42 protein-coding genes (1 of these 42 running past the window's edge) are annotated in these 57,671 nt (G+C 40.0%); 28 read left to right on the top strand and 14 right to left on the bottom strand.

Annotation, left to right across the window (positions count from 1 at the left end; translation table 11 throughout):
- Both B4A24_RS07825 and B4A24_RS07830 read right to left on the bottom strand, forming a co-directional pair.
- Positions 1-972 (bottom strand): FecR family protein (locus B4A24_RS07825; RefSeq protein ID WP_293944172.1); only part of this gene is annotated, 972 nt, incomplete at its 3' end.
- 122 nt (positions 973-1,094) lie between these two features.
- Complete coding sequence (locus B4A24_RS07830) at positions 1,095-1,667, bottom strand: RNA polymerase sigma factor (RefSeq protein ID WP_293944174.1); 573 nt, start codon at positions 1,665-1,667, stop codon at positions 1,095-1,097.
- Positions 1,668-2,043: 376 nt separating this feature from the next.
- On the opposite strand from B4A24_RS07830, the gene B4A24_RS07835 reads away from it, so the two are divergent.
- The 22 genes from B4A24_RS07835 (at position 2,044) to B4A24_RS07940 (ending at position 40,129) form a co-directional block, all read left to right on the top strand.
- Positions 2,044-3,030, top strand: coding sequence for a LacI family DNA-binding transcriptional regulator (locus B4A24_RS07835; RefSeq protein WP_293944176.1), 987 nt, complete (start codon positions 2,044-2,046; stop codon positions 3,028-3,030).
- Positions 3,031-3,199: 169 nt separating this feature from the next.
- Positions 3,200-5,551: a GH92 family glycosyl hydrolase gene (locus tag B4A24_RS07840; protein WP_293944177.1), complete on the top strand. Its 2,352-nt coding sequence runs from the start codon at positions 3,200-3,202 to the stop codon at positions 5,549-5,551.
- Between the two features lie 19 nt (positions 5,552-5,570).
- Positions 5,571-6,290, top strand: a complete 720-nt coding sequence (locus B4A24_RS07845; protein ID WP_293944178.1) for a basic secretory protein-like protein — start codon at positions 5,571-5,573, stop codon at positions 6,288-6,290.
- A gap of 10 nt (positions 6,291-6,300) precedes the next feature.
- Positions 6,301-8,595, top strand: a complete 2,295-nt coding sequence (locus B4A24_RS07850) for a GH92 family glycosyl hydrolase (protein ID WP_293944179.1) — start codon at positions 6,301-6,303, stop codon at positions 8,593-8,595.
- A gap of 24 nt (positions 8,596-8,619) precedes the next feature.
- Positions 8,620-10,011, top strand: a complete 1,392-nt coding sequence (locus B4A24_RS07855; RefSeq protein ID WP_293944181.1) for a sensor histidine kinase — start codon at positions 8,620-8,622, stop codon at positions 10,009-10,011.
- An 11-nt stretch (positions 10,012-10,022) separates the two neighbouring features.
- Positions 10,023-10,721 (top strand): response regulator transcription factor, encoded by a 699-nt coding sequence (locus B4A24_RS07860; protein ID WP_293944182.1) that lies wholly within the window; start codon positions 10,023-10,025, stop codon positions 10,719-10,721.
- A 153-nt stretch (positions 10,722-10,874) separates the two neighbouring features.
- Positions 10,875-14,129, top strand: coding sequence for a SusC/RagA family TonB-linked outer membrane protein (locus B4A24_RS07865; RefSeq protein WP_293944183.1), 3,255 nt, complete (start codon positions 10,875-10,877; stop codon positions 14,127-14,129).
- A gap of 11 nt (positions 14,130-14,140) precedes the next feature.
- Positions 14,141-16,072, top strand: a complete 1,932-nt coding sequence (locus tag B4A24_RS07870; protein ID WP_293944184.1) for a RagB/SusD family nutrient uptake outer membrane protein — start codon at positions 14,141-14,143, stop codon at positions 16,070-16,072.
- Positions 16,073-16,244: 172 nt separating this feature from the next.
- Positions 16,245-18,533 carry a GH92 family glycosyl hydrolase gene (locus B4A24_RS07875; RefSeq protein ID WP_293944186.1) on the top strand — a complete coding sequence of 763 codons (2,289 nt, stop codon included), beginning with the start codon at positions 16,245-16,247 and terminating at the stop codon, positions 18,531-18,533.
- A 154-nt stretch (positions 18,534-18,687) separates the two neighbouring features.
- A complete protein-coding gene (locus B4A24_RS07880; protein ID WP_293944188.1) occupies positions 18,688-19,068 on the top strand; it encodes a hypothetical protein in 381 nt (126 codons plus the stop codon).
- Between the two features lie 140 nt (positions 19,069-19,208).
- Positions 19,209-20,315, top strand: a complete 1,107-nt coding sequence (locus tag B4A24_RS07885) for an efflux RND transporter periplasmic adaptor subunit (RefSeq protein ID WP_293944190.1) — start codon at positions 19,209-19,211, stop codon at positions 20,313-20,315.
- A gap of 13 nt (positions 20,316-20,328) precedes the next feature.
- Positions 20,329-24,879 carry an efflux RND transporter permease subunit gene (locus B4A24_RS07890; RefSeq protein WP_293944191.1) on the top strand — a complete coding sequence of 1,517 codons (4,551 nt, stop codon included), beginning with the start codon at positions 20,329-20,331 and terminating at the stop codon, positions 24,877-24,879.
- Positions 24,880-25,152: 273 nt separating this feature from the next.
- Positions 25,153-26,673, top strand: a complete 1,521-nt coding sequence (locus tag B4A24_RS07895; RefSeq protein ID WP_293944192.1) for a DUF6377 domain-containing protein — start codon at positions 25,153-25,155, stop codon at positions 26,671-26,673.
- Between the two features lie 286 nt (positions 26,674-26,959).
- Complete coding sequence (locus B4A24_RS07900) at positions 26,960-29,899, top strand: SusC/RagA family TonB-linked outer membrane protein (RefSeq protein WP_293944194.1); 2,940 nt, start codon at positions 26,960-26,962, stop codon at positions 29,897-29,899.
- Positions 29,900-29,909: 10 nt separating this feature from the next.
- Positions 29,910-31,430: a RagB/SusD family nutrient uptake outer membrane protein gene (locus tag B4A24_RS07905; protein WP_293944196.1), complete on the top strand. Its 1,521-nt coding sequence runs from the start codon at positions 29,910-29,912 to the stop codon at positions 31,428-31,430.
- Between the two features lie 36 nt (positions 31,431-31,466).
- On the top strand, positions 31,467-32,939 hold the full coding sequence (locus B4A24_RS07910; RefSeq protein WP_293944198.1) for a glycoside hydrolase family 30 protein: 1,473 nt from the start codon (positions 31,467-31,469) through the stop codon (positions 32,937-32,939).
- 11 nt (positions 32,940-32,950) lie between these two features.
- Complete coding sequence (locus B4A24_RS07915; RefSeq protein ID WP_293944200.1) at positions 32,951-34,285, top strand: DUF5125 domain-containing protein; 1,335 nt, start codon at positions 32,951-32,953, stop codon at positions 34,283-34,285.
- A gap of 109 nt (positions 34,286-34,394) precedes the next feature.
- On the top strand, positions 34,395-34,775 hold the full coding sequence (locus tag B4A24_RS07920; RefSeq protein WP_293944201.1) for a hypothetical protein: 381 nt from the start codon (positions 34,395-34,397) through the stop codon (positions 34,773-34,775).
- Positions 34,776-35,202: 427 nt separating this feature from the next.
- Positions 35,203-36,147: a hypothetical protein gene (locus B4A24_RS07925; RefSeq protein WP_293944202.1), complete on the top strand. Its 945-nt coding sequence runs from the start codon at positions 35,203-35,205 to the stop codon at positions 36,145-36,147.
- Between the two features lie 5 nt (positions 36,148-36,152).
- Entirely contained in the window at positions 36,153-38,141 is a 1,989-nt protein-coding gene (locus tag B4A24_RS07930) for a TonB-dependent receptor plug domain-containing protein (RefSeq protein WP_293944203.1), read from the top strand.
- A gap of 22 nt (positions 38,142-38,163) precedes the next feature.
- On the top strand, positions 38,164-39,015 hold the full coding sequence (locus B4A24_RS07935) for an MbnP family protein (protein ID WP_293944204.1): 852 nt from the start codon (positions 38,164-38,166) through the stop codon (positions 39,013-39,015).
- A gap of 91 nt (positions 39,016-39,106) precedes the next feature.
- A complete protein-coding gene (locus tag B4A24_RS07940) occupies positions 39,107-40,129 on the top strand; it encodes a cytochrome-c peroxidase (RefSeq protein ID WP_293944205.1) in 1,023 nt (340 codons plus the stop codon).
- 48 nt (positions 40,130-40,177) lie between these two features.
- On the opposite strand, the gene folP is transcribed toward B4A24_RS07940, so the two are convergent.
- Genes folP through B4A24_RS07960 form a run of 4 tightly spaced genes read right to left on the bottom strand, consistent with a single transcriptional unit; the run spans position 40,178 to position 42,920 of the window.
- Positions 40,178-41,017, bottom strand: coding sequence for a dihydropteroate synthase (gene folP, locus B4A24_RS07945; RefSeq protein WP_293944206.1), 840 nt, complete (start codon positions 41,015-41,017; stop codon positions 40,178-40,180).
- Positions 41,014-41,493, bottom strand: coding sequence for a DUF4920 domain-containing protein (locus tag B4A24_RS07950; protein ID WP_293944207.1), 480 nt, complete (start codon positions 41,491-41,493; stop codon positions 41,014-41,016). Before B4A24_RS07950 ends, folP begins: the two co-directional genes overlap by 4 nt.
- Position 41,494: 1 nt before the next feature.
- A complete protein-coding gene (locus tag B4A24_RS07955) occupies positions 41,495-42,073 on the bottom strand; it encodes an L-threonylcarbamoyladenylate synthase (protein ID WP_293944208.1) in 579 nt (192 codons plus the stop codon).
- A 28-nt stretch (positions 42,074-42,101) separates the two neighbouring features.
- Positions 42,102-42,920 carry a 2,3,4,5-tetrahydropyridine-2,6-dicarboxylate N-succinyltransferase gene (locus B4A24_RS07960; RefSeq protein WP_108636324.1) on the bottom strand — a complete coding sequence of 273 codons (819 nt, stop codon included), beginning with the start codon at positions 42,918-42,920 and terminating at the stop codon, positions 42,102-42,104.
- A 173-nt stretch (positions 42,921-43,093) separates the two neighbouring features.
- On the opposite strand from B4A24_RS07960, the gene B4A24_RS07965 reads away from it, so the two are divergent.
- Positions 43,094-43,504, top strand: a complete 411-nt coding sequence (locus B4A24_RS07965; RefSeq protein WP_293944209.1) for an RNA-binding S4 domain-containing protein — start codon at positions 43,094-43,096, stop codon at positions 43,502-43,504.
- A 166-nt stretch (positions 43,505-43,670) separates the two neighbouring features.
- On the opposite strand, the gene ytxJ is transcribed toward B4A24_RS07965, so the two are convergent.
- The 5 genes from ytxJ to B4A24_RS07990 all read right to left on the bottom strand — a co-directional run bounded on the left by ytxJ (position 43,671) and on the right by B4A24_RS07990 (position 48,145).
- Positions 43,671-44,000 (bottom strand): bacillithiol system redox-active protein YtxJ, encoded by a 330-nt coding sequence (gene ytxJ, locus B4A24_RS07970; RefSeq protein ID WP_293944210.1) that lies wholly within the window; start codon positions 43,998-44,000, stop codon positions 43,671-43,673.
- Between the two features lie 2 nt (positions 44,001-44,002).
- On the bottom strand, positions 44,003-44,743 hold the full coding sequence (locus B4A24_RS07975) for a hypothetical protein (protein WP_293944212.1): 741 nt from the start codon (positions 44,741-44,743) through the stop codon (positions 44,003-44,005).
- A 148-nt stretch (positions 44,744-44,891) separates the two neighbouring features.
- On the bottom strand, positions 44,892-45,380 hold the full coding sequence (gene ribH, locus B4A24_RS07980) for a 6,7-dimethyl-8-ribityllumazine synthase (RefSeq protein WP_293944214.1): 489 nt from the start codon (positions 45,378-45,380) through the stop codon (positions 44,892-44,894).
- A gap of 89 nt (positions 45,381-45,469) precedes the next feature.
- Positions 45,470-46,141 (bottom strand): tetratricopeptide repeat protein, encoded by a 672-nt coding sequence (locus B4A24_RS07985; RefSeq protein ID WP_293944216.1) that lies wholly within the window; start codon positions 46,139-46,141, stop codon positions 45,470-45,472.
- Between the two features lie 78 nt (positions 46,142-46,219).
- Entirely contained in the window at positions 46,220-48,145 is a 1,926-nt protein-coding gene (locus B4A24_RS07990) for a nucleoside-diphosphate sugar epimerase/dehydratase (protein WP_293944218.1), read from the bottom strand.
- A 219-nt stretch (positions 48,146-48,364) separates the two neighbouring features.
- On the opposite strand from B4A24_RS07990, the gene B4A24_RS07995 reads away from it, so the two are divergent.
- On the top strand, positions 48,365-49,576 hold the full coding sequence (locus B4A24_RS07995) for an alanine dehydrogenase (protein ID WP_293944220.1): 1,212 nt from the start codon (positions 48,365-48,367) through the stop codon (positions 49,574-49,576).
- A 130-nt stretch (positions 49,577-49,706) separates the two neighbouring features.
- A complete protein-coding gene (locus B4A24_RS08000; protein WP_293944221.1) occupies positions 49,707-50,558 on the top strand; it encodes an alpha/beta hydrolase in 852 nt (283 codons plus the stop codon).
- Here B4A24_RS08000 and B4A24_RS08005 read toward each other — a convergent pair whose 3' ends face one another.
- Genes B4A24_RS08005 through B4A24_RS08015 form a run of 3 tightly spaced genes read right to left on the bottom strand, consistent with a single transcriptional unit; the run spans position 50,559 to position 53,601 of the window.
- Positions 50,559-51,656: an ABC transporter ATP-binding protein gene (locus B4A24_RS08005; protein WP_293944222.1), complete on the bottom strand. Its 1,098-nt coding sequence runs from the start codon at positions 51,654-51,656 to the stop codon at positions 50,559-50,561. It lies immediately after the preceding gene.
- Complete coding sequence (gene tsaE, locus B4A24_RS08010; protein ID WP_293944223.1) at positions 51,625-52,035, bottom strand: tRNA (adenosine(37)-N6)-threonylcarbamoyltransferase complex ATPase subunit type 1 TsaE; 411 nt, start codon at positions 52,033-52,035, stop codon at positions 51,625-51,627. The genes B4A24_RS08005 and tsaE overlap by 32 nt, the downstream gene beginning before the upstream one ends.
- Before the next feature lie 12 nt (positions 52,036-52,047).
- Entirely contained in the window at positions 52,048-53,601 is a 1,554-nt protein-coding gene (locus B4A24_RS08015) for a bifunctional response regulator/alkaline phosphatase family protein (RefSeq protein ID WP_172392381.1), read from the bottom strand.
- Between the two features lie 265 nt (positions 53,602-53,866).
- On the opposite strand from B4A24_RS08015, the gene B4A24_RS08020 reads away from it, so the two are divergent.
- The 3 genes from B4A24_RS08020 to B4A24_RS08030 form a co-directional block, all read left to right on the top strand.
- Positions 53,867-55,117, top strand: coding sequence for an HD domain-containing protein (locus B4A24_RS08020; RefSeq protein ID WP_293944224.1), 1,251 nt, complete (start codon positions 53,867-53,869; stop codon positions 55,115-55,117).
- A 33-nt stretch (positions 55,118-55,150) separates the two neighbouring features.
- Positions 55,151-56,191: a UDP-3-O-(3-hydroxymyristoyl)glucosamine N-acyltransferase gene (gene lpxD / locus B4A24_RS08025; protein WP_172392379.1), complete on the top strand. Its 1,041-nt coding sequence runs from the start codon at positions 55,151-55,153 to the stop codon at positions 56,189-56,191.
- A gap of 143 nt (positions 56,192-56,334) precedes the next feature.
- Positions 56,335-57,671: the 5' portion of a bifunctional UDP-3-O-[3-hydroxymyristoyl] N-acetylglucosamine deacetylase/3-hydroxyacyl-ACP dehydratase gene (locus B4A24_RS08030; RefSeq protein WP_293944457.1), read on the top strand. It continues 64 nt past the right edge of the window; only the first 1,337 of its 1,401 coding nucleotides appear in the window; the start codon lies at positions 56,335-56,337; the stop codon falls past the right edge of the window.

A 57,671-nucleotide genomic window follows, 5' to 3' on the forward strand; every position in this document is an offset into this window, starting at 1 on the left:
GTCGATATCATACCATCGGGCGATCTCGTTAAATACCTCTACTGTATTGGTTCCATCAAAGTAAAATTGGCCACTTTTCCAACTAAGCACCTGATCAATGTTTATTGACTTTGATCTAAGTTTACCCTGTTCGGAAAATGCTTGTTCATTTGGTTTTAGGCGTACAGCGCTATTCTGTTTGGAGACAATAACAGCCCCTTCTTCTAGACTTGTACGAATTCCTGCATCTCCCGAGTAAGCATTGATGTTGAATTTTGTCCCCAATACTTTTATCTGTTGATTTCCAGTTTTTACAATGAACTCCCTGTGATCCTTCGTTTTCTGAACTTGGAAATAGGCTTCTCCTTCCAATTCAACAATACGTTTTCCGGATTCAAATGAGGAAGGATAAGTTAGCTTCGAATCAGCATTGAGGCTAACCAAGGTGCCGTCCGCTAACACGAGCTCATAGGTAGCGCCTTTGGGAGTTTTTAATATGTTTTGCTGGCTAACAATTTTTCCAGTTTTGGCATTTCGATAACGAACCTTTCCCTGCGCATCTTTTGTTAATATTGTCTCTCCGATTTGAACCGTTTGATTAAGTGCTAATTCATCCAGATTAATCCGTTTGCCATCTGCTAGGGTGATAATAGCTTTTTCGCTTCCGGGAGGAATGGAAGCCAATAATTTATTGGATGCTATATGCTCTGCCGCGGGCCAGTATCTAAAGGCGAAAAAACCGATTAGCAATACAGCAGCAGCTGTGCTGACAATCTGTAAGTATCTTATAGTATTGGATTTTTTTTCTATTAAGCCAATTTCATTCAACAAGCGATTTTTGACATTTTTTTGGATAGACGAAAACTGCTCTTTTGGGATTTGATCGGCTGATTGCAGATCAAACCAGTCAAAAAGCTTTTTACGCTCCTCAATACTTTCGAATCGGCTCAGAAATTGGGTAATTAATCTATATAATTCTTTCACTTGCTTCATAAATCGCAGCGTTATACTGGTTGGTTATAATACAAGTGATGTAAAAGAAGAAGAGCTTCTACTCAAAAAACAAAAAAAAATATTTTTTTAATCTATTAGTCGATAAGTGGCTGATTAATAGATTAGAAAAATAATACAAAATGAAATAGATGACCGGTTGCTGTACGTAATTGGCGAATAGCCTTGTTGATATGCTTTTCAACCGTCGACTCACTAATACTTAATTTTTGTGCTATCTCTTTATTGCTCAAATAATATTCCCGGCTCAATTTGAATACTTCCTGACATTTTTGAGGAAGATTTTCTACCTCCTTGCTGACAACGTCAATGATGTAACGGTAATAAAGCCGATCTTCAATAGGTATGGATTGATCTTCAAATTCCAGATGTTCGAAGTCTTGGTAGGCCTGTATTTTCATTTCTTTGCGGTAATGTGCAAATACCAAATAGCGACAGGAACTAAACAGGTAAGCCGGAAGAGACTCAATTTCCTGAATTAATGCTCTATTTTTCCATACGGAGATAAAGAGGTCATGAAGAATGTCTTCAGCTGCTTCACGGCTGCTGATCTTTTTTGCAATAAAAGAAGTTAAATCGGGGGCGAATAAATCATATAACACCGAAAAAGCACGCTGATCTCCCTGTTGAATAAGGGGTAGGAGTTCTTGGTATTGGTATGATCTCGTGTTTTTCATAAGGTGTTAGTCGCCAGTAAATTTAGTAAAAAATTAATATTTTCATTATGTAAGTGTGCAAAGTGACGGGGATTTATGTTTAATTTTTGAGTATTTATTAAAAAACAATAAAATCAAATTTTTTTAGAAAGTAAACTAGGCAGTCTTGCATATGGATAATAAATATTTTAAACGGACTTTCAGTGTTAAGTATTGATCTAGTATTCATGAAGTATGGCGTTCGTATTTCTATTTGGTGTTAAATATCAAGCACAACGACTTGAAAAAGAATCCTAATAATGATGCGCAAACGATAGTCTTAATGTTGATTTACCTCTATATAAAGTGTAATCTTCATTTTATTTTCTAATTTCACTTAATTTTATGAAATGCGCTCATGGCCAAATCTATTAAAGAAATTGCACAGGAACTTAATGTTTCCAAATCTACCGTTTCGCTGGTGATCAATCATAAAGCGGAGCAGGCTCGTATCAGTAAAGATCTTGAGAGGCGTGTATTGGATTATGTCAAGAAAGTCGGGTACAAACCCAATTCGCTAGCAAAAAGTTTGGCGACAGGACGCTCGAATACCATTGGCTTGATCGTAGAAAATATTGGCGATTCCTTTTTCGGTCCTTTTGCGTTATATGTGGAAGAGCTTTTGCGCAAGAAAAATTATCATGTACTCTATAGCAGTACTTTAGGAGACCCTCAAAATGCGCGAGATATCATTGATTTTATGCTTGAAAAGAAAGTTGAGGGTATACTCCTGGCACCTACCGTAAATTTGGACGAACATCAACGAAAAATCCTAGAACATAAAGTCCCTTTGGTTGTTTTTGACCGAAATTCACCAGAAGTAGCGACACATTATGTTCATATTGACAACGGTGATAGCGGCAGAAAAGCCTGTTTACATTTGCAATCAATCGGGTGTAAGAACTTTGGATTGATCACCATTGATTCGGATCAGCCTCAGATGCTGGCACGTAAAAATGCCTATTTGCAATTTTGTGAAGAAACAGGTATGCCAGCAAGAATATTACATTTGTCCTATCAAAACTTGCGGCAGAAGGGGATGGTTACTTTGCGGAATTGGGTGTCTAAAAATACCGAATTGGATGGATTATTCTTTACGACCAATTATCTGTGTATCCTTGGTTTGAAATCGCTCCGGACCGAGGAAGGGAAGAATTTTGATTTCCCATTGTTTTCTTTTGACGATCATGAATTGTTTGATCTTTTGAATCCTAAGATCTCCTGTATCCGCCAGCCACTGGAATCGTTAGCAAAAACATGTGTAAAGGTCTTGCTAAAAGAAATAGACCGTGGCATTTCAAGTCCCAGAGAATATGTGATTTCAACAGACTTGATTAAAAGATAATATGCCGCTTGGAGCCTTTATCCGCTTCGGATTGTCCATATGAATGTAAGCCTAATTGTAAAAATCATAAGACCTCACCTTCGAAAGTATCGAGTTTTTTTGAATTCATATTCTTTTTTATATCTTTACTAATACGTTTTAGTAGAAATATTTATATATATCCTAAATAATGAAGAAATCATTAAGTGTTTTTCTAGGGTCATTATTGTCCTTGGGTTTGTTTTACGCAAAACCGGTTTTGGCTCAGAAGTTTAGAGGACAGCAAATGGAGGCTGTGGATCTGGTAAACCCTTTGATGGGTACTGAATCCAAATTTGAGCTTTCCAACGGTAATACTTATCCTTCGATTGCGAGGCCATGGGGGATGAATATGTGGACACCGCAAACAGGTAAAAATGGTGATGGCTGGCAGTATCAATATACCGCTGATAAGATCCGTGGCTTGAAGCAGACCCATCAGCCTTCCCCTTGGATGAATGATTACGGTGTTTTTTCGATTATGCCCGTGACGGGAAAACCTGTTTTTGATCAGGATGAACGTGCGAGTTGGTTTTCGCATAAAGCGGAAATTGTTAAACCCTATTATTATTCCGTGTATTTAGCCGATCATGACGTGACTGCTGAGATGACGCCAACTGAACGCGCGGCGATGTTTCGTATCTCTTTCAATAAAACGGATGATGCCTATATCGTTTTGGATGCTTATGAGAAAGGTTCAGAAGTTCAGATCATCCCTGAAAAAAATATGATTATTGGTTACTCGTCGAAATACGCGCGTGGACCGCTGCCCGAAAATTTTAAGAATTATTTTGTACTTGTTTTCGATCAGCCTTTTGCTAGCGTTGCTACTTGGGAAGGAAAGGAAAAGAAAGATGGGCAGCTTCAAATCAAAGGTGACCATACTGGTGCGATCGTCGGTTTTAAAGTGAAGGATAAATCAAAACCTGTTCAGGTGAAGGTTGCATCCTCTTTTATCAGTGCTGAACAAGCCTTGTTAAACTTAAACGAACTTGGCAACAAGTCTTTTGATCAAATTAAAGAAGATGGTCGCCAAATTTGGAATACAACTCTAGGTAAAATTAAGGTAGAAGGAGATGATATCGATCAGTTGCGTACATTTTACTCGACAATGTACCGTACGTTATTTTTTCCGAATAAATTATACGAGATCGATGCCGCGGGTAAGGCCGTTCATTACAGTCCTTACAATGGTAAGACACTTCCTGGGTATTTATTCGGAGGAACAGGTTTTTGGGACACATTTAGAGCCCTGTATCCTTTCTTAAATTTCATGTACCCTTCTATCAATAAAGAAATGCAGGAGGGTTTGCTCAATGCTTATCTAGAAGGTGGATTTCTACCTGAATGGAGCAGCCCGGGTTATGCTGATATCATGGTGGGTAACAACTCCGCTTCGGTCGTTTCGGATGCTTATATGAAAGGATTGCGTGGTTATGATATCAATAAGTTATACGAAGCCTTGCAGCATGGTGCCAATAATGAAGGACCTATGAGTGCTGTTGGAAGAAAAGGTGTTGAATACTACAACAGTTTAGGATATGTCCCTTATGATGTTAAAATCAATGAGAATGCTGCCCGTACCTTAGAGTATGCTTACGATGATTTTACTATATATCAATTGGCAAAGGCATTAAATCGTCCTAAGGCTGAGATTGACCTATATGCAAAGCGTGCCCAAAATTATAAGAACTTATTTGATCCTTCCACGAATCTGATGCGTGGTAAAAATAAGGATGGTAAATTCCAAGCGCCTTTCAATCCATTGAAATGGGGGGATGCGTTCACTGAAGGTAATAGTTGGCATTACTCCTGGAGTGTTTTCCACGATGTACAGGGGCTGATTGACTTAATGGGTGGTGAAAAAACCTTTGTCAATATGTTGGATTCTGTATTCGTTCAGGCTCCAGATTTTGATGATAGCTATTATGGCGGTATTATCCACGAAATTCGGGAGATGCAGGTGGCCAATATGGGGCAATATGCCCATGGAAATCAACCCATACAGCATATGCCATACTTGTATAATTATGCAGGGCAACCCTGGAAAACGCAATATTGGGTTCGTCAGGTAATGGACAGGATGTACAAACCGACTCCTGATGGTTATTGTGGTGACGAGGATAATGGTCAAACATCAGCGTGGTATGTGTTTTCGGCTCTAGGTTTTTATCCTGTTTGTCCGGCGACAGATGAATATGTGCTTGGAGCTCCATTATTTAAGAAAGCTACCTTGACTTTTGAAAATGGTAAAACATTGACAATAGATGCTCCTAAGAATTCTGATGAAAATGTTTATGTCAATGCTTTGCAGTTGAACGGAACAAATTATGGTAAAAACTGGTTGAGCCACAAGGTGCTCCATGAAGGTGGAAATCTTAATTTTGATATGGCCGCTAACCCGAACTATGATAGAGGAGCTACTTTAAGTGCCGCTCCATATTCGATGACAAATGACTTGAAGGTGGGTGTAAATTCAACAAAATCAAAGAAGAAAAAATAAGCAAATTATAACTCTGATTATGAACTTTAATTTTTTGAAACAAACATTGGCTATTGTAGGCCTACTGTATTCTTTTTCAGTTCCGGCACAGGACAATTGGCAACATATCGAAAATGATCGTAAGGTAGCGGTGGATGTTGATAGCATTACCAGAGGTGGATATACATTGGTCTGGATTAATAAGGACAAAAATTTTAGTCCAGCCCTTAAGGAGAGATTGGTAGCGGCGTATTTTACCAATTATCCTAAGCTGGCAAAAAAATATAATAACAAGACCATAAAAAAAGTGTCTTTTGTCATTGATCCGGATTATAAGGGTGTTGCCGCTACGGCTGGAGGCATTGTACGCTATAGTCCGGAATGGTTTGCCAAAAATCCGGGCGACATAGATGTCGTTACACATGAAGTCATGCACATTGTTCAGGCTTATCCGAATGGAGCTGGTCCTTGGTGGATTACCGAAGGAATTGCAGATTTCGTTCGGTTTGACGACGGAATAGATAACGCCGGCGCAAATTGGAAATTACCAGAGTATACAGAGAAACAAAAGTATACGGATTCTTATCGTACTACAGCGCGTTTTCTTTATTGGATTAACAAAAATGTAAAAAAAGATTTTGTTAAAAAATTGGATGGGGCAATGCGCAGTAAAACATATACTGATGATTTTTGGAAAGCACAGACCGGCAAGACGATTGACGAATTATGGAGTGTTTATAGTCAAAATCCCAAGATCTAATCCTGAAGTGATGAACATAAGAAGTTTAGTTTATGTCGGTTTACTATGTGTCCCTTATTTATTAAAGGCGCAGGAAACCAAATTGATTCAATACGTCAAACCACTTATAGGAACCGCACGAATGGGGCATACTTTCCCTGGTGCGACAGTTCCTTTTGGGGCAGTGCAGCTCAGCCCGGATACAGATACCTTATCGTATGCTGTAAATGGACAATATAACGGCGATGTGTATAAATACTGTGCCGGTTATCAGTATGAAGATCCAACGATTGTAGGGTTTAGCCATACGCACTTTAGCGGTACCGGCCATTCTGACCTGGGCGATATTTTAGTTATGCCAACCCAGGGTAAGGTACAGCTCAATCCGGGGACTTCGAATAAACCTCAGGATGGATATAGATCGCCCTATTCGCATGCCAATGAGCGTGCGGAGCCAAACTATTATAGTGTTTTGCTTGACAAACATCAGATTAAGGCCGAGTTAACCACAACAACTCGTGTCGGGATCCATCGTTATACCTTTCCGCAATCAGATGCATCGCATCTTGTCGTAGATTTGACTGCTGGAATTTATAACTACGATGGTAAAAATGTCTGGACGGTTGTCAAGGTGCTGAATGATTCTACTTTGGTGGGTTATCGCCAAACCAATGGATGGTCCCGTACACGAACTGTATATTTCGCGATAAAGACTTCCAAACCTTTCAAAAACTATGGCGCAAAATACGAAGATGGCAAATTGGTGTATAATGGTTTTTGGCGCAAGTTTGATCAGCAGCATAATTTTCCAGATCTAGCTGCCCATAATATCAAATTGCATTTGGATTTTGATACCAAAGCACAAGAGTCCATCCAGATGAAAGTTGCGCTAAGCCCTGTAAGTATGAAGAATGCGCTTAGCAATATGGAAACAGAAACGCCAAATTGGGATTTTGACAGCTATGTGCGTAAAGGGCAATTGGCTTGGGAAAAGGAACTTCAAAAGATTGAAGTGGATATGTTGAACAAGGAGGACCTTGTCAATTTCTACACGGCTATGTATCACGCCAGTTTAATGCCGACGATTTATATGGATCAGAATGGCGAATATAGAGGATTGGATCAGGAGATTCATCAGGCTAAGGGCTTTACGAATTACACATCGTTTTCCCTCTGGGATACATTTAGGGCGTTCCACCCACTGTTGAACCTGATTAACCCCTCACGCAACGCAGATATTGTTTCATCCATGATGGCCCATTACGATCAGAGTGTATTGAAAATGCTGCCTATTTGGTCACATTATGCAAACGACAATTGGTGTATGAGTGGTTACCATTCTGTATCAGTCATTGTTGATGCCATATTGAAAGGTGTGTATAAGGGAGATCCAGAGGCTGCGTTACGAGCTTGTGTGCAAACAGCAAATACGCGTAATTATGAAGGAATAGGTGCCTATATAGATAAAGGGTATGTTCCGGATGATGTGTCAAGTACCTCTGTCTCCAATACCCTGGAATATGCTTATGATGATTGGTGTATTGCCCAATTGGCAAAAAAGCTAGGGAAAGAAGATATTTATCAAATCTTTTCAAAGCGAGCGGAGAGTTGGCGGGCGCTTTATGACCCAGCAATTGGTTTTATGCGTCCAAAAAGCTCCCAAGGAAAGTTTAAAGAAAAATTTGATGTCTTAGATACACATGGGCAGGGATTTATAGAAGGAAACTCTTGGAACTATAGCCTGTATGTACCGCATCAACCCAAAGAAATGATGCAAGTTATGGGCGGACAAAAGAAATTGGAGACTTATCTGGATTCTTTATTCACAATGGAACTGCCGGATAAATATTTTGAGCATACGGAGGATATAACAAGAGATGGTATTATTGGCAATTATGTACATGGAAATGAACCTTCTCATCATGTGGCTTATCTGTATAATATTACCCAAAGCCCTTGGAAGACGCAGGCGAGATTGCGTCAGATTATCCGGAATCAATATCACAATGGGCACGCTGGTTTAGGTGGAAACGATGACTGTGGACAAATGTCTGCCTGGTATCTTTTTACTGCGCTCGGATTTTATCCTGTTGCGCCCGGAGACGATGCATATTGGATTGGCAGCCCGTTGGTGAAATCTGCGAAAATCAATTTAGAAAATGGTAGCAGCATTTCTATAGTTGTGCGTAATCAGTCTGAAAAGAATGTATACGTAAAATCCGTAACATGGAACGGTAAGCCACTGGATAATCTAAAATTATCTTACACAAACTTAATGAATGGCGGCGAATTGATCTATACGATGAGTAACAAACCAAACAGATAGGGGGCTTAGGTATACGAATAAAGAATGGGGCGATCAGGTGTATATAAATGGATAGCTATCTGTTGCTTGTTTTTATTTTTGGTATTGCAGTATCTCATGATCGTGCGATCATATGAGATAAAACGAAGTCAACTATTTCAAAAAGAGAAGCGGGATATTAAGGTCGTTTATGACAGGCATATCTTGAATGACAAGATGTTCCCCGGAGGACAAAAACTTGTCGACTCGACCTTAATGCCTCATTTGAATCGCCTGAAATATTATCATCAGGAGAATCGAATCGCTTTTGATGAATTAAGAGATAGTATTGCTGGCCAACTGCTTTCTAAGTTGCAGGACAATCCCTCGATAGATAGCTTATTTGAAGTTATTCGATCGGAGATCCATTTAGATAAAGAGTTTGGTTACGCACTTGTGTTGCGGGATGTGTCTGTTACCTTCGATGCCAAAGATTTTATTCCAATAATTGATTTTTCTCAGGACCACGCTATTCCGATAGGTGGTGAACCAAGTTTCATTGAAAAGGACAATCTTGTTTCAGCGATGGCAATCGCTGCAAATAGCAAAATGTCAAATCGTGTCGCATTTACTTTGTATGTCGGAAATATAAACACGAAAATCTCTGTTATTAAGTCCATTCTTCCTTTACTATTACTGTCAGGCTGTTGTATTATTGGAATTATTGGACTTTACTGGGTAACCTATACGAACTGGATGAAACAGAAACGTATGGCGGAGATGGCTTCAGACTTTATCAATAATGTCACACATGAATTCAATACACCGCTGACAACAATTCGCATTGCCCTCTCCAATATAGCGGCAAAGGTATCCGATGAAGAAAAAGTTAAAATTGCAGAAACACTTCAGACTATGGGGCGTCAGATCAAGCGTTTGGACAGGCTTGTGAATAAAGCTATAGATCTGAGTGTCTTTAATCGGGGAACAATTATTTTGGAGGAACGATATCTTTCTGAGTTATTGAATCAAATTGGAAAGGATATTGCTGTTTTAGCGTCAGAATATGCCACAATACAAATTGAAGTGGATGAGAAGGTCTCACAGGATAAAGTACTTGTTCATCCTTTTATGTTTGTCACCATGGTGAACAACCTGGTGGAAAATGGCTTGAAGTATAATAATGAAAAATTGAAGCGCGTTCACGTTCAGTTGGGTTATTCAGCTCCTGGGTTGCTTGCGTTGACTGTTCAGGATAATGGGATAGGTATTGCTGAAAATCAGCTGCCACATATTTTTACAAAAGGATATCAAGGGAAACTTCATGCTTCGACCAATGGGCTTGGGCTCGGATTATTTTTTGTTCAGGAGGTAATCCGTACACATGGATGGAAGATTGCTACAAAGTCGTCTGTTGAACAGGGAACAAAATTTATTATTTATATACCAACACTGTGAATATATAAATTATGCAAAGATATGGCCATATATTATTGATTGAAGACGATCTTGATTTGGCAGCTATGCTATTTGACTATCTATCGGGCTGTGGTTTTGATGTGGTCCACGCCGTATCGGCAGAACGAGGTATAGCCTGTTACCGTACGGATAAATTTGATATTCTTATTGTGGATATCCAACTACCGAAATGGGATGGCTTTCAGTTTGTGGAATATGTTTCAAAACTAAATAAAAATCAATTTGTACTCTTCCTGACAGCAAGATTATCGAAAACAGACAAATTACGGGGCTTGCACCTGGGCGGAAATGACTATATAACGAAACCTTTTGATGTGGAAGAACTCGCTCTCAAGCTTCAGAATTATATGGTTAAGCATAATCTCATCACCCAACGCTCAATGAATGTAGGTGATATTAAGCTCAATGATCAGCTCTATACCATAGAATTTGGAGATAAATCAAAACAAGTTGTCTCTCCTCGGGAATTTGAACTCTGGACTTTCCTGGCGAATAAACCAAACATGGTTTTACGGCGGGAAGAAATCCTAATGGCGCTATGGGGAGAAAATGATTACTTCTTGGGACGAAGCTTAGATGTATTTATCTGTAAGATTAGAAAAATGTTAAAAAGATCGCGCTATGTCGCGATAAAAACGGTCTATAAGGTCGGTTTTATTCTAGAAGTGAATAACGAGAATTGTCATTAACAATCGATTAACAACTTTCCTTTTCCTTTCTGCTTACTTTTACTAAAACGAATTAGTGTGCTGATGCAGGTGTTTCTTGTTATGATAGCCAGCATATTTGGTGTACAGTAGTCCGTCAACCAATTGTTGTATTAGTAAACCAGGAATAAATTTATGAAAAGAAAGGTAATTCCATTATTTCTCACGCTGTCAGTGTGCAGCACATCGTATCTTCAAGCTGAATTAAAGACCGAATCCAACCCAATTTATTTCCGACAAGACGGTATTGTCATTGAAGGGACAGTTGTAAATAGTTCAACTGGAAAGGTCATGCAAGGGGTGAGTATTGTCGTAAAGGGAAGCGGTAAGTCTACGAAAACAGATGCTACTGGTAAATACCGTATCGATGTGCCTTATAAAGAAGCTACGTTGACATTTTCGTATATCGGATTTCAGCCACAACAAATTGCACTTGGGGGACGATCCGTCATACAAGTCAGTCTGGTCGAAGATGTTAAAGCACTTGAAGATGTTGTTGTTGTAGGCTATACGACGCAAAAAAAACGGAATGTCGTAGGGGCCGTAGCTACAATTACGACAAAGGACCTCGTGCAGAGTCCAGCTGCAAATATCAATAATATGCTCGCTGGAAGGCTGCCCGGACTGGTTGTCAATCAATATGCTGGAGGTGAACCTGGCGTGGATCGGTCTGAATTGTTTATTCGAGGCAAGTCTACCTATGGAAATCAGTCCCCTATCATTATTGTTGACGGTATTGAACGCGACATGAGCTATTTAGCTCCTGACGAAATTGAAACTGTTTCTATTCTGAAAGATGCTGCAGCTACAGCTCCGTATGGTATCCGTGGGGCAAATGGGGTCATTGTCGTCACAACAAAACGAGGGCAGGCGGCAGATAAAGCCACCGTAGATTTTAAGGCGTCTTATGGTTTGAATGCACCCGCACAGTTGCCCGAGCTTCTAGGATCTGCGGATTATGCGACACTCTATAACGAAGCTTTGGTTAATGACGCAAAGTTATCCGGTGGCAATATTGATAACCTGAAACTCTTTAGTCAAGATGCTATAGATAAATTTAGAAGGGCAAAGGGCGATAACTCTGATGGTCTGGGATATAATTGGGATTATTTTGACTACATTTTTAGGACAGCGCCACAACACGAATATAACCTATCGATCCGTGGAGGAAATGAGATCGCGAAGTACTTTGTGATGGGCGGATATATGGGGCAGGACAATAATTATGATCATGTCGATTTGTCAAAATATAATGTAGCGCCCAAGTTCCAACGATACAATTTTAGATCAAATATCGATGTCAATATCACAAAAAACCTGTGGGTAAAGTTGAATTTAGGGGCACGTATCACCAATCGTACCTCGCCAGGAACTTCTGCGTCGCGATTAATGACATTGGCAATGACACAGCCGCCTTACTTACCAATAGTACTGGAGCCTAATAGTCAGTCGTCAACACAGAATTATTTATTGAATAATCCATCAGGTTTATTGTTCGGTAATCAGATCTATCGTTTTAATGTATTAGGCGAGTTGACCAGATCTGGTTACCATACTGAAAAAAACACCTATCTGGAAGGAAGCTTTGCTGTGGGCTGGAACATGGACTTTATCACCAAGGGACTTTCTGTTGACGGGGTATTTTCTTATGATGCCAAAGAACAACAGTGGGTTAGAAGAGAATTAGGGACATATAGCGAAGGTTATCGGGTTTATCCGAATTATGCGACTTTTCAACCCAGTGGCGGGATAGATATGTTTATGCATCCTGAACATTATAACGGGACTTATACCAATGGTAATAAGTATACCGTAGATCAGACTATTGGAAATAAATTTGATCAAAATAGTCCATTTAATAGAACCTTTATTCAGGGGAAAATTAATTACAATCGTTTATTTAATGACAAACATAATGTGACGGGGATGTTATTATTCAATCGTTCAAGTCAGTCTGTGTACGACGCAGCAAACGATAAAGCGAGTGTAGATATTCGTTATCAAGGTTTAACAGGACAGTTTACCTATAATTATCTAGAGAAGTATTTAGCGGAATTCAATTTTGGATATAACGGCTCAGAAAATTTTATCGAGGGAAAGCGTTACGGTTTTTTCCCAGCTGGTGCAGTGGGTTGGGTTGTGAGTAAGGAAAAATTTATGGACCAAACTAAAGACTGGCTTAGTTTTCTGAAACTAAGGGCATCGATGGGGCTTGTCGGGAACGATAAAATGCCTGGCGATGCTAGATTCGGGTATTTGGCTTTTTACCAAGGCGGTGACGGCTATAGTTTTGGTGAGCAAAATTTTAACAATGGCCAAAGCGGGCTACGTGAAGGGCGCCTGGCAAATGAAAATACCACCTGGGAAAAATCCCGTAAAACCAATATTGGTCTCGATATGGGTTTTTTAAAAAATAAGATGAATTTTAGTATTGACGTATTTGAAGATTATCGTTACGATATCATTACCGAACTGGGGCCTGACGATATTGGTTTTCCGAGTGTAGTGGGTAAAGGGTCACCACTTATCAATATTGGAAAGGTACGTAATCGGGGTATCGATATTGAAATGAGTTATTCGGATATGATTGGTGATAACTTTAGATTTTTCGTCAAACCGAATTTCACCTTTTCGCGTAATAAGCTAATTTATAGACAGGAAGTTCCGCGTCAGTATGACTATAGACAAGCGACAGGTAAGCGGTTGTATGAGAATTTTGTATATGTTTTTGACCATTTTGTTAAAGATCAGGCGGAAGCAGATAAATTAAACCAAGGTCAATTTCAACCCTGGGGTAATGTTGGGGCCGGAGATGTTGTTTACAAAGATTTGAATGGGGATGGTAAAATTACCGACTTGGGGGATCGTACTGCTATGGGAAACCCACGAAGTCCAGAGATTCAATTTGGTTTGCCTATTACATTACAGTACAAAGGTTTTGATTTTAGTCTTTTATTTCAAGGGGCACTGAATTCTTCTATCTTGCTGAAAGATGCTGCTGTATGGGATTTCCCAACTTTTGATCAGGATAAACTGGGGGCTGTAAGACCGATACACATGGGGCGTTGGACCCCAGAAACAGCTGAAACGGCAACTTATCCAGCACTACATATCGGTAATTCGGAAAATAATAAAAACAGCAACAGTAGTTTATTCCTATATGACGCAAAATATTTAAGACTTAAAAATATTGAAATCGGGTACAACTTGCCGAAAGACCTGATCAAAAGAATCGGTTTAAATCAGTTGCGTATTTATGCGCAAGGAATGAATCTGTTTACTTGGTCAGGCCTCAAAGATCTGAGTATCGATCCTGAGATGGGAAATGCAAGTGGATACTGGTACCCGATTTTGAAAGTCTACAATTTTGGGATAAACCTTAATTTTTAATCGTTATGAATATGTTTAAAATAAGAAATATAATTTTTTCTATAGCGGGCACGGCTGTATTGGCGATGACGGGCTGCAACAAATATTTGGACAAATTACCAGATGATCAATTGAGAGAAGATGAGGTATTTACGCGTTATGAAAAAGTCAATCAGCTTGTCACAGATGTTTATAACAAAGCTAAGAACGTGAACCAACCAATTTCATGGTTTTATCATTTTTCAAGTGCTGCCATCACGGATGAAGCGGAGGGCTCTACCGTAGAAGGAAATATTACGAATAGATATAATACCGGAGACTGGAATATTAACGAACTACCGGGAGATAACGGGCAGTTCTGGAATAGTATGTATGACGGTATCAGACGGACAAATGTGATTTTGGAGGGAATAAAAAAATACAATACACCGGATGATATTCTCGAACCAGGATCATTACCCATGCGTGTAGGAGAGGCCTATTTTTTGAGAGCATATTTCCATTTAATGGCGGTCCGAATTTATGGGGAGATACCTTATATCAATCATGTTATTACCGCGACAGAAAATATGAATTTTGAACGAGAATCGGTTCATACAGTAATTGATAAAATCGTCGCAGATGCTACCACCGCATACAATGCTGTTCCGGAAAAATGGGAAGGACAGAATTTTGGTCGAATTGATAAAGGCGCATGTTTGGGATTAATAGCAGAAGCGAGGTGGTTGGCTGCCACTCCACTTTGGAATGGAGCTGCTGAAAAAGGATATACGGGCAGTCGCAAGTTTGAATCCGAATATGCGAGCAGTAATCCACAGCGTTGGATCAAGGCCAAAGAAGCCGCAAAGGCGGTGCTGGATTTTACGGTCGCCGGAGGAAAACGTTACAGTCTTTACCAAAAATATTCAAACACGGACTTTGGGGATAGTGGTGGACAGAATACAAGTAATTCGACCGTTTATACCCGGCTCTGGCAGATGTTTTACGATATGGAAGCGTTTAAAAACGAGTATGTCTTGTTTTTTACAAGGTATAAAGGAGAAGGCTGGTTTGGTGATGTTTATCCACCAAGCAGGGGCGGAGGTGCGCGTCAAATGCCTGTTCAGGAGCAAGTTGATGAATATGAATACATTTCTCCTGATGGCTTTGGCTATCCCGTGTATAGTGCGCAGGCAAAACAAGATGGATATGACGACGGAAGTCCTTATACATCCGTCAAGAGAGATCCACGATTCTATCGAGATATTATATTTCATGGCGCAGCTTTTAGGGGGGGCAATAATAACCCTTCTCAAACCAATGTAGCAAGCGGAGCAGATCAAATTGGAGCTAATAATGCAACTCGTACAGGCTATTATCTGAGAAAATTCCTGCAGGAAGCCTGGAATAGAAACGGTAGCGTTATTCTGAGTGCTCCACCAGTGTGGAGGTTACCGGACTTTATTTACATTTATGCCGAAGCAGTCAATGAAATAGATGGGCCAACACAAGAAATTTATAATTTGATAAATCAGGTCAGAACACGATCATTCATGGCTCCAATGCCAATGAGTACACTTTCGAATAAAAATTTAATGCGCGAATATATCTATCGTGAGCGGAGAGTAGAGTTTTTCTATGAAAATAAAAGGGCTTTCGATAGCAGATTATACTTGGAACCTAGTAGTGCAATAGAAAAAACTAAGTATCAAACGTTCACAGCTGCTGGAACTACCAACAGTGAGCGAAGTATCAATTATTGGAAGAATAACAATAATTCTTACCCTAAGCTTCAAAATATGATCAATGGGATGCGACCGGTTGAAGATGTAAATGGTAAAATTCAGATTGGTGATAAAAAGTATCGAATGGAACGTTTTTTTGTCGAGAGCAGAGTTTTCAATGCACCTACTCATTATTTATTTCCGATTTTGAATTCTGAACTTCAAAAGTCACCCGCGCTAGGGCAAAATCCAGGATGGTAGTATTTGCATACAAAAATCCCACATTCAACAATCCATTGAATGTGGGATTTTTTTGTAACCATCTTGTGAAAAATGGTACTTTATCCCCTATATTTAAAATTCTTATTTATATTTACTAATACGTTTTAGCTTTTTGGGCTGTTTTAAAACAGTATGAACCAAACCCACATTTATGTTTAACATTAAAAAATTAACAGGCGGCATCCTTTTTCTTTTTGCGACTCATGTGAGTTCAGCACAACAATCCTCGCCGGTAGATTATGTAAATCCATTGATTGGTACAGAATCTAAATATGAATTGTCGAATGGAAATACCTATCCGGCCATCGCACGTCCTTGGGGAATGAATTTTTGGACTCCCCAGACAGGTAATATGGGCGATGGATGGGTGTATACCTACACAGCGGATAAGATCAAGGGATTTAAGCAAACACATCAGCCTAGTCCATGGAATAACGATTATGGACAGTTTTCTTTGATGCCGATAACGGGTAAGCCGCAGTTTGATCAGGAAAAACGGGCCAGTTGGTTCTCGCATAAAGCAGAGGTTGTAAAACCTTATTATTATAGTGTTTATCTAGCAGACCATGATGTGACTACAGAGCTTGCACCTTCACAGCGTGCGGCGGTTTTTCAGTTTACTTTCCCAAAAACAGACGAGGCTTATGTGATTATTGATGCTTTTGACAAAGGATCTTACGTAAAGATTATCCCGCAGGAAAATAAAATTATTGGTTATTCAACAAAAAATAGTGGTGGCGTTCCAGACAATTTTAAAAATTATTTTGTCATTACCTTCGATCGCCCTTTTTCGTCCAAAGCCGGGGTAAAGAACGGTGTGGTCAGCAATGATCAACTGGAAATTAAAGAGGATCATGCAGGTGCTATTGTTGGTTTCCCTTCTTTAAAAAGGGGAGAGAAGGTTATTGCAAAAGTTGCTTCTTCCTTCATTAGTTTTGAACAGGCAGAGCTTAACCTGAATGAAGTAAAGTCTAAAACATTTGAGCAGGTGGCCAATGAAGGTAAGGAGCAATGGAATGAAGTATTAGGCCGTGTCCAAGTTGAAGATGACAATATAGATCGCCTGCGTACCTTTTATTCCTGCCTTTATCGTTCGACATTATTTCCACGGGATTTCTCGGAAATTGATGCTTCTGGAAAAAGAATCCATTATAGTCCCTACAATGGACAGGTTTTGCCTGGTGAGATGTTTACGGATACAGGTTTTTGGGACACGTTCAGAAGCTTGTTCCCACTTTTGAATTTATTGTACCCGTCGATGAACGACCGTATGCAGGCTGGCTTGGTGAATGCTTACAAGGAAAGTGGCTATTTGCCTGAATGGGCATCACCAGGGCATCGCGCCTCTATGATAGGCAATAATTCGGCATCTATAGTCGCTGATGCTTTAGTCACCAACAGGACCGGTTATGACAAAGAACTCCTTTGGGAAGCGCTAAAACATGGCGCTAACAATGCATACCCAAAACATTCCTCTACCGGACGGTTTGGCCATGAATATTACAACAAATTAGGCTATATTCCTGCAGATGTAAAGGTAGACCAGAATGTGGCGCGTTCACTAGAATACGCATATAATGACTGGTGTATTTATGAATTTGGAAAAGCTTTGGGTATATCAAAATCCGAAACGGCTATTTATGCGCAACGTGCGATGAATTACAAAAATCTTTTTGACCCAACAACAAAGTTGATGCGGGGCAAAAAATTGAATGGATCTTTTGTTGACAGTTTTGATCCAAGTGCTTGGTCTCGTGAGTATACTGAAGGTAATGCTTGGCATTGGAGCTTTTGTGTATTCCATGATCCGCAAGGGCTAATTGATTTGATGGGTGGAAATAAATCTTTTGTCGCTATGTTGGATACAGTGTTTGTTATTCCGAGTTATGAGGGAATGAAAAGCCGCAGTATGATCCACGAGATGCGCGAAATGCAAGTGATGAATATGGGCCAATATGCACATGGTAATCAGCCTATTCAACATATGCCTTATCTCTATAATTATGCGGCAGAACCATGGAAAGCACAATATTGGGTTCGTAAGATAATGGATAAATTGTATCTTCCTACGCCAGATGGTTACTGTGGCGATGAAGATAATGGGCAGACATCGGCTTGGTATGTTTTTTCTTCGATGGGATTTTATCCGGTTTCACCAGGGTCTGGAGAGTACGTTATTGGCTCTCCTCAGTTTGAGAAAGTGACCTTGAAACTCGAAAATGGCAAAGAGGTTCGTATCCATGCAAAGCAACAAGGTGTAGATCAGGTCTATGTAAATCAAATTTCCTGGAATGGAAAAGCTTATGATAAAAACTATATCCGTTATTCAGACCTGCTAGGTGGCGCAAATCTAGAGTTTAAGATGAGTGCAGAGCCGAATAAAAATAGAGGAACAAAAGAAGACGATGCACCCTATTCTTTTAGTAAGGAAAAACGTTAAGATGAAGCTTCATTAAATACCTTTTAAAGATCAAATGATTTGTACAGTTTGATTTATAAAATGTAAAATATTAAAACCATGATGACAAACCCAGTTGCTGTCATGGTTTTTTTACACGAATAAAATAATCTTGGTTATTTAAAATCATACCTTTGTGATTCGAAAATTCGATATGTTAGGTAAGTTATTTCATCTTATAACACTCTTTGCGTACCTCAACCTCTTGACGTATGAGTCCTTCTCATCAACGACAGGACAGGTGCTGCATGCGGGGGAAACTATCGTGGAATATTTTTTGGATGATGTCTTAGATTTAGAACCTATTCATTCTTCTCAAGAAGAGAAAGTATTGTTGCAGGACGACTATCGTATATTTGCTGTCAATAGTCAGGTCCTGTCAATCTTTATATTTGTCTTTGGAATCGTATTTACAGCCTTATGCTTCTCCAAGGATAAGGTACATCCGTTTTATCGGTCGAAAACCCTTTGTCGCCCCGGTTATTATCAATTCTTATATAGATTCCGGCCTTTCTAAGTGCCTTATTTCACTTTTCTTTCGGAGTAAAAAATAATACTATCTTTTTCTAATGATGTTGGGATTGTACTTTCCCTGCATTTCCATATTGTATTATTATAGCTCCCATCTAATTTAACATTTTATTTTTTATCGTTTTTATGAAGAAATTACTTGCGCTGTGCCTATTATTGGGTACGGTAGGGATGCTGGCTTCCTGCCGCTCCTCTAATGCGAATGCCGAGCAAAAAGCAGAAATTAAGAATATACCGGTTACACCATTGATTGTAATGGACACAACGGTATATCAGGAATATATAGCCGATATCCAGGCTTTAAAAAATGTGGAGCTTAGGTCCAAGCTGAACGGCTTTTTAGATAAAATCTATGTAGACGAAGGAGCCTGGGTAAAGAAAGGCCAAGTATTGTTCAAATACAATAATGAAGAGTATCGTTCGGAGTTGGCCAAAGCCAAAGCGCAATATGATAATTCCATTGCTGAAGCACAAAAGATCAAACTCGAAATGGAAAGAACCCAAAAATTGGTCGACAAAAATATCGTGAGTCCATCCGAGTATAACCTATTGAAGATCCAGTTAAAAGCGGCAAATTCCAAAATTGAAGAAGCCCGTGCTTTGGTCAACCAAGCCCAGACGAGACTCGACTATACCGTTATCCAAGCACCATTTGATGGCCGGATAGATCGAATCTTATTAAAGGAAGGATCATTGTTGACCGAAGGCAGTCTGATTACCACGATTTCTGATCTAAGTCAGGTCAATGTTTATTTTGATATTTCGGAACGGGAGTATTTAACGATGATGCAAGATAAACTGGATGGGAAGGAAATCCGTAAGACCGTGAAGTTGATCTTGGCAAACGGGGCGTTATATCCACATGAGGGGATTGCCCATATTGTAGAAAGTGAATTTGAAGCCAATACGGGATCTATTGCACTCCGGGTCCAATTTCCCAATGCGGAGCATATCCTGAAACACGGTGCATCCGGTAAGATTGCCGTACCTATGGAGACTGGAGAGCACGCATTCGTACATCAAAAATCTGTATTTGAGATCCAGGATAAAACATATGTGTATGCCATGCAGGCAGACAGCACAGTGAAGATGACGCCTTTTGTTGCGGGGCCCCGTGTAGGACATTATTATATCGTAGAGGCTGGTCTTGATCCGAATGTTAAAGTGGTGTATGAAGGTGTGCAAAACCTGCGTAATGGAATGAAGATTAACCCAAAATTGAGGAAGCTGTAGCGGAGGATAAATTATGTTTGAAACATTTATAAAAAGACCCATATTATCGCTGGTCATATCGGTCTTTATTACCCTCTTGGGTTTGCTGGCTTTATTTACATTACCTATTACACAGTTCCCAGATATTGTTCCTCCTTCTGTGGTGGTGAATGCCAATTATACAGGAGCAAATGCGGAGGTAAGTACCAATGCGGTGGCTATCCCACTGGAAAAAGCTATCAATGGTGTTGCAGGGATGACCTATATGAACTCCGTGTCAACCAATAATGGAAGTACAGTGATCCAGATCTTCTTTGAAGTGGGTACCGATCCGGATATCGCCGCGGTCAACGTACAGAATAGGGTAACAACAGTATTGGATGAATTGCCGGAAGAGGTTATCAAAGCCGGGGTAACAACAGAGAAAGAGGTCAATTCGATGTTAATGTATCTGAACGTCTTTACTGAAGACCAAACTGCTGACGAACGTTTTATTTATAACTTTGCCGATATTAATATCCTGAAGGAACTCAAACGTATCGAGGGTGTCGGGCTAGCCCAGATTATGGGTATGCGTGACTATGCCATGCGCGTATGGGTGAAGCCGGACCGTATGGCAGCCTATAATATATCTGCTGAGGATGTGGTCGCTGCTTTGCGCAAGCAGAATATCGAAGCTGCACCTGGGCAAACTGGTATTAGCTCAGATAAAATGCGCAATATGCAGCAATACGTATTGCGTTATCCGGGCAAGTTTACGGAAATTGATGAATATGCCAATGTGCCTATCCGTGCCAATTCCAATGGTTCAATTATTCGGATTAAAGACGTAGCCGACGTAGAATTTGGTTCCCTGGATTATGAAATGGTCTCCAAGACTGATGGTCGTCCATCGGCATCCATCATGCTGAAACAGCTTCCTGGATCAAATGCGCAAGAAGTTATTCAGCGGGTAAAAGATCGCATGGCAGAATTGAAGCAGAACTCATTTCCTGCTGGGATGACCTATACCATGGGGTATGATGTATCCCGTTTCTTGGATGCCTCTATTTCATCGGTGATCAAGACTTTGTTGGAAGCATTTCTGTTGGTCTTTATTGTCGTGTTTATCTTTTTACAGGATTTCAGGGCTACGGTTATCCCGATCCTAGCGGTGCCGGTCTGTCTGATCGGAGCCTTATTTTTCATGCAAATGCTGGGCTTTTCAATCAATTTGTTGACCTTGTTTGCGCTGGTACTGGCCATCGGAATTGTGGTGGACAATGGGATTGTAGTCGTAGAGGCCGTGTACGCCAAAATGGAAGAAGAGCATCTACAACCCATGGAAGCGACCTTGGAAGCGATGAAGGAAGTTGGGGGCGCCGTCGTGGCAATCACCTTGGTGATGTCAGCAGTGTTTGTTCCGGTAGCCTTTCTATCCGGCCCTGTAGGAATATTTTACAGACAATTTTCTTTGACGCTGGCTGCGGCAATCGTGATTTCGGGTATTAACGCATTGACATTGACACCAGCCTTGTGTGCACTTTTCCTTAAATCACCACATGACCGCAAGCCATCCAATAATTGGTTAGACCGATTCTTTAAACAATTTAATAAGATTTATGACCGCACAGCTTTCGGCTACAAGGGAATATTGGTGAAAACAAGTGCGAGACGTGGACTTACGCTATTATTACTAGGTGGTTTCTTTTTGGCAACTTGGGGGAGCAGTGCCATACTGCCTTCTGGATTTATTCCGACAGAGGATCAAGGGATGATTTATGTCTCCGTAACGACCCCTCCCGGTGCAACAGTAGACCGTACTGAGCGCGTATTGGATAAGGTTGATTCTGTAGCACGCAAACTGGATATTGTTGAAACGGTTTCAACTTTATCGGGATATAGTATTGTGACTGAAGTATCAGGTGCGTCTTATGGTATGGGAATGATCAACCTTAAGCCATGGAAGGAACGTGATCAAACGGTCGATGATGTGATCAAAGAACTACGCGAGAAAACAAAAGATTTTGTCGATGGACAGATTGATTTCTTCCCACCGCCGACGGTACCGGGTTTTGGTAACTCTTCGGGATTTGAATTGCGCCTATTGGACCGTAGCGGTAATGAGGATCTGAATAAAACAGCGGAAGTATTACAGAAATTTATGGATGACATGGAGAAAAGTGAAGTGCTCCAGGATGTCAGTTCCAGTTTTGATGTTAACTTTCCGCAGTATATGCTGAAAGTAGACTATGATATGGCCGCAAAGAAAGGAATATCAGTAGAAAATGCGATGAACACCTTGCAGACCTTGATGGGAAGTCTTTATGCAACGAATTTTATCCGTTATGGACAAATGTACAAGGTGATGGTACAGGCAGGACCAGAGTACCGTCAGCGGCCCGAAGACGTACTTCGGCTGTATGTGAAGAATGAAACGGGGGAAATGGTGCCCTATAACGCCTTTATTTCCATGGAGCGTATTTACGGGCCGGAGCAGATTACGCGGTACAATATGTTTAGTTCGGCGATGGTGACAGGACAGTCTTCACCGGGTTTCAGTTCGGGACAGGCAATCGAAGAAGTGGAAAAGATTGCGTCTTCCTTGCCACAAGGCTATAGCATTGAATGGTCAGGGATGACCCGAGAGCAAAAGATATCAGGAAATCAGGCCCTGTATATTTTCGCGCTCTGTCTATTGTTTGTCTACCTTTTGTTGTGTGCGCAATATGAAAGCTTTTTGTTGCCATTACCAGTCTTACTCTGTCTGCCAGCAGGAATTTTTGGAGCCTTTATCTTCCTGAAAGTCTTTGGTTTGGAAAACAATATCTATGCACAGGTCGCTTTGGTCATGCTGATCGGGCTTTTGGGTAAAAACGCGATCCTCATCGTGGAATATGCCAATTTGAAATATAAGCAGGGAATGGATATTGTCACGGCGTCCATTGAGGGGGCTGTCGCGCGCTTACGCCCTATTTTGATGACTTCTTTTGCATTTATTGCCGGACTGATCCCATTGATGATGGCAAGTGGCGCCGGAGCGTTGGGGAATCGAAGTATTGGTACAGCTGCGGTCGGAGGGATGCTCATCGGAACGATATTGGGAGTTATTGTTATTCCAGGTCTCGTGATCTTGTTTTCCAAAAAAGAGAATAAAAAACAGGTCATTAAACAGACCTCATTAGTAATCGCTGCACTCATTCTCTTTGGCAGTTGTGCTGTTCCCAAAAAAGCAGTACAACCTGAAAAAATTGCCCTGCCCACAGCATTTTCAGAAAGGACGGCAATTGATAGTATGAATGTTGGCAATCGCTCCTGGCGGGAGATTTTTAAGGATCCACTTTTAGTCGCACTGATTGATTCGGCTTTACATGCTAATATAGATATCCGTCAATCCATCTTACGGTTAGAGTCTGCGCAAGCCTACTTTAAACAACGTAAAGCAGCATTGGGTCCGACGGTAGAGGCAGCGGTTGAGGGCGGAATACGTAAGTATGGCCACTACACCGAATCGGGGATCGGTAATTATGATTCCAATTTTTCGGACAATTTGAAAAGTGACGAAAAACTGCCTGAACCCTTTATTCCAGATTATTTTATTGGGCTTCGTTCTTCCTGGGAAATCGATCTATGGGGTAAATTAAAAAGCCAAAGGCAAGCGGCCTACTTTGGCTTTTTGGCCGAGCAAGAAGGGAAGCGTCTGTTAGAAACGGAACTGGTATCCAATATTGCGACGGCCTATTATGAGTTGATGGCCTTAGATCAAAAAATCAAGGTCTATGACCGTAATATTGAACTGCATACCAATGCACTTGAGGTCGTGGAGATAAAAAAAGATGCGGGTTATGCGACGGAATTGTCGGTTCAGCAGTTCAAGGCGCTATTGGCAAACTCTAAATCCGCCAAAGAAAAATTGAGCCAGGAAATTGCGCTTTGGGAGCATCATATCAATGGATTACTAGGACGCTATTACCAGCCGATCAAACGTAGTACGTATGTTGAGAACACAAACTTATATCATGCAATGACTTTCGGTACTCCAGATGATCTGGTCAATCAACGTCCGGACATTAAAGCTGCTTACCTGAAGATGATGGCCTCATCAAATAGTCAGGAAGCATCAAGGCTAGCTTTTCTGCCATCGGTGGCCATTAGTCCTTTTGTCGGTTTACAGAGTTTCAGTTTTAACAAGCTATTTAATCTGGACAAATCCATTGCCTATAATTTATTTGGGGGTATTACACTCCCCATATTGAATCAAAGGCAATTAAGGACACAATACGAAATTGCGAAAGCCGATTATGGAATTGCTTTTTTGGACTATGAAAAATCCGTTTTGAATGCTTATAACGAGGTTTCCAATGTCATTATGACGCAAGAGGCAATCAGCCGGCGTCGGACATTTGTGGATGAACATGTAAAGGCGCTGGATCTTTCCATTGAAGCTGCACAGGAATTGTTTATTGCCGGAAGAGTGACATCACTGGATGTTGTCACCGCACAGAAGGAAGCCCTGGAAGCACAAGTTGGAAAAGTAGAACTCGAAAAGGAGAACACATTGAATCAGATTCTGCTCTATAAAGCTTTGGGTGGTGGCTGGAAATAAAACCACCTTTGGATGATAAGAAAACTATTTTTCATGCGATAAAGAATTAACTTGTTAATTCTTATACCCTTATATGGGTTAGGGAAAGAGGCCGTCGTGAGATGTCCTCTTTTTTGTTGTTATTTTTATGTAGTTTAGCTATGACTATGTTGAACCGGGGTTATTATGTTGCAGCGCATTTTAGTTTTCATTTGTTTATTTCATGTATGTTTTTCACTATCCGCCCAAGATTACTCGGATAGCACTAAGGTTTTTCAGCGATTGGAATATCTCATGGAAAATCAGAAAATTTACGTTAAGAATCGAGAAGACAAACTGGATAAACTAAAACAGGAGGCAAAAGCCCTCGAAAATAACCAACAGCTGTTTTTTCAGAAGAATTATGAAATCTTTGAGAATTATAAGAAGTTCGATTCTGATGCTGCACTCAGTTATATTACCCTTTGTCAAAAACTGGCTCCCAGGGACAATGATTCACTTCAGACCGTTATTCATTTGGATTTAGCCTGGGTCTATTCCACGGTTGGACGATATATTGAAGCCTCAGCATTGTTGAACCAAATTAGTGCCACAGGTCTTGGTACCGATCTTTTAGCAAAATATTACGATACCTATAGCTCATTCTATAGCCATTATGGACAAAGTAATAATCGTCAGGAATATTATCAGGCAAGTGAACATTATCGGGATTCGTTATTGAAGGTTTTACCCAAATCTTCCTTGGAGTACCGGACAACCATCGCGACCAAGACTTTGTTTAACGGTAGTCGGGAAGACGCGAAAAAACAATTTCTAAACCTTTGGAATGAAAACCAGAAGGATTTGGAGCAACGGGCATTATTGTCCTACTTTATAAGCTTGATCTATAAATATGAAAAAAATACTGCTGGCCAGCTTTATTATCTAGCTGTCTCAGCAAGTGCGGATATCGAGATGGCAAATCGCGACAACGCCTCCTTTCATGATTTAGCCTTAGCATACTATGACAAACAAGATTTTGATCGCGCTTTTCGCTATATAGAAAAGGCCATTGATGACGCCATGTTATGTAAAGTGCGCTATCGGATTATTGAGGGTACCTCTTCCTATCCGATTATTAATGCCGCCTATCAACAGAAAATCAATAGTCAGAACAAGCAGTTGATTGCACTCGTTATCGTGGTCAGTATTTTGTTGATCGGAGGGATTATTGGCTTGATTGTGATTTATCGTCAAGTCCAGCATTTACGAAAGATTCGGTCACAGCTGTCGGCAACGAATCAACAATTACGGTCTTTAAATAATGAAATCAATCAAACCAATCTAAAACTATCAGAATCCAATCACATTAAAGAAGAATATATAGCCCAGTTTTTTGATATGTGTTCGAGCTATATCGACAAAATGGAGGATATACGAAAAGCATTGTTGAAAAAGGCATCTAACCAGCAGTGGGAAGCACTGCGGGAGCAACTCAAATCCACACAAATGGAGGAAAGGGAGATACAGCAACTGTATATCAATTTTGACCGAATATTTTTGAACCTTTATCCGACATTTGTTGATGAATTTAATGCGCTTCTTCAGGAAGATGAGAAGATCTATCCGAAGAAGACGGAGTTGCTCAATACCGAACTGCGTATTTTCGCTTTGATTCGATTGGGGATAGATGATTCGGTTAAAATTGCCAGTTTCCTTAGGTATTCCCTGCGTACAGTTTATAACTACAGAACCAAAGTACGGAATAAAGCTGCTGGGAACCGCGATGACTTTGAAGCTTCGGTATGTCAAATTGCAACTATTGATCGTTCCTAACCGTCGCCAATGAGCAGATGTACTGCCCCTTATGCACTTATAGGTCTTTTTTAAGTACTTTTTAGTCCGTTTTTATTTTTACAAAATACTGAATGTTAGATTGTTATGTTTTTTAACCGGTACTTTTTGAGTACTTGGTCTTTTTTTCTTGTATGGCTCCTAGTAGTTTTGTTTTGAGCGATAGAGCAGGGGAAACTTCATCGCCAATTTGGAATAACCAAAAGATAAAACAATAACCAATTTTTTATTTCATATGATTTACTTTACTCGAAAAGTAACCTTTTCAATGGGGCTGGTTTTCTTGTGTATGTGTTTGAACTCGGTATTTGCACAAGATCGGATTCAGGTTAGCGGTCGGGTGCTGGATGCGCAAGATCAGAGACCACTTGCTGGAGTCACAATTACACAGAAGGGTACCAGTAATGCGGCCTCCAGTAATGGAGACGGGCGTTTTCAAATTTCAGCTGTCCAAGGCAGTATACTTCAATTTAGTTTTATCGGCTATGATAACAAAGAATTGCCGGCCAATGGGACAATGACCGTCCAATTGAGCGCAGCCACAAACGTGCTTGAAGATGTTATTGTGATTGGCTACGGCGCTGTCAAACGTAAGGATGTCACTACAGCAATTTCTTCGGTGTCAACAAAAGACTTGGAAAAAAGGCCTGTCGTAAGTTTGGGCCAGGCAATACAAGGGAAAGCAGCAGGTGTGTCCGTGATCCAGCCCAACGGAGCACCAGGCGGTGAAATGTCCATAAAAGTCCGGGGTACAACCTCCTTTAATGGCTCTAATGATCCACTGTATGTTGTCGATGGATTACCCGTTGAAGATATCAAATTTTTATCACCAAGTGATATTGCTGATATCCAGATTTTAAAAGACGCCTCTTCTGCGGCTATTTATGGATCGCGTGGGGCAAATGGTGTTATTCTCGTAACCACAAAATCCGGAAAATCCGGGGAGGCTAAAATTACACTTGGAGCACAGGTTACAGCAAATGTGGTTAATAATACGGTGAAAGTTTTGAACACGGCGCAATACAAAGAGTTGATGGATGAAACAGGTTACATTAACCTCCCAGATGGTCTGAGTGATCAAACAGATTGGTTTAAGGAAACGTATCAAACGGGAGTTCAGCAAAATTATCAGTTGTCTATCTCCGATGGTAATGAAAAATTACGTTATTATCTGGGCGGGGGCTATCTGACAGAAAAAGGTACACTTCAGGGTTCATTTTTTAGACGCTATAACTTTAAAGCGAATATAGATAATCAGGTGAAAAAATGGATGAAGGTCAATGCCAATATTTCTTACGCGGACTATAATACCAATGGAATTATCTCGGGCAATGGATCCAATCGTGGCGGCGTAGTGACTTCGATAATCAATACCCCGACTTATGCGCCCATATGGGATCCATTATTTCCTGATCGTTATAACACAAATTTTAATGGGTTGAATATCAACAGTCCACTGGAAAATCTAGAACGCACCAAGAATAACAATAATCGGGAAAATAGGTTGTTGGCAACAGGAAGTGTATTGATATCTTTCATGCCCAATTTAACTTGGAAGTCTTCTTTCTCAATGGACAGACGATCGGGTGTTTTAACAACATTTTTAGATCCATGGGTTACTCAACAGGGCAGGAATCAGTTTGGAGAGGCCTCTGATGCGCGCAACACAAACACGGTATTGACCTGGGACAATGTGTTGACTTATAACAAGAGCTTCGGAAAGCATAGCTTGGAAACAATGGCGGGATCTTCCTGGACAGATTCCAAATATTCAAACAGTTATATTTATGGTTCCAACTATGCCAACGGTATTATACAGACGCTCAACGCGGCAAACAAGATTTCGTGGAACGGTACAGGATCCGGAGCTTCAAATTGGGCGATCTTATCCTACTTCGCCCGTGCGATGTATAATTATGACGGAAAATATCTGCTGACAGCAAACATGCGCGCTGATGGCTCGTCCAAATTAAGTCCTTCCGGGCGCTGGGGATATTTCCCATCCGTATCGGCAGCATGGCGTTTATCTGCTGAGGATTTTATGAAAGACGTAGATTGGATCAATGACCTGAAGATCCGTGGTGGCTGGGGTCAGACGGGCAACCAGTCAGGGTTGGGAGACTACTCCTATCTGTCATTTAATGTCATCCAACGACTACCTTGGTTTGAAGAAAAATATCAATACTCTCCACCGAATATTGGGAATTCGACTACGTTGCGAGCAACAGATTTAAAATGGGAAACGACCACCCAGGCGAACGTAGGGATTGATCTTTCAACATTGAATAACCGACTGACTGTGAACTTGGATTACTACCATAAAAAAACAACAGATATGTTGATGGAGGTAAGTTTGCCTACGGGCTCTTCTACGGCAAGTACAATTAAACGAAACGAGGGCGAGATGACTAATAAGGGATTTGAGGTCGGAATAAACTCCAAGAATTTAACAGGAGATTTTACATGGAATACGGATTTTAATATTTCTTTTAACAAGAACCGTCTGGATAAGCTCGTCTTTACAAAAATCTACAATGATGCGGTTACAAATAATCTAGTTAACGCAACTGTCGTTAGAAATGAACCCGGAAGGCCTTTAGGTGGATTTTATGGTTATATCTCTGATGGTGTAAATCCGGAGACAGGTGAATTAATGTATAGAGATCTGAATGGTGATGGCAAAACATCCCCTTCCGACCTGACTTATATTGGAGATCCCAATCCAAAATTTGTATATGGATTGACAAATAGCTTTTCCTGGAAAAATTTTGACTTAAGTATATTTCTTCAGGGTACTTATGGGAATGACATTTTCAATGCGAGCCGAATGGAAACAGAAGGAATGTATGATGGTCGTAACCAAACAACAGTTGTACTCGATCGCTGGCGCGTTCCGGGACAGATTACACATGTGCCCAAAGCAGGCTTTGATATTAAAAACTCATCTTATTTTGTAGAAGATGGAAGCTATTTGCGCGTAAAAAATATTTCATTGGGTTATTCTATCGCACCTGAACGTTTGAAAAAGATTGGAATTCAAAAGATTCAGCCTTATTTTTCGGCAAGCAACCTATTTACGCTGACTAAATATTCAGGCATGGACCCGGAGGTAAACCAGTGGGGAAATTCGGGAAGAGTACAAGGGCTCGATTGGGGAACATATCCGCAAAATAGATCTTTTGTACTTGGTGTAAATGTAGAATTTTAATTGAATTGTGATGAAAAAAACAAATATTAAATACGTTTTATCGTTGTTCATGACAGGCTTATTGCTGGCTTCGTGCTCGCTAAATCGCGATCCTCTGGACAGTTATACAGATGTGAGCCAGGGTAAAACGGAGAATGGAACGCAGATTGTATTTAAAAATAGAAGTGAGGTTGATAATTTTCTTTCGGGAATTTATCAGCAGATGCGCGATAGACAAGAACATTGGTATCTTGATTTATTGCTGATTGGCGATTCTCATGCCGATAATGCATATGCGGGCACTACAGGTGCAGAGGTCGTACCATTTGAAAATAATTCCATTGAAGGATCCAATTCTGTTGTTGATAGGGACTGGGCGCGATATCTGGAAGATATTGCCCGGGCCAACCGATTAATTATTAATATAGATAGCGTTGCCGATAAATCCATCAGTGATGCTGACATCAAAATATATAAGGCACAAGGTAAGATATTTCGTGCACTGGCCATGTTTGACATGGTACGCATATTTGGCTCTATTCCCGTAATCACGACACAGGGAAAGGACATTACGGAAGATAATATCGAAGAGGTATATCCAGAATATTTCCCTAAACAGGCAACAGAGGCGGAAGCGCACAAACAGATAGAAAAAGATCTTTTAGAGGCTCTTGTTGATGCCCCGGCCAATAATAACGCGAATAAAGCTTTGTTTACGAAGTCTGTCGCCCGGGCCATGCTGGCAAAACTTTATGCTGAGAAACCACTCCGGGATTACAATAAAGTCATTCAGTATGCAGATGCACTGGCTGGAGACGGCTTTGACCTGAATACGAATTACGGAGATTTGTATGAGTTAAATGCAGCTAGGACCGACCTAGCACAGCGGAATACGAAAGAATCAATCTTGGAAGCACAATTTATGCCTGGATCTGGAAATTGGGCAACCTGGATGTTTGGTCGCGACTTGTCCAATTATGATAATGCATTTACATGGGCAAAATGGGTAACCCCCTCCCGTGACTTGATACAAACCTATACGAATGAAGGCGATAAAATCCGTATGGAGCAATCCATCGTTTATTACACAACAACTTGGAGTAACTATTATCCTTCAAGCCACTATCCGTTCATGTTTAAATTGCGATCGGGCATGAACAGTATCGTTAAGCTACGGTACGCTGATATTTTATTGCTAAAAGCGGAAGCACTGATTCAGCAAGGCTCGAATCTTACTGCTGCGGCTGATATTATTGACAAAATCCGCACACGTGTTAAATTGCCAAAGTTAACTGCGGCAGTGCGTGCGAATAAAGACGCACTGTTCGAAGCATATTTGAAAGAGCGTCGTCTCGAATTGGCTTTTGAAGGGCAGCGCTGGTTTGATCTGGTTCGGTTGGATAAAGTGGAATCAGTAATGAATGCCGTGTATGCAAAGGATTCTGGAAGAAAGGCACAGGTATATCCCTTCACAAAGAATTCCTATCGCCTGCCGATTCCGCAACCTAAAATAGACCAGAATCCAAACTTAGTTCAGAATCCCGGATACTAATTATTTTAACTGTTTATGAAACGTAATAATAACACTATGATATATACATTCTTGTTGTCCTGTTTGATTACGGCAACATCTTGTAACCGCGACAGCTATACACCTTCTCAAGACGAAGACATAAAAAAAAGTGGTGACGTTACCATCTATACGACAACGGGCAATAGATCGTTGGATTTTGGAAAGCGATTCGTTGATTTCAGCTCAAAATCCAATATGTCTCCGAATACAATTACGTTGGATCCAGCTCAAAAGTTTCAAACGATGGATGGGTTTGGTGCTGCGATCACAGGTTCTACCTGTTATAACCTCATGAAAATGAATAAAGAAGATCGTACGAAATTCCTCACTGAGACGTTTTCAGACAAAGAAGGAATGGGTATGAGCTATATCCGTATCGCTATCGGATGTTCGGATTTTTCGTTGAGTGAGTATACCTGTTGGGATAAAGAAGGTAAGGAGAACTTTGGTTTACAGTCGGAGGAAACGCAATATATCATCCCCGTGCTGAAAGAAATACTGGCCATCAACCCGAATGTCAAAATTATGGGCTCACCCTGGACGCCGCCAAAATGGATGAAAGTGAATAACCTGACCGATTTAAAGCCCTTTGATTCCTGGACTAGTGGACAGTTAAACCCTAAATATTACCAAGACTATGGCTGGTATTTCGTGCAATGGCTACAGGCATTGAAGAAAGAAGGTATACCGGTGTATTCCATCACTGTTCAAAATGAGCCGTTGAATCGCAAAAATTCCGCCTCCATGTACATGTCATGGCAGGAACAGCAGGCATTTATCAAACAATCGCTCGGCCCACAGTTAAAAGCCGCAAATATAGCGACGAAAATCTATGCGTTTGACCATAACTACAACTACGATAATATAGCTGACCAAGAAGATTATCCGGTTAAAATCTATAATGACGCCGGAGCAGCTTCTTTTATTGCCGGAGCAGCTTATCACAATTACGGGGGCGATAAAGCCGAACTGTTGGATATTCATAACCAGCGCCCGGACAAAGAACTGATCTTTACTGAGACCTCCATCGGAGAATGGAATGATGGACGTAATCTTGACAAACGCCTGATCGAAGATATGCGCGAGGTAGCATTGGGAACAGTCAATAACTGGAGCAAAGGTGTTATTGTTTGGAACCTGATGCTGGATACAGATAAAGGGCCGAATCGGGAAGGTGGCTGCCAGACCTGTTATGGCGCGGTTGATATTAACAAGGCGAATTATAAAAGTATTACGCGCAACTCCCATTACTATATCGTAGGACATCTGTCTTCGGTCGTCAAGACCGGAGCGGTACGGATTGCTGCATCGGGATATACAGCCGAGGGGTTGGTCTATAGTGCTTTTCAGAATACAGATGGTAGCTATGCGTTGGTTTTGTTGAATGAATCCAATGACAATCGCAAAATCACCCTCGCAGATGGTAAACATCATTTTAGTTACGAGGTGCCAGCAAAATCTGTCGTCTCTTATCGTTGGAAAAATTAATGACAAGGGTTATGAAAAGATATCTCATCAATATAGTATTGGGCACTTTTGCGGTAGTTAGTTCCTGTAAAAAGGACGAAAAATATACCTATCAGATCGGTGACCCCAAAATTGAATTGAAATCAGACGTTTCAGCGGCTCACTTTGGCGATAGCCTGGCCTTTAGCGTACATGTATCAGATACTGAGATCGCGTTGTCTACGTTGAAGGCGCAGTTATACTTTACAGACGACAAGGTTGCCGAAACGACTATCCGTACCAAAGATTACGGAGACTATAGTGGAAAGATTTATGTCCCGTTTTTGAAAGATATTCCGGATGGAAAAGCGACGATCAAGTTTGTCCTACAAAATATTAGCCAGAAGACAACCGAACAATCTTTTGATATAGACTTGAGCCGTCCGGACTTTCCTTACCTCACGTTGGTCACCGGCTCGAAGTCCTACCGAATGGAAAAAATAGGCCGAAACAAATATGCCGCCAAAGAAAACTTTCCCTTCGCAGTGAAAGGATATATTCAGGCGCCAAAAGTCGGTACCCAGGGAAATAGCATGAATTTTGGTTGGGTCAATAATGCTGTAGCGCTCGGATCCACCTTGGACATTCCTTTCTCAAATTCGACCTCGGGAGTATATAGTATCGCATTTAATACCCTAAATTATCAGGCCTCACCTTTTATTATCGCTTATGCGATCAATGGAACAGTATTTACGCGTCTTGACGATACGCATTTCAAAGCCGAATTGAACATGACCAAAGGGAATCCGGTTACGATAGATGGTATCGAAGACTTGAAAGATTGGTGGATTGATTCGGATTTCTTCAGCCAAGCAGCCGATGGCACCATTACGTTCAATGGAACTAGCGGAAAGTATCGCATTACTGCCGACTTCGCACTCAAGTACTTCGTCGTTGAGGCAATGGCCGGAAATGACCTTGCTAAATTGCAGGAAGATGGTACTGGAGCGGTGTGGATTATTGGAGAAGGAGTTGGAAAACCAAAAGTATCCAATAATCAGGTGGGCTGGAATACAGATAAAGCACTCTGTTTAGTTCCACTGGGTAATAAAAAGTACCAAATTACATTGAAAGCAGGCGAATCAATCAATACTGATAATATAAACTTTAAGTTCTTTCACCAAAAAGGCTGGGGCGGAGAGTTTGGCGGTACGGATGTGACCACTTCAAGTGATATTGTATTTGTTGGTGATGGCAAAAATGGCCGTGATTCAGGGAATTTGGGTATCACAACAGGTAAAATGCTTGAAGCTGGTAAAACGTATGTATTTACCCTGGATTTGACAGCCGGTAACAAGAAAGCTGTGCTAACTGTTGTTCCAAAATAATATATGTTGATGTTTAAGTCCCTAGGTAAGACCTTACCTGGGGACTGTATTGTTTCCGATTGAATTTGTGTAATCCGGGATTCATTTATATATTTGCCGAACTCACAAGATGAAAACTAGACTGTTCATATGGATTTTATTGCCATTGATGCTTCTCCAGAGCTTCTCAACAGTATGGCTATGGACAGTTTTTGAGCTCAATAGAGATTACATTGCCCGTTATGAATGTGTGAATCGTTTCAACGAAAAAGCCCTGTCATGTCGAGGACAATGTATCCTGATGAAAAAAATGCGCGAACACGAAGAAAAGGAACAAAAGAACCTTGAATCTCGTATTATTGATGTTGTTTTTATCAACAATTCCCAGCATTTTGACTTTCAGCTATCTTCCTTGTTTCAAGGAATTGTCGTGGAACGCTCGTTCCCCGAATACAACGAAAACTATTCTTACGGACCCATCTTTACCATATTTCACCCCCCATTAGTTTAATTCCTTTTTAGAAATCATCATGACATGCATGTTGCTAACGGGTAGTGATATGTAGCTGCTCATGATCGCTTCATCGGCTATAAAGACCATTTATGTCGACTGAAACTGTCATGATTTATTCAACGCTATAAGAGGACGAATCACCGAGCGAAGCAAGCTCATGAATGCCGCTTAACGTACACGCGATGAATAAATCTGATAGCTTCATCACCACAGCATAAAAAAATTAAGCAGATGAAAAATTTTATTTGAACAGGCTGTCGGTTCTTTAGATCGCAGGTTTCAGGTAATTTAGAAAATTTCTTTAACAGAATATGTACTGCGGCCACCTTTCCGATAAGCATGCAGTCTATGTTTTGTCCCTTTCTAACCATCCTTTTCCCTGTGCTATACCCCTGCCTGTTAACTAAGCTAAGATGGTATTTTTATGAAGGTAAGTATATTGATAAAAACACTAGGTTTTTACAGCGCAATAATAGGCGTGTTTCTTGGAGCATGTACCAAAGGAAAAACAAATTATGAAGCCGAACGCGGTGCAGTAGTGGAGGAAGGGACTGAATTTAAAGAGGTCGCAAATGTTGCAACAGCTGGCTATACAATCAGCATAGAGGCATTGAATGGTGCATTTTATCGTGGATACAACGATATCCGTCTGCGGATTAAAAATATACAAACGAATGCTCCAGTGGACGGCTCCACAATAACATTTCTGCCCGTGCAAACTGCGATTACAGGAGAGAAAACTTCTTGTCCACACCAGTATGAGCTGGCGTATAAAGCAGACGATAAATATTTCTCCGGTTATAGTGTTTTCACCAGTGAAAGCGGAACAGGGGGTAGTTGGGCACTCTATATCAATTTTACCGTCGGCAATCAAACCTTTTCCCTGATAAAAGAGGTGTCGGTTAGACAACAGCCAAATAAAAATCTGAATATGACGACGTTCACAGGGTTGGATGATGAGCAGTATGTCATCGCATTGATTGCTCCGCAGAAGCCAAATGTTGCCGAAAATAAATTGGTCGCCGGCATCTATAAATTGAATAGGGCGCTTGATCCTTCAGCGGAAGGCCCCGCTGATCAACTGCAGTTTTCCTATTCGCAGGTTGAGCGTTATACGTTGAAGTTAGACCCGCGCATGCCCGAACCTTCCATGGGCAATCACTCATCTCCTAACAATAAAGATTTAGTGCAGGAACCGGATGGCTTATATCATGGTATTGTTAATTATACCATGACGGGCAACTGGACATTGAATTTCGTCCTGTTGAATCCTGCTGGAAAAGTGATTCGCGGTACAGAAGTGCCCAAGGATTTTACACCAGGAGTGGAAGGTGTAAAAAGTGAGCTACACCTCGACATTCTATTCTAAGCGTTATGAAGAAATTAAGTATTGTACTCTTTGTTCTTGCGCTTGGATTGGATGTTAATGGACAAATTGCTCCGGTAAAAAGAGATACAACGAGACGTTTGGGGGAAGTCAAGGTTGACGCTACGATCAAACGAAAGGTCGAAAGCGATATGAAAATGGCTGTCTCAGTCGATGAGTTTTTGGCTTCATCAGACAATATCAGTTTTATTAAGCGTGGAGCCTATGCATGGGAACCGTTACTGAACAACATGAGTACAGAGCGTTCTACAATCACAATCGAAGGTATGCATATTTTTGGCGCTTGTACGGATAAGATGGATCCCATTACTTCGTATGTGGAGAGCAATAACCTGTCTTCGGTTGATATTAAGTCAGGACAGGAGGGGAGTATGCATGGAGCCACAGTGGCTGGAAGTATAGATCTAAAAAGGAGAAGTACTCCCTTTGGTCTGCAGCAAAAAGTAGGTGGTGCGTATCAGACGGGTTTCGAGTTTAACAATAAGCAAGCATTTAATCTTGGAAATCTGTTCTATTCGACAGACAACTTTGTGGCTGACGGTAGCATTGCCTTTCGTAAAGCAGGTAATTATTATGACGGAAACAACAAGGAAGTACTGCACTCACAATATAATAAACTGAATGCATCATTGGGCCTGGCCTATAAGACAAGTCCACTTTCTGCGATCAGGGTAGATGCAATATTTGACCGTGCAAAAGATGTGGGTTTCCCAGCTTTGCCCATGGATCTTTGGTTATCGCGGGCGATTATCACATCTGCATCCTATAAACAATTGTTTGAGCAAGGGCTGGTTAAAGTATGGGATACCAAAGTTTATTTCAACGCTGTGGAGCACTATATGGATGATACGACACGACCGGAGAATTTGGTACACATGGATATGCCCGGATGGAGTACGACGTATGGATTGGTGTCAAAAATAAATTTAAAGAAAGACCGATATTCTTCGGAGGTACAATTCAATGCCTACGATAATCTTTCGATAGCGGAAATGCGAATGTACCCCCAAGATCGTTCCAAACAGACCATGTTTGCTTATAGCTGGCCTTGGGTAACAACCCGTTTTGCAAGTATGGCAATGAATAATTCCTGGGAAATTTCAGAAAGAAGTAAAGTGAATCTTGGTGGTTCGTTAGGCTGGAACTATAACTACTCCAAATACGTGGAATTTAACTGGATTTTTCATCCCGGAGCACCACAAAAAAAGAATAGATGGCTTCCGAGTCTACATGCCAGCTACGAGTTAAACTTAAATCAGTTTGATATTTCGTTAGGAACAGGTTTTGGCCATCGCGCGCCTTCTGTTTCCGAAGCCTATGGCTATTATATCTACAATAGCTTTGATCGTTATGATTATATCGGGAACCCCGATCTAAAGAATGAGATTTCTTATGAAGGCAACGCCAGCGTTGGATTCAAGACTGAGAAGCTAAGTATTGCTGCAAAAGTTAACTATTTCTACATCAACAATTATATCATCGGGCAGATTTTGAGTTTAGGAAGCCCTATGAATTATCAATCCGTCGGTGTAAAAGGTTATACTTCTTTAAATAAGGCTACACTGTTTAATACAGCTATTAATGTAGATTATAAAATCCTGGATAACCTGCATTGGAAAGTCGTGCTTACCTATGCAAGAGGAAAGGATGATGAAGGCGGGAATCTACCTTTTATACGTCCGTTGAGTTATCAGACTTCGCTGCATTATGGGTATAAAAAACTCGGCTTGCGGACCTCCTTAAACGGAGATTTTGCACAGACCAACTACAGCCCCATGTACGGTGAAGATCTAACTGGCGCATACAAAATATGGAATCTATCGGCCGATTACAGTTTCAATCTTGGTAAGCTCAAATCTGTCTTTCAGATTGGTGCGGAGAACCTGTTGAATGAATATTATAGTACCTATGCGGATTGGGGAAATATACCCCGGATGGGACGGAATATTTTTACATCCTTAAAAGTCAATTTTTAAATAACTTAAAACTTAGAATAACATGAAAAAAAATGCAATTAAACTCCTAATGATTTCTTTGGTCATGATCTCTTGTAGTAAAAATGAAGATGTCGCAAACAGTGTTAATTTACATTTCAACAATACTTTTAAAAATACGACAATCGTGCTGGGGGGCTTAGATTCCCCAGTAGCGACGACGAATACATCGGCTGACGGCCAAGTGCATCAATTTTCGGAGTTAAAGTACGTGATTAGCAATATCAGACTTGTGAAAGCCGATGGGTCTGAAATTCCTTATAATGTAAATGATTTGGACAAGGGAGCTACAGTGGTTAATCAGGCAAAACTTTCAAGTTTGGATTACATGTTGGCAGACATACCCGTAGGGGAATACAAGCAGATAAAATTTGGACTTGGTATAAAGCCGGGATTAAACACATTGGATCAGTTTAGATTTCCTGTATTTTATGCGACTGCTGAAGCCAATGATACGGAGATGATGTGGCAATGGGCGACTGGTTATCGTTTTGCTAAAATGGAGGGTTTTTATGAAAACGATCATAAAAAATTCACGATTCATACCGGCAGTACTTTAAATGGAAAGTCTGGACAGCCAGATACCTACGTGCAGGGAGTAGATGCTTATCGTGATATTACATTGGATTTAGATACAAGGCTTGTTGTCGGTGGTAACAAACCCGAAATTACGATTAAGGCAGATTTTGATAAGTTATTTAGTGGGAAAAATAAGATCAGCATCAATGCAAAATATGCGACAGCACCACAACAACATGAAGGTATGGAGGTCATGGTAGAATATGTCAATAATCTTGGCGGAGAAGATAACGGAGATAGAGCAGGAATGTTCTCTATTGAAAAGGTCGAAAACTAAAATAAATTATACAATTGATCATCATGGAGGGCAAGCGTATACATGACGACATAGCCTATCCATGATGATTTTACAATAAATAGACATGCAGATGAAAACCGTAATTGGGATTTTGTTTACCTTGTTGATTATCTTATCCTGTAGCAAAGAGGATAGTTTTGTGTTGGATAACGATAGCAATCCCGAAATTCCTTTTTTTATACCTACAGATTTTCCCGCACTGAATACTACTGTAAAAGATAATAGACCTACGAAATATGGTGTGGAATTAGGTGAGAAACTATTCAATGAAAAAAGATTCAGTGGTAATAACACGATTTCATGTGCAAGTTGTCATAATCCTTCCCTGGCTTTTTCTGATGGAAAGATGCAGGCAATAGGTATTGAGGGGCAGGTTGGACTGCGGAATACACCCCCTTTACAGAATTTGGCTTTTATGAAATTCTATAATTGGGACGGTAATATTCTTGAGCTGGAAAAGCAACCATTGGTTCCCATCATCACGCATGAAGAAATGAATTCTTCTATATTAGAGGTTATCCGTAAGATTGGCGACGATTCCGATTACAAAGATTTATTTCAAAAAGCATTCGGTGAGGGTGGCATAACACCTGATCGAATTTATAAAAGTCTTGTACAATATGAATACACATTGGTGTCGGCGAATAGCAAGTATGACAAAGTAAGAAGAAACGAGGGGGGCAAGTTTACAGAGACCGAAGAACGGGGGTATACGCTGTTTAAGCTAAAGTGTGCAAGTTGTCATGGTACGGAGCTTTTTACTGATCAGAGCTTTAGAAATGTGGGCTTCCCAATGAATCCAAATCCTGAAGAAGCAGGACGGGGCCGGGTCACCGGACGGCAAGCTGATCAAATGGCTTTTCGTGTTCCCTCCCTAAGAAATGCGGTCTATACAGCGCCTTACGGAAGTTTTGGTCAATTCCCAACCTTGAGATCCGTTTTGGATTATTTCGATAAAGGCGTACTTGATGCAGAAAATCTTGATCCTATCCTAAAGGAAAATGGCAATCGCATTCCATTAGCGGAACAGGAAAAATTAGCTATTATTGCTTTTATAGAAACATTAAGTGATCCAACATTTATTGGCAAGTAAATACGACATACCCGGAACGATGTTTATACAAATAGTATGCACACTTCTCTAATAGAAAAGATCAACAAGCTGTTTAGCTGCTGCGACATCATGGACACGAAGTATCTGTACACCTCTTTCCAAAAGTAAGGTGTTTAATGCCGTTGTACCATTGAGGGCATCCTGTGCTGTAATACCCAATTTTTTATAAATCATGGATTTACGTGATATGCCGCCTAAAATTGGAAGACCAAAATAGTGGAGCTCATTGACGCGGTATAGTAATTCATAATTTTGGTCGATCGTTTTCGCAAAGCCGAACCCGGGATCTAGGATAATGTCCTTTACCCCCAAATCCCTTAACTTTGCTACACTTTCCCCTAGAAAGGTAGCAACATCGGTCACAATATCGGTATACTCCGTTTGCTTCTGCATATTTTCGGGAGTACCACGCATGTGCATGAGGATATAGGGTACTTGGTATTTGGCTACTGTAGCAAACATTTCCTCATCAAGTGTACCTCCCGAGACATCATTGATGATATGTACACCAGCGTCAATAGCTTCGGCAGCGACATCTGCCCGAAAAGTGTCTATGGATAAGATGGCTTCTGGAAAGGCTTCTCTGATTGCCAGGATAGGTGGAAGTGCTCTGTCCATTTCTTCCTGAGAAGAGATTAATGGAGCTCCCGGACGTGAAGAATAGGCTCCTATATCGAGTATTTGAGCGCCGGCCTGTATCAGATTTCGTGCTTTTTCCCGGGCTTTCTCCACAGTGGTATTATCCCCTCCGTCATAGAAGGAGTCAGGGGTAACATTGAGTATACCCATTACAATAGGTTTCTCAAATGTTATTAGTTTGCCACCTACATTGATGGATGGGGCAGTTGCTGTCTGAAATTTTTTCATCTGACCACAAGTACGCCGTCAGCAACAATATTAATGTCGTTTTTTGGCTGAGTAATCTGATTTATTTCGGATGGAGATTTACCGAGATCTTTTGCGGCATGTTGCAGTGTTGCCACTGAGGTTTCTTTCTTCTTGGCTACACCTTCGACAACGACTGTTTTACCGATGATATCAGCAGGCATAAAGAATCCGTAATCTTTAAAACGTACCATAATAGGCTCTTCCCCATCGCGCGCTAAGGTCATGAAACAGCCTTTCTTCTTACAAACTTCAACAACCTTACCCTCAATTTTGCCAGTGAAAGTATTTTTGTTACTTAGCTCTTTTTCCAGTTTAGCAACAGAAATCGCCTTATTTGCCTGAATTTCCTTTCCATACCCTACACCTGGTTTTGCGGAAGCAATTTCCTTTTTCTGGGCATATAATTGGGCACTTACGGCAAAAGCCAGTGCAAAAAATAAAATAACCTTTTTCATATTACTTTCGAATAAATTCAAATTTACCGCTCGGATCTAGTTTCATGATGGTAGACGATTTACCATCGGTTGTTACATGTCTATCGTAAGCGACAATATAGTCTACACCTGCCTTGATCTCTTCAGCGATTTCGTCAAAATCTTTCGCTGTTGGCCCACCACTGATATTTGCTGAAGTGGAGATAATAGGCTTACGGAAGCGTTGTAGAAGTTGTTCGCAAAAAGGATGTTTGACAATTCGAATGCCAATCGAACCGTCCTCTGCGATGGCATTGGGGGCCAGATTTTTGGCATTCGAATAGACAATTGTCAGCGGATTGTCCGTATATTCAATAAGCTGATAAGCAACGTCCGGGATTTCGTTCACATAACTTGCCAATTGGTTGTCATTATGTAAAAGGACGATCAGACTCTTGGACTTATCTCTTCCCTTCAATTGAAAGACTTTCTCTACAGCTTCTGGATTAGTGGCATCACAGCCTATCCCCCAGATCGTATCTGTCGGGTATAAGATTAATCCACCTGCTTTCAGCGTTTCCAACGCCTTGTTCAAATCTTCACGATCCACGAATGCGCTCATTTTTAATTTCTTTAGTTCTGACTTGAATTTAGACAGCTACATTATGCTCACGCAAAGCATCATTTAGTGAAGTTTTCTTATCAGTAGATTCTTTACGTTGGCCAATGATCAATGCGCAAGGAACTTGATATTCACCCGCTGCAAATTTTTTGGTATAAGATCCAGGGATGACAACCGAACGGGCAGGTACATAACCTTTGTATTCTACCGGCTCAGGTCCAGTGACATCAATAATTTTTGTAGATGCGGTCAATACGACATTGGCACCTAATACAGCTTCTTTTTCTACACGGATTCCTTCAACGACGATTGCTCTTGATCCAATAAATACATTGTCCTCGATGATAACAGGAGCTGCTTGAACAGGCTCAAGTACACCACCGATGCCTACACCGCCACTTAAGTGTACATGTTTGCCGATTTGAGCACAAGATCCAACTGTAGCCCAAGTATCTACCATTGTACCTTCATCGACATAAGCGCCGATATTGACGTAAGATGGCATCATGATTACTCCTTTGGCCAAATACGCACCCAGACGGGCGGAAGCGCCAGGAACAACACGTACTCCCGTGTGTTTGTAATCCGTTTTTAATTTCATTTTATCGTGGAATACAAAAGGACCAGCTGTCATTTCACGCATATCATTGATCGGGAAATACAAGATCACAGCTTTCTTGATCCAATCATTTACATGCCATCTCGTTCCGATCATTTCTGCTACGCGGATTTCCCCACTGTCTAGCTTCATGATCACTGTACGAATTGCTTCTGTATATTCTTTATACTCCAATAATTGTCTATCTTCCCAAGCTTCCTCAATCAATTTTTTAAGCGGCTCTACCATATTATTTGTTTGCTTATTTGAATTTGTTTATTTTGATGTACAAACTTAGATAAAGTTGCTTTTAAAAGCAACTTTATCGATCTCTCCCCCATGAAGAAAATATTCATAAGGGAAATATGTTAATTTTCGATGGGAATACCACGATAATTTGCTAATATAACTATTTTTGCATTATGGCTGCAGCATCAGAAAAATTAAGAATTGATAAATATTTATGGTCGATAAGATTGTTTAAGACGCGAACTTTGGCAACCGAAGCGTGTAAGGCGGGGCGGGTCAAGTTGAATGGTCAAAATATTAAACCTTCTTATGAAGTTAAGGTCGGTGACGTCTATCATATCCAAAAAGGAATAGAAAAGAAAGTCGTTAAAGTAATCGCTCTTCTCGAACGTCGGGTTGATGCAAAAACTGCTGTTCAGTTTTATGAAGATCAAACCCCAGTAGAAGAGACTGTGGGCTACAAATCGGTATTTCAGGCACCCGTACTTAAGCGTGACCGCGGAACAGGACGTCCTACGAAGAAAGATCGCCGTGAAATAGATGATTTACAGGCTTCCGACTGGTGGGACAAAGATGATGACTAAGTCAAGAAGCATATAACTCGGCAGAATACTGTAAAAGTAGTTGGAGAATCCCAAGTCATCATTGCTAAAAATCCGAACGGATTAAAGAAAAAATCCAATGGAATGATCACTTGGGATAATCTTATTGAGTACTTATGGTAAATATAAAATATTTAAAATCAAATAATTATAGGTATTTTTCGATTTCGTCAAATTGAATATCTCCATGTGACGCGTCATAAAGGCTATTTTTACCTTCAATAATAAGGATCTGGGGTGACTGATGTTCGATATTCCACCGTTGTGCGATTTCATTAGAAAGCGCCCGGTAGCGCAACAGGTCTAAAAGATAAATTGAATAGTCCTGATCGGATGTGTTAGCCATACGTTCTAAGCTGCGTTTGGCCATGTTGCTGATACCACAGGTTGTACTGTGTTTGAATATAGCTGCGACCTTATCCGATTGATAAAGTTCCTGTAATTGTTCTTCCGTATTTAATTCTATCCAATTGATCATAACTATAATTCTTTAAATTTTTTTTGCTCCACTTGCACAAAAGACGAGATGGAAGAGAATACACAGGATTTCTTAGCGTTATTTGTTGAGTTAAACACACTAGGCAACCGTATTCCGTCACCGATCTCCTTGTATTTGCTTACCTCGTAACTGATTTTTTCTGTTTTGTCAGTGTAATCGTAACGTATGATCTCGCCTGTATTCTGATCAATATAAAGTAAACCATCTAGCTTTGTGCCAAGGACTGGACCTGAAGAGGTTATGCTTGCTACCGTTAATTTTTGTCCACCAATAAACTGTTCGTCCTGGTTTTTAAGTTGGATACTTTTCTGCTCAATGAGCGTTGGTAACAGAAGCAGATTGAGATCGACAAAAAGTTGGGTTTTTATAGATTTCTTTATTTCTTGACCATCAGTTGCAACCTTACCCCCGATAAAGAGCTTATCTGTACCATTCCCTTTAAAATTGAATAAATAAGTCACTTGATCGGTTTCACTATAACCATCGAATCTACATTCTCCTGTGCTACGGTTAAAAAGGAATTTACGTTCCTCGTTCGACAATTCCTCTGATACATTATTTCCCTTTGCAGAAAAAGCTAGATATTGCAAAGAGTTCCATTTGTCTTGGCCACCAATACTACGCCAGATTTCTTTGTTTAAGCTATCATCTTGGGCAAATATGCGCCCATGATTAAGTAGCGATAATATAAGTACTAAGAGTATACTCGATAACTTTTTCATAATCATATCTAAAAAATAAAAAATCGATTAATAAGATATTACCATACTTTATTAATCGATTTATTTAAAATAAAAGTACTTGTGCTTTTTTATGTTTTGGCCCAGAATACTTTTTCATGATTAAATACTAGACAAAATTGATACCAAACTAGAATTTTTTAGCAATAGCAGCCATTTGTATTGCCGTGATAGCAGCTTCTTCTCCTTTATTACCATGTTTACCACCTGCGCGATCCAAGGCTTGTTGGAGGTTGTCTGTTGTCAATACGCCGAAAATAACGGGCTTATTATATTTTAGCCCTACATTTGACACGCCATTCGCAACCGCATGACAAATAAAATCAAAATGTCGGGTCTCCCCTTGAATGACACAGCCTAAACAGATGACAGCATCAAAGCTTTGATTTCTCAATGCCAGATCTGCTCCAGAAGTCAACTCGAAGCTCCCAGGGACCTCAATGACTTCGATATTGTTCTCACTTGCACCATGCTTTTCTAAACCTGATAATGCACCATTCAATAACGCACCAGTAATTTCTGCATTCCACTGCGCTACTACAATTGCAAATTTGAATGGACTCGCATCCGCAACTTGGATATGCGAAAAGTCTGATAAATTTTTAATGCTACTTGCCATAATGGCTGTAAAGATAGTGATTTTAGATGGTCACAAAAAAAGAGGCTATAAAATAACCTCTTTTTTTGTCTTTATAAGAGCTATAGCTCTTATAAATGTGCTTGCACCCTACCCAATAGGCCATCGATAGTAGATGCCTCTTGGCTTTCAGGAAAATCAGTCTTGATTTTTTTATATGCTGTTTCAGCACTCTTATAGTCGTTTTGTGCTTCATAAACAAGGCCTAATTTTTTTAGGAATAGCGGAGTTGTATATGAATTGCTTGATTTCTCAGAAGCTTGTTTGTAATAATCAGCAGCTTTTTTGTAATCTTTTAGCTCTGAATAGGCATCACCGGTCAAACCAATAACCAATGGGTCTAAAATCTGGCTTCCTGTAGGTGAGTATTTTTCCAATGCTTTTACGGCGTCATCATATTTACCCTGACGTAGGTAAAGGCCTCCTAGGTATGCATTTGCAATGTTTGCAGATTTGGTATTCGAATATTCGTCTGCGATCTGTTTAAAACCAAGGAATGCTCCATCGCCCATAATTGCTTTATTTTGTAAAGAGTCAATTGTAACAAGCTGTTCGGCTTTATACATGCGATTTGATGCTTCTTCTGCCCTTGGTTGCAAGTAAAGCTTCTCGTATCCAAAGTACAGCAAAATCAATACAACGATACCACCTAAAATAAACGCAACGCTTTTTTGGTTATCTTGAAAAAAAGATCCTTTTGAAGGTTTCAAACCTTGATTTGTATTATTTGTATTTTTAGACATTACTAATCAGTAAAATATGGATTGCAAAAATACACTTTTCGAGCAAATTTGCAAGTGTTTTGCAAATTTTAAAGTGAATTAACTTTTCTTCTCCGCCGTATTTGATAATTCGATTTCCTTGTCCAATTGTTCGTAAATTGAATTTTTACTTTTAAATTCCGGAACAATAAGCTTCATCTGGTAGACGACCTCATTTTTATTTTGAGTGGCTAACCGTTCTTTTAATTCCGCTAGTTTGAGGCTTACGACGTTAAAATTATTTTCCCGCACTTTGGCAATCATAATTTTTTCGTGATGTGTCGGGAGGGTGTTTTCCAGGTCATTTAATAACTCTTCATACAGCTTTTCTCCAGGTCGTAAACCTGTGAACTTTATTTCTATATCTTCATTTGGTTTAAAACCAGAAAGACGTATCATCTTCTTGGCGAGCTCAACTATTTTTACCGATTTACCCATATCAAAGACAAATATCTCACCACCTTGTCCCATGGCTCCTGCCTCAAGAACAAGCCGACAAGCTTCGGGAATTGTCATAAAATACCGTGTAATTTCGGGGTGAGTTACTGTAACAGGGCCGCCTTTTTGAATTTGATCTCTAAATCTAGGAATAACAGAGCCATTAGATCCAAGAACATTTCCGAAGCGCGTGGTAATAAATTTTGTATTAACCTTTCCATTCGAGATGCTATCCAAATGATTATTTAGGGACTGAACATAGATTTCCGCAATTCGCTTTGTAGCGCCCATAATATTTGTTGGATTGACAGCCTTGTCCGTTGAAACGAAAACAAATTTTTCGACCTGAAATTCCACCGCTAGATCCGCAAGATTTTTAGTGCCCAGGACATTGGTTTGCACGGCCTCTAATGGATGGTTTTCCATCATTGGAACATGTTTATATGCTGCCGCATGATAGACATAGTGTGGTTTGAATGTTTCAAAGAGTAACTGCATTCTTTTGGTGCTCCTGATATCAGCGATATAAGTATGGTATACTTGATTAGGAAATTCATCCTGCAAATCCAACTGTAAATTGTGCAATGGGGATTCCGCCTGATCACAGAGTATAATCATTTGAGGCTCATATTTTCCCAACTGGGAGGCAATTTCGCTTCCGATTGATCCTGCTGCGCCTGTAACAAGAATTCTTTTACCTTTTGTTTGATTTAGAATATGGTCGTCATTGATTTTGATTGGATCCCGTTCTAATAGATCTTCAATTTTTATTTTCTGGATCTGATTAGGGTTGAGATCCCCGTTCATGATTTTTTTGACTGGTGGGAGTGTCAAAATGCTCACATTACGTTCTAATGCAATATCTGTGATTTCATTTTTGCGCTCTGAAGGTATATTGTGTGATGCAATAATGACTTCCTCAATATTCAGGGTATTGATGAGATGATTAAACTTCTTGGATGAATAAATTTTTGTTCCATCAATTACTTTGTTAATCTTTTGGTCGTTATCATCCAAAAAACCAATAATCGCATTTTTCGATCGTACATCATGATCTAATGTTCTTTTTACAGCAATACCGAGGTCGCCAGCACCGTAGATCAATGTTTTCTTTCTGGTACCGTTGACCTTTTTTGTGTATAAGAAGAAAATCTTGATAATTGTTCGATATACCGTTAATATCAAAAATGAGAAGAGGGCAAAGAAGATGATTAATGCTGTTGGAATATTTCGTTCAATTTCATTGGCTTGAATAATCAATTTAATGACCAAAAGCACGAATACGCTAAAAATTATAGTTGATAATATTCGGATGGAGTCAATGGCGCTTGTGTAACGAATTATCCCAGTGTACATTTTAAACAAGTAAAATGATAGGGAGCAAACGCTAATAAATAAAATAAACCTTATGCTGAAATCAATATCTAGTAAAAAGCCAAAGTTAAAATCGTAATAAATAACGTTTGCGAGGAGATAGGCAATTGAAACACTGAAAATATCCAATAAAAAAATAATCCATCTGGGTACGATACTGATTTTACTAAGCATGGTATATCTAAATTAATTTAGACAAATGTAGATAATTTTGTTTCATTCCCATCGTCTTCACCTGGATAATCTTTCCATTGAAAAGCATTTCTCAATGGATGACCGCAGCAGTGGATACCGGTATTTTTTAACACTTCATTACGATTGCTGAAGCAAATTTATCTGAGTTTGATTAGATTGATTATTTGTTGTAATTTTAGCTAAAGTCAATTTAATAAAATGAATGAGTTAGGGAAGCTTGCTAATCAGGCTATGATTTCTACGAAAGAGATGTTGTTTGAGAAGAAAAAGAGTGCGAAAAGTCTTTTTATTGGAATTCCAAAAGAGATTTCACTTCAGGAGAAGCGTATATGTTTAACACCCTTGGCCGTAGCCTTATTGGTTGAAAATGGACATGAAGTGCTGATTGAGGCTGGCGCTGGCGCCGGCGCTAATTTCTTAGATCATCATTATAGTGAACAAGGTGCCCGCATTGTAGCGTCACGAGAAGAAATATATCAAGCTGATTTGATTATTAAAGTTGGTAGTCCTACCGTGTCAGAAGTTAAATTAATGAAGGAAAGGCAGGTGTTATTGTCATCTCAACAACCTTCTTTAATGAATGCAGATGTATTAAAGGCATTGATGAATAAAAAGGTGACAGCTATTTCTTACGAATACTTAAGAGATGAAGGCGGTTGCTTGGCCGTCGTGCGTGCGATGAGCGAAATCGTAGGAGCCACAGCGACTTTGATCGCGGGTGAATACTTAAGTAATGCATTCGGTGGTAAAGGGCTTATGCTAGGTGGAGTTACCGGCGTGGCTTCGACAGAAGTAGTGATCATCGGTGCTGGAACGGTGGGTGAACAAGCGGCGCGAACGGCATTAGCCCTTGGTGCACAGGTAAAGGTTTTTGATAATTCAATTTATAAACTGAGACGTTTGCAAAACAATCTCGGTAGTCGCGTGTTCACTTCTGTAATTCAACCTATTATTCTCAACAAAGCTGTGATAAGTTCAGATGTTGTTATAGGTGCTCTGAGAGCGAGAAATGGCCGCTCTGCCTGTGTGATTTCCGAAGAAACAGTGTCGAAGATGAAACCTAATTCAGTCGTTATTGATGTCAGCATAGATCAAGGAGGGAATTTTGAAACGTCGGAAGTAACTTCGCATGATAAACCTGTTTTTCGTAAATTTGATGTTATTCACTATTGTGTTCCTAATATTGCCTCCCGAGTCGCGCGTACTGCCACGTATGCGATGAGTAATATTTTTACATCTATCCTCTTGGATTTTGCGGAATTGGGTGGATTGAAAAATGCAATTTGGAAAAGCCCAGGCATACGAAGTTCAATCTACCTATACCAGGGCAACCTAACCAATGCCGATATGGCTTCTCGATTTAATATGACCGCTAAGGACTTGGATCTCTTGGTCGTATCTTCGTTATAAGGCAAGGTAACGGAGACTTGAACAAGATGAAAAAGTAGCTAATGCCGTTTTAGAGGGGTTGATCATAGAAAATGGTGGTGGGCAACAAAGGCGGCAGAAAAGATGGAAACCTAAATAACTATAAATACAGATGAAAAAAATTCTTATGATCTTATGTTCTTTGATTTCGCTTGTAAAGGCGCAAGAAGTTATCAATCTTTACCAAGATACTATTCCAAATGCCACTGACAAAAGCCGGGCTTTCTTGGAAAAGAATATGCCCAAATTATTTGTTTATACTCCGGACGAAAATATAGCTAAAAATATTGGCGTGCTGGTTATTCCGGGTGGCGGATACTCACATATTGCAATGGATCATGAGGGGCATGCAGTTGCTAAGGAACTGGTGAGCAATGGATATTCGGCTTATGTATTGCAATATAGATTGCCCTCGCCTAATATTATGCGGGATAAGAGCATCGGACCGCTTCAAGACGCCCAACAGGCAGTTCAACTGATACGAACGCTTAATCCTCAGATTAAGAAAGTAGGTGTTATCGGTTTTTCCGCGGGCGGTCACCTGGCATCAACCTTAATTACCAAATTTAAGAAGGATTATATCCCAAATCCCACTCACATATCCCTGAGACCAGACTTTGCAGGATTGATATATCCGGTCATATCTATGCAGAATGATGTGACGCATAAAGGATCAAAAAATAATCTTATTGGAGAAAGTCCATCAGATGAGCTCGTTCAATTATTTTCTTCAGAGCAACAGGTATCACCTGAGGTATGTCCTGTTTTCTTTGTACATGCCAAAGATGATACGGCTGTCCCAATTGAAAATAGTTACAGAATGATGGCTGCACTGGATAAAGTCAAAGTCCTCAATACGCTGTATGTCTTTGAGAAAGGAGGACATGGTTTTGGGTTAATTAATAAGACTTCGGACAAAAAGTGGTTTGATGCCTTTCTATCCTGGATGTCTACTTTAAATTAATCAATCGAAAGGGATCCAATTGGAAATTGTTAAATCAACAGCTTGATTTTTTTGGGGGATTAACTGTGAGATGGTCGTGCAATGCAGGTCAATCTCATTATTGGAAATAACGATCTCATAATAAAAACCTCTGAATTTAGTGTCCTTTACAAAAAAAGGTGATTTTTCCGCGGACGTAATAGAAATCCATTCTTGATGGATAGCAATAGATTTGTCACTTGTTATGCCTAAATTTTGTGCTTGCTCGGGACGTAAAATATTACTTTTTGCCAGTAGTTGGGCCGTATAAGGATGTGATGGTCGGCTATATAGCAAATGGGGGTTGTTTTGATCCAATATTTTGCCCGACTTCATGACAATAAGATTATCGGCCAGGGCGAGTACTTCGGTGGGATCATGTGACACCAGAATTATCGTAAGACCTGTTTCTTTGACAATGTCTTTTATATCTTGTTGTAGTGTATCTCGGAAAGATGCGTCAACTTGGTTAAAAGGTTCATCCATTAACAATACTTCAGGTTCATTGATCAATGCACGGCAGATAGCTACGCGTTGTTTTTCGCCGCCACTAATATCAGCGACTCTTTTTTTTGCCAAATGGTCTATCCGCAAGCGTTGTAAAATCTCTGCTGTTTTATCCTGTTTACGTTTAATATCCGTATTCGGTAATTGTGAAGCCACGTTATCCCATACATTAGCATAGGTGTTTAGATCATCGAATCCTTGAGAAACAAGTTTCATGGCATCGTGCCCAGGTATTAATTTGTCTTTACGTGTGGGAACCCGCCAACCTTTGTACCGCACTGCGCCAGCTGTAGGTTCCAAAAGTCCATAGATTAATCTGAGTAGCGTACTTTTACCACTTCCTGACTCGCCAATAATAGCGGTTATCCTTCCATTTTCGATATCAAAGGAAGCGTTTTCAACGGCAAACTGTACATTGTTTTCATGAAAGGAAAAACTTAAATGTTCAGCGTGGATCGCTGCTAGCCCTGGTACATGAGTATCGGATGGAATATATTGACAAGACGATGGATTAGCCATAATGGACTGTGATATGGGTAGATTAATGGATAGATATTTTACGAGTATGCGCATCTATGATGCTGATCTGTATTTCCTTTGCTTCTTCAGGCAATAAATTTGGAATTTTCTCGGGCCATTCGATGAAGCAATATGCTCCTGAATAGAAATATTCCTCGTAGCCAAAATCGAATGCTTCCTGTTCATCTTTAATGCGGTAAAAATCAAAATGATAGAGTGTTCCATTGTCGGAGTCATATTCATTGACAATGGAAAAGGTAGGACTTGACGTACTATCTTTTACGCCCAGTTGTTCACATAAGTATTTTATAAAAGTTGTTTTTCCTGCGCCCATTGGGCCATATAGTAGAAAAATACGATCCTTTGGAAACCTATTCAAGAGAGTATGGGCCGCAACAGAAAGATCTGCCGTTGTATTTACGATAATTTCCATGTTGCAAAATTACTATTTCGGGAGGTATGTCGCAAAGGGGATGATCATTTCTTCCAATGAAATTCCTCCATGTTGGAATGTTCCGTTAAAATAATTAACAAATTGATTGTAATTGTTGGGATAAACAAAGTAAGAATCTTCTTTCGCGAATACATACGTAGAGCTAACATGGAGTTTGGGCAGTTGCGCATCATGGGGATTCTTGATTGTAAACACATCTTTTTCAATGTAGTTTAAATTTTTTCCTTGTTTATATCTAAGGTTTGTATTTGTGTTTCTATCTCCAACGATTTTACTTGGTTTTTTGACCCGAATAGTCCCGTGGTCAGTTGTGATAATTACACGTACTTTTTTCTGTGAAAGCCATTTTAAAGCTTCTAAAAGAGGAGAATGCTCAAACCAAGATAATGTAAGCGAACGATACGCCGCTTCATCATTAGCCAGCTCACGGATCATGGAGCTATCTGTTCGCGCATGGGACAACATGTCTACAAAATTGTAAACTAGGATATTGAGCTGGTTATGCATCATATTTCCCAGATTATCTAAAACGTCCTTTCCTTGTTCGAGGGTTAAAACTTTTGTGTAGGAATGTTTTATCGGTTTACGGTATAATCGTTTGATCTGATCATCCAGAAACTTGTCTTCATACAAGTTCTTTCCCCCTTCATCTTCGTCATTCTGCCATAATTTAGGGAATCGTTTTTCCATTTCCAACGGTGTTAAGCCGCTGAAAATCGCATTTCTTGCATATTGAGTTGCAGTGGGCAAAATCGAGAAATAATTTATCTCCTCTTCCAGTCTAAAATAATCCGTGATTACCTCGTTGATGATTTTCCATTGATCAAAACGTAAATTGTCTATCAAGACAAAAAAAGTAGCAACATCCTCGTCGAGTACTGGAAATACTTTCTTTTTAAACAGCTGATGGGATAGAATAGGTGCATTCTCGGGATGGTTGATCCAATTGATATAGTTGTTTTCAACAAATTTCGAGAACTGCATATTTGCCTCGGACTTTTGCATCGTCAATATTTCATGCATATTATTGTCTTCGAGTTTTTCGAGCGACAGTTCCCAATAAACTAGTTTTTTATAAACTTCTGACCATTGCTTGAAATCTAAGTTGTCGTTTAATATCATGCCTAGATTGCGAAAATCTTGCTGATAGGCCATGGAAGTTTTTTCATTGACAATACGTTTATTCTCAGTAAGTTTTTTTATTGTCATCAAAATCTGCTTGGGATTTACCGGTTTGATTAGATAATCATCTATTTTAGAACCAATGGCATCTTCCATGACATGTTCCTCTTCGTTTTTGGTTACAAGTACGATCGGAACAGTGGGATTGATGGATTTGATGATAGCAAGGGTTTCAAGGCCAGTTAGCCCGGGCATGTTTTCATCTAGAAATATTAAATGAAAAAAACCATTTTTAAAGGCTTCTACCGCATCATTTCCATTATTGACGGTATCGACTTTATACCCCTTACTTTCTAGAAATAAAATATGAGGTTTTAAAAAGTCAATTTCGTCATCAGCCCAGAGAATATGTGTTTTTTGCATCTTGTTATATATGTCTATTATTTAAGAGAGGTTGATAGTGTTACTCAGATTAAATTGTAACAAAAGAAAATACCTCGGTTATTGAATGGATTTCAATATTGCTAACATAAGCAAATATCGTGCTTCAGATTTATTTTTAACATTTCTTAACGATGAACTAACTATCTTTGTTTTAAGTTTATATTAGTGATAACCATAAGTTTGTGTTTTAAAAACTAGGTTTTCAATTTAATATGTTGAAAAGTAGCATTAATTTATCGCCGCATTGAACAAGAATAAAATCATCAATGATCCTGTATATGGGTTTGTTGCCATTCCTACAGGGTTGGTCTTTGACCTTGTACAGCATCCCTATTTTCAGCGACTTCGTTATATTAAACAAGTGAGTATGACTCACTTAGTTTATCCAGGAGCACTACATACACGCTTTCAGCATGCGATTGGAGCGATGCATCTAATGGCAATGGCATTGGAAACACTTCGTAGTAAGGGAATAGAAATTTCAGCGCTTGAGGAAGAGGCAGTCTTGGCGGCTATTTTGTTGCATGATATAGGGCATGGCCCTTTTTCTCATTCTTTAGAGCATAGTTTGATTGCTGGCGTTTCCCATGAATTGCTTTCTTCGTTACTGATGGATCGCATGAATCGAGATCTAGACGGAAGATTGAGCCTCGCCATTGCTATTTTTAATAATCAATATGAGCGGAAATTCCTCCATCAACTTGTGTCTAGCCAATTAGACGTTGACCGAATGGATTATTTGAACAGAGATAGTTTTTTTACAGGCGTTTCTGAGGGAGTCATTTCATTTGACCGGATTATCAAGATGTTAAATGTTGTTGGTGACGAAATCGTCGTTGAATATAAAGGCCTTTATTCCGTGGAAAAATTTCTTATCGCACGGAGGCTGATGTATTGGCAAGTGTATTTACATAAAACAGTTATCGGAGCGGAGCAATTATTGATTAAGATTTTACAAAGGGCGAAATATTTGACAGCGACTGGCGTAAAACTTTTTTCTACTCCAGCGTTCCATTGGTTTTTGAGCCAGCAGATTGATCGGACAAATTTTTTGGATGACCCGTTGCATTTAGACTGGTTTACTCGTTTAGATGATACGGATATTATGTCAGCAATAAAAACATGGGAACAACATGAAGATGAGATTTTGAGTAAAATGTGCCAGCGAATTATGAAAAGGGACCTATATCGCTCAATTATGAGTAATAAACCTTTTTCAGCAGACTATCTTGATCTAGTAAAAAATACAGTCCAAGAGTCTTTGGGTATAAGAAGGGAAGATATCCATTATTATGTATTTACGCAAGAAATTCAAAATCGCGCATATAATCCCTCAAACGATCAGATCAAGATATTATTGAAGTCGGGCGAGCTTATTGATATTACCGAAGCATCCGATCTTGGAAATTTAGAAGCATTGTCTAAAAATGTATCCAAATATGCATTATGTTATCCAAAAGAGGTAGGATATATTGCAATTCCTTCTATCGGATAGTTATTTTTTAATAAAAAAACATAGATTTGTACCATGCAATTTACTGCTCAACAAATAGGGACATTATTAGAAGGACGGATTGAGGGGAATCCAGAAGTTACCGTAGGTAACCTTGCCAAAATTGAGGAAGGTAAAAAAGGCGATCTTTCTTTTTTGTCAAATCCAAAATATGAGCATTTTATTTACACAACAGATGCTTCTATTGTCATTGTGAATGAAGATTTGCAATTGGCGCAAGCACCCAAGCCTACATTGACCATTATTCGTGTAAAGAATGCTTATGCGGCTTTCTCTACGATATTGAATATGTATAATGAATTTCGTCTTGACAAAAGCGGACGTGAAGAGCCTTGCTTTATACATCCCGAAGCAACAATAGGGGCCGGAGGCTATATTGGCGCATTTGCTTATATAGGTAGAGGCGCAAAGATCGGAGATAATGTGAAGATCTATCCACAAGTATTTATAGGGGACAAAGTCACCATAGATGACAATACTACGCTTTATCCAGGAGTGAAGGTCTATCATGATTGTAAAGTGGGTAAGAATGTGGTTGTTCATTCCGGCGTTGTGATTGGATCGGATGGTTTTGGTTTTGCCCCGCAAGAAGATGGTACTTATAAGAAGGTTCCACAAATAGGTTATGTTCAGATAGAAGACAATGTCGAGATTGGTGCTAATACGGTGATTGATAGAGCTACAATGGGAGCTACTATTGTGCGTGACGGTGTCAAATTGGATAACTTAATTCAGATAGCACACAACGTAGATATTGGTAAAAACACCGTCATTGCCGCACAGACAGGAATTTCGGGAAGTTCAAAAATTGGAGAACATGTGGTTTTAGGTGGACAGGTTGGTGTCGTAGGACATATTGTTGTCGCTAAGGGCTCCCAGATCCAGGCTCAATCGGGGGTTAATAGGTCAATTAAAGAAGAAGGAAAGAAATGGGGCGGAACACCGGTAATGCCCTATCAGCCTCAGTTGCGCTCCAATGTAATATTTGCACGTCTTCCAGAATTGGAGAAAAGGATCCAGGAGTTGGAGAAATTAGTAGAATCGAAGTTAAAATAATCTTTTTTCATTGAAATAAACTGTTATTTAATTGTAATGAAGCTATCATGAGCAGTCTTAGATTGCTACTATTTCGATATATTATTATAATCTCATGATGGTTTTGTCAAAAGAAGTTTTGATTTAAAAATATGTTATTAGAAATGAATGTGAAACAGAGAACCATCAAAAACGAGGTTGAAATTTCAGGGGTAGGTCTTCATACAGGAAAGATTGTATCGATGACGATCAAACCAGCCCCGGAAAATCACTGGTTTAAGTTCAGACGTGTAGATTTAGAAGGTCAGCCTGAGATTTTGGTTGATGCAGATAATGTCACAGACACTTCCAGAGGAACCACTATTTCTCAAAATGGAGCAAGTGTTAGTACAATTGAACATTTAATGGCATCATTAATTGGTCTGCAAATCGACAACGTTCTAATTGATATCGATGGTCCTGAAATTCCAATATTGGATGGAAGTGCGGCAATTTTTGTAAAATTGTTGGAGGAAGCGGGGTTTGAAGAGCAGGATGCAGATAGAGATTATTATGAAATTTCTAATAATATTCATTATGCAGAGCCAGAACGTAAAGTCGAGATCTTAGGAATGCCTATGGATGGTTACCGTTTGACTTGTATGATAGATTTTAACTCACCTGTTTTGGGTAGTCAACACGCTGCGATTACATCTATTGAAGATTTCAAAGCAGAAATTGCTTCGTCACGTACGTTTTGTTTTCTACATGAATTGGAGATGCTTGTGGATCACGGGCTCATCAAAGGGGGGGATCTTAGTAATGCAATTGTCATTGTTGATAAAGAAACTTCTCCCGAGGAACTGCAAAAACTGGCCCATCTTTTTCATAAGGAGACTGTTGCCGTTGCAAAAGAAGGTATCCTGAATAATAATCAACTGCGTCATCAGAATGAACCTGCTCGACATAAATTGTTGGACATGGTGGGTGATCTGGCTTTAGTTGGAAGACCTTTGAAGGGCCATATTATGGCTGCCCGTCCGGGACATGCTGCAAACGTTGCGTTTGCAAAGAAAATAAAAGAGCAGATCAAGAAAGATAAAACACGTAAAAAAATTAAAGTTTACGATCCGAATATGCCAGCATTGTATGATACGGTGGAGATTATGAAAATCCTTCCTCATCGTCAACCAATGCTCATGGTCGATAAAATCCTAGAATTAACTGAGACACATGTTGTGGGATTAAAGAATGTGACCATGAATGAAGACTTATTTATGGGACATTTTCCTGGAGCACCTTTATTTCCTGGTGTACTGCAAATAGAAGCGATGGCACAGACTGGTGGTATCCTCGTATTAAAGACTGTCCCAGATCCAGAAAACTGGTTGACGTTATTTCTCAAAATCGAGAATGCGCGTTTTAAAGCACAAGTCACTCCAGGGGATTCCGTTATTTTTAGATGTGATTTAATGGAACCGATCCGGAGAGGCATTGCTAAAATGAAGGGTGTGGCCATGGT

It is taken from the genome of Sphingobacterium sp. UBA7249, from assembly GCF_002472835.1.
Taxonomy (GTDB): Bacteria; Bacteroidota; Bacteroidia; order Sphingobacteriales; family Sphingobacteriaceae; genus Sphingobacterium; species Sphingobacterium prati.

Bases quoted from the DNA above. Each gene is read 5' to 3' on its own strand.
- B4A24_RS07830 (WP_293944174.1), bottom strand. From the start codon at position 1,667: ATGAAAAACACGAGATCATACCAATACCAAGAACTCCTACCCCTTATT.
- B4A24_RS07835 (WP_293944176.1), top strand. From the start codon at position 2,044: ATGGCCAAATCTATTAAAGAAATTGCACAGGAACTTAATGTTTCCAAA.
- B4A24_RS07840 (WP_293944177.1), top strand. From the start codon at position 3,200: ATGAAGAAATCATTAAGTGTTTTTCTAGGGTCATTATTGTCCTTGGGT.
- B4A24_RS07845 (WP_293944178.1), top strand. From the start codon at position 5,571: ATGAACTTTAATTTTTTGAAACAAACATTGGCTATTGTAGGCCTACTG.
- B4A24_RS07850 (WP_293944179.1), top strand. From the start codon at position 6,301: ATGAACATAAGAAGTTTAGTTTATGTCGGTTTACTATGTGTCCCTTAT.
- B4A24_RS07855 (WP_293944181.1), top strand. From the start codon at position 8,620: ATGGGGCGATCAGGTGTATATAAATGGATAGCTATCTGTTGCTTGTTT.
- B4A24_RS07860 (WP_293944182.1), top strand. From the start codon at position 10,023: ATGCAAAGATATGGCCATATATTATTGATTGAAGACGATCTTGATTTG.
- B4A24_RS07865 (WP_293944183.1), top strand. From the start codon at position 10,875: ATGAAAAGAAAGGTAATTCCATTATTTCTCACGCTGTCAGTGTGCAGC.
- B4A24_RS07870 (WP_293944184.1), top strand. From the start codon at position 14,141: ATGTTTAAAATAAGAAATATAATTTTTTCTATAGCGGGCACGGCTGTA.
- B4A24_RS07875 (WP_293944186.1), top strand. From the start codon at position 16,245: ATGTTTAACATTAAAAAATTAACAGGCGGCATCCTTTTTCTTTTTGCG.
- B4A24_RS07885 (WP_293944190.1), top strand. From the start codon at position 19,209: ATGAAGAAATTACTTGCGCTGTGCCTATTATTGGGTACGGTAGGGATG.
- B4A24_RS07890 (WP_293944191.1), top strand. From the start codon at position 20,329: ATGTTTGAAACATTTATAAAAAGACCCATATTATCGCTGGTCATATCG.
- B4A24_RS07895 (WP_293944192.1), top strand. From the start codon at position 25,153: ATGGAAAATCAGAAAATTTACGTTAAGAATCGAGAAGACAAACTGGAT.
- B4A24_RS07900 (WP_293944194.1), top strand. From the start codon at position 26,960: ATGGGGCTGGTTTTCTTGTGTATGTGTTTGAACTCGGTATTTGCACAA.
- B4A24_RS07905 (WP_293944196.1), top strand. From the start codon at position 29,910: ATGAAAAAAACAAATATTAAATACGTTTTATCGTTGTTCATGACAGGC.
- B4A24_RS07910 (WP_293944198.1), top strand. From the start codon at position 31,467: ATGATATATACATTCTTGTTGTCCTGTTTGATTACGGCAACATCTTGT.
- B4A24_RS07915 (WP_293944200.1), top strand. From the start codon at position 32,951: ATGAAAAGATATCTCATCAATATAGTATTGGGCACTTTTGCGGTAGTT.
- B4A24_RS07920 (WP_293944201.1), top strand. From the start codon at position 34,395: ATGAAAACTAGACTGTTCATATGGATTTTATTGCCATTGATGCTTCTC.
- B4A24_RS07925 (WP_293944202.1), top strand. From the start codon at position 35,203: ATGAAGGTAAGTATATTGATAAAAACACTAGGTTTTTACAGCGCAATA.
- B4A24_RS07930 (WP_293944203.1), top strand. From the start codon at position 36,153: ATGAAGAAATTAAGTATTGTACTCTTTGTTCTTGCGCTTGGATTGGAT.
- B4A24_RS07935 (WP_293944204.1), top strand. From the start codon at position 38,164: ATGAAAAAAAATGCAATTAAACTCCTAATGATTTCTTTGGTCATGATC.
- B4A24_RS07940 (WP_293944205.1), top strand. From the start codon at position 39,107: ATGAAAACCGTAATTGGGATTTTGTTTACCTTGTTGATTATCTTATCC.
- folP (WP_293944206.1), bottom strand. From the start codon at position 41,017: ATGAAAAAATTTCAGACAGCAACTGCCCCATCCATCAATGTAGGTGGC.
- B4A24_RS07950 (WP_293944207.1), bottom strand. From the start codon at position 41,493: ATGAAAAAGGTTATTTTATTTTTTGCACTGGCTTTTGCCGTAAGTGCC.
- B4A24_RS07955 (WP_293944208.1), bottom strand. From the start codon at position 42,073: ATGAGCGCATTCGTGGATCGTGAAGATTTGAACAAGGCGTTGGAAACG.
- B4A24_RS07960 (WP_108636324.1), bottom strand. From the start codon at position 42,920: ATGGTAGAGCCGCTTAAAAAATTGATTGAGGAAGCTTGGGAAGATAGA.
- B4A24_RS07965 (WP_293944209.1), top strand. From the start codon at position 43,094: ATGGCTGCAGCATCAGAAAAATTAAGAATTGATAAATATTTATGGTCG.
- ytxJ (WP_293944210.1), bottom strand. From the start codon at position 44,000: ATGATCAATTGGATAGAATTAAATACGGAAGAACAATTACAGGAACTT.
- B4A24_RS07975 (WP_293944212.1), bottom strand. From the start codon at position 44,743: ATGAAAAAGTTATCGAGTATACTCTTAGTACTTATATTATCGCTACTT.
- ribH (WP_293944214.1), bottom strand. From the start codon at position 45,380: ATGGCAAGTAGCATTAAAAATTTATCAGACTTTTCGCATATCCAAGTT.
- B4A24_RS07985 (WP_293944216.1), bottom strand. From the start codon at position 46,141: ATGTCTAAAAATACAAATAATACAAATCAAGGTTTGAAACCTTCAAAA.
- B4A24_RS07990 (WP_293944218.1), bottom strand. From the start codon at position 48,145: ATGCTTAGTAAAATCAGTATCGTACCCAGATGGATTATTTTTTTATTG.
- B4A24_RS07995 (WP_293944220.1), top strand. From the start codon at position 48,365: ATGAATGAGTTAGGGAAGCTTGCTAATCAGGCTATGATTTCTACGAAA.
- B4A24_RS08000 (WP_293944221.1), top strand. From the start codon at position 49,707: ATGAAAAAAATTCTTATGATCTTATGTTCTTTGATTTCGCTTGTAAAG.
- B4A24_RS08005 (WP_293944222.1), bottom strand. From the start codon at position 51,656: ATGCGCATACTCGTAAAATATCTATCCATTAATCTACCCATATCACAG.
- tsaE (WP_293944223.1), bottom strand. From the start codon at position 52,035: ATGGAAATTATCGTAAATACAACGGCAGATCTTTCTGTTGCGGCCCAT.
- B4A24_RS08015 (WP_172392381.1), bottom strand. From the start codon at position 53,601: ATGCAAAAAACACATATTCTCTGGGCTGATGACGAAATTGACTTTTTA.
- lpxD (WP_172392379.1), top strand. From the start codon at position 55,151: ATGCAATTTACTGCTCAACAAATAGGGACATTATTAGAAGGACGGATT.